This window comes from Rhodococcus sp. AC861 (genome assembly GCF_979256035.1).
Map to the genome: position 1 here is coordinate 796777 of NZ_CEEDMW010000001.1, position 57671 is coordinate 854447.

At 65.9% G+C, this 57671-nt stretch carries 53 protein-coding genes (2 of these 53 only partly in view); 26 read left to right on the forward strand and 27 right to left on the reverse strand.

Translation table 11 applies throughout. From position 1 onward, the window contains the following. The 3 genes in view from AC0IX4_RS03835 to AC0IX4_RS03845 are tightly spaced (at most 45 nt apart) and all read right to left on the reverse strand, a layout consistent with a single transcriptional unit that may run on beyond the window. On the reverse strand, nt 1–532 hold the 5' portion of the coding sequence (locus tag AC0IX4_RS03835) for a TetR/AcrR family transcriptional regulator (protein WP_471828116.1). 149 nt of this gene lie to the left of the window's left edge; 532 of the gene's 681 nt are visible here — the first part of the coding sequence; its start codon is at nt 530–532; its stop codon lies off the left edge, out of view. 24 nt (nt 533–556) lie between these two features. Beyond that, nucleotides 557–1519, reverse strand: coding sequence for a fumarylacetoacetate hydrolase family protein (locus AC0IX4_RS03840; protein ID WP_471828117.1), 963 nt, complete (start codon nt 1517–1519; stop codon nt 557–559). 45 nt (nt 1520–1564) lie between these two features. Further along, complete coding sequence (locus AC0IX4_RS03845; protein WP_471828118.1) at nt 1565–1999, reverse strand: DUF6640 family protein; 435 nt, start codon at nt 1997–1999, stop codon at nt 1565–1567. Between the two features lie 305 nt (nt 2000–2304). Between AC0IX4_RS03845 and AC0IX4_RS03850 the strand changes: the two genes are divergently transcribed. Beyond that, entirely contained in the window at nt 2305–2991 is a 687-nt protein-coding gene (locus AC0IX4_RS03850) for a DUF3089 domain-containing protein (protein ID WP_471828119.1), read from the forward strand. 1239 nt (nt 2992–4230) lie between these two features. Further along, a complete protein-coding gene (locus AC0IX4_RS03855) occupies nt 4231–4866 on the forward strand; it encodes a uracil-DNA glycosylase (protein ID WP_162245516.1) in 636 nt (211 codons plus the stop codon). Nucleotides 4867–4894: 28 nt separating this feature from the next. Here AC0IX4_RS03855 and AC0IX4_RS03860 read toward each other — a convergent pair whose 3' ends face one another. The 4 genes from AC0IX4_RS03860 to AC0IX4_RS03875 form a co-directional block, all read right to left on the reverse strand. Continuing rightward, entirely contained in the window at nt 4895–5047 is a 153-nt protein-coding gene (locus AC0IX4_RS03860; RefSeq protein WP_156148856.1) for a hypothetical protein, read from the reverse strand. A 247-nt stretch (nt 5048–5294) separates the two neighbouring features. After that, a complete protein-coding gene (locus AC0IX4_RS03865; protein WP_082043007.1) occupies nt 5295–6467 on the reverse strand; it encodes a TDT family transporter in 1173 nt (390 codons plus the stop codon). 69 nt (nt 6468–6536) lie between these two features. Then, nucleotides 6537–7442, reverse strand: a complete 906-nt coding sequence (locus tag AC0IX4_RS03870) for a LysR family transcriptional regulator (RefSeq protein WP_229746301.1) — start codon at nt 7440–7442, stop codon at nt 6537–6539. 278 nt (nt 7443–7720) lie between these two features. Further along, nucleotides 7721–8047 (reverse strand): hypothetical protein, encoded by a 327-nt coding sequence (locus tag AC0IX4_RS03875; protein WP_371829995.1) that lies wholly within the window; start codon nt 8045–8047, stop codon nt 7721–7723. A gap of 96 nt (nt 8048–8143) precedes the next feature. Between AC0IX4_RS03875 and AC0IX4_RS03880 the strand changes: the two genes are divergently transcribed. Together AC0IX4_RS03880 and AC0IX4_RS03885 are read left to right on the forward strand one after the other, a co-directional pair. Then, the gene (locus AC0IX4_RS03880; protein ID WP_162245349.1) at nt 8144–8572 is read left to right on the forward strand and encodes a hypothetical protein; all 429 of its coding nucleotides are present in this window, start codon (nt 8144–8146) and stop codon (nt 8570–8572) included. A gap of 84 nt (nt 8573–8656) precedes the next feature. After that, nucleotides 8657–9292 (forward strand): DUF305 domain-containing protein, encoded by a 636-nt coding sequence (locus tag AC0IX4_RS03885; protein WP_042574315.1) that lies wholly within the window; start codon nt 8657–8659, stop codon nt 9290–9292. 102 nt (nt 9293–9394) lie between these two features. On the opposite strand, the gene AC0IX4_RS03890 is transcribed toward AC0IX4_RS03885, so the two are convergent. The 7 genes from AC0IX4_RS03890 to AC0IX4_RS03920 form a co-directional block, all read right to left on the reverse strand. Further along, the gene (locus AC0IX4_RS03890) at nt 9395–11455 is read right to left on the reverse strand and encodes a heavy metal translocating P-type ATPase (protein WP_082518146.1); all 2061 of its coding nucleotides are present in this window, start codon (nt 11453–11455) and stop codon (nt 9395–9397) included. Nucleotide 11456: 1 nt separating this feature from the next. Beyond that, nucleotides 11457–11975 carry a helicase-related protein gene (locus AC0IX4_RS03895; RefSeq protein ID WP_042574317.1) on the reverse strand — a complete coding sequence of 173 codons (519 nt, stop codon included), beginning with the start codon at nt 11973–11975 and terminating at the stop codon, nt 11457–11459. Then, the gene (locus tag AC0IX4_RS03900) at nt 11953–12471 is read right to left on the reverse strand and encodes a restriction endonuclease (RefSeq protein WP_042574318.1); all 519 of its coding nucleotides are present in this window, start codon (nt 12469–12471) and stop codon (nt 11953–11955) included. Before AC0IX4_RS03900 ends, AC0IX4_RS03895 begins: the two co-directional genes overlap by 23 nt. A 1913-nt stretch (nt 12472–14384) precedes the next feature. Next, the gene (locus AC0IX4_RS03905; RefSeq protein ID WP_056071275.1) at nt 14385–15767 is read right to left on the reverse strand and encodes an aromatic ring-hydroxylating oxygenase subunit alpha; all 1383 of its coding nucleotides are present in this window, start codon (nt 15765–15767) and stop codon (nt 14385–14387) included. Then, nucleotides 15764–16069 carry a hypothetical protein gene (locus AC0IX4_RS03910; RefSeq protein WP_056071271.1) on the reverse strand — a complete coding sequence of 102 codons (306 nt, stop codon included), beginning with the start codon at nt 16067–16069 and terminating at the stop codon, nt 15764–15766. The genes AC0IX4_RS03905 and AC0IX4_RS03910 overlap by 4 nt, the downstream gene beginning before the upstream one ends. 113 nt (nt 16070–16182) lie before the next feature. Then, nucleotides 16183–16926 carry a ThuA domain-containing protein gene (locus AC0IX4_RS03915; protein WP_471828120.1) on the reverse strand — a complete coding sequence of 248 codons (744 nt, stop codon included), beginning with the start codon at nt 16924–16926 and terminating at the stop codon, nt 16183–16185. Between the two features lie 66 nt (nt 16927–16992). Further along, nucleotides 16993–17778, reverse strand: coding sequence for a TetR/AcrR family transcriptional regulator (locus AC0IX4_RS03920; protein WP_056071268.1), 786 nt, complete (start codon nt 17776–17778; stop codon nt 16993–16995). 69 nt (nt 17779–17847) lie between these two features. Here AC0IX4_RS03920 and AC0IX4_RS03925 point away from each other — a divergent pair, with 69 nt between their 5' ends. From AC0IX4_RS03925 to AC0IX4_RS03945, 5 genes are all read left to right on the forward strand, one after another. Beyond that, nucleotides 17848–18489, forward strand: coding sequence for a TetR/AcrR family transcriptional regulator (locus tag AC0IX4_RS03925; protein WP_056071265.1), 642 nt, complete (start codon nt 17848–17850; stop codon nt 18487–18489). A 109-nt stretch (nt 18490–18598) separates the two neighbouring features. Beyond that, nucleotides 18599–19306, forward strand: coding sequence for a histidine phosphatase family protein (locus AC0IX4_RS03930; RefSeq protein WP_056071264.1), 708 nt, complete (start codon nt 18599–18601; stop codon nt 19304–19306). A 35-nt stretch (nt 19307–19341) separates the two neighbouring features. After that, nucleotides 19342–20103 (forward strand): SDR family NAD(P)-dependent oxidoreductase, encoded by a 762-nt coding sequence (locus tag AC0IX4_RS03935; protein WP_056071261.1) that lies wholly within the window; start codon nt 19342–19344, stop codon nt 20101–20103. Between the two features lie 8 nt (nt 20104–20111). Beyond that, complete coding sequence (gene lpdA / locus AC0IX4_RS03940) at nt 20112–21512, forward strand: dihydrolipoyl dehydrogenase (protein ID WP_056071259.1); 1401 nt, start codon at nt 20112–20114, stop codon at nt 21510–21512. A 36-nt stretch (nt 21513–21548) separates the two neighbouring features. Then, nucleotides 21549–22328 (forward strand): ThuA domain-containing protein, encoded by a 780-nt coding sequence (locus tag AC0IX4_RS03945; RefSeq protein WP_056071256.1) that lies wholly within the window; start codon nt 21549–21551, stop codon nt 22326–22328. Nucleotides 22329–22351: 23 nt separating this feature from the next. Here the strand turns inward: AC0IX4_RS03945 and AC0IX4_RS03950 are convergent, their stop codons facing one another. Together AC0IX4_RS03950 and AC0IX4_RS03955 are read right to left on the reverse strand one after the other, a co-directional pair. Next, on the reverse strand, nt 22352–23146 hold the full coding sequence (locus AC0IX4_RS03950; RefSeq protein WP_056071253.1) for a maleylpyruvate isomerase family mycothiol-dependent enzyme: 795 nt from the start codon (nt 23144–23146) through the stop codon (nt 22352–22354). Nucleotides 23147–23177: 31 nt separating this feature from the next. Beyond that, nucleotides 23178–23954, reverse strand: coding sequence for an SDR family NAD(P)-dependent oxidoreductase (locus AC0IX4_RS03955; RefSeq protein ID WP_471828121.1), 777 nt, complete (start codon nt 23952–23954; stop codon nt 23178–23180). A gap of 159 nt (nt 23955–24113) precedes the next feature. Here AC0IX4_RS03955 and AC0IX4_RS03960 point away from each other — a divergent pair, with 159 nt between their 5' ends. After that, nucleotides 24114–25838, forward strand: a complete 1725-nt coding sequence (locus AC0IX4_RS03960; RefSeq protein ID WP_056071246.1) for a PEP-utilizing enzyme — start codon at nt 24114–24116, stop codon at nt 25836–25838. Beyond that, nucleotides 25835–26848, forward strand: a complete 1014-nt coding sequence (locus tag AC0IX4_RS03965) for an NADP-dependent oxidoreductase (RefSeq protein WP_235579509.1) — start codon at nt 25835–25837, stop codon at nt 26846–26848. Before AC0IX4_RS03960 ends, AC0IX4_RS03965 begins: the two co-directional genes overlap by 4 nt. Nucleotides 26849–26857: 9 nt before the next feature. Here the strand turns inward: AC0IX4_RS03965 and AC0IX4_RS03970 are convergent, their stop codons facing one another. From AC0IX4_RS03970 to AC0IX4_RS03980, 3 genes are read right to left on the reverse strand one after another with little or no spacing between them, the layout of a single operon-like run. Next, on the reverse strand, nt 26858–27457 hold the full coding sequence (locus AC0IX4_RS03970) for a histidine phosphatase family protein (protein ID WP_056071243.1): 600 nt from the start codon (nt 27455–27457) through the stop codon (nt 26858–26860). Next, entirely contained in the window at nt 27454–28056 is a 603-nt protein-coding gene (locus AC0IX4_RS03975) for a histidine phosphatase family protein (RefSeq protein WP_056071240.1), read from the reverse strand. The genes AC0IX4_RS03970 and AC0IX4_RS03975 overlap by 4 nt, the downstream gene beginning before the upstream one ends. A 38-nt stretch (nt 28057–28094) precedes the next feature. Further along, entirely contained in the window at nt 28095–29639 is a 1545-nt protein-coding gene (locus AC0IX4_RS03980) for an AMP-binding protein (RefSeq protein ID WP_056071236.1), read from the reverse strand. Between the two features lie 162 nt (nt 29640–29801). Here AC0IX4_RS03980 and AC0IX4_RS03985 point away from each other — a divergent pair, with 162 nt between their 5' ends. From AC0IX4_RS03985 to AC0IX4_RS04010, 6 genes are read left to right on the forward strand one after another with little or no spacing between them, the layout of a single operon-like run. Then, nucleotides 29802–30830: a thiamine pyrophosphate-dependent dehydrogenase E1 component subunit alpha gene (locus AC0IX4_RS03985; protein ID WP_235579508.1), complete on the forward strand. Its 1029-nt coding sequence runs from the start codon at nt 29802–29804 to the stop codon at nt 30828–30830. Nucleotides 30831–30851: 21 nt separating this feature from the next. After that, entirely contained in the window at nt 30852–31889 is a 1038-nt protein-coding gene (locus AC0IX4_RS03990) for an alpha-ketoacid dehydrogenase subunit beta (protein ID WP_056071233.1), read from the forward strand. Between the two features lie 4 nt (nt 31890–31893). Continuing rightward, nucleotides 31894–33294, forward strand: coding sequence for a dihydrolipoamide acetyltransferase family protein (locus tag AC0IX4_RS03995; protein ID WP_471828122.1), 1401 nt, complete (start codon nt 31894–31896; stop codon nt 33292–33294). Between the two features lie 8 nt (nt 33295–33302). Continuing rightward, nucleotides 33303–33683: a Zn-ribbon domain-containing OB-fold protein gene (locus tag AC0IX4_RS04000; protein ID WP_056071225.1), complete on the forward strand. Its 381-nt coding sequence runs from the start codon at nt 33303–33305 to the stop codon at nt 33681–33683. After that, complete coding sequence (locus AC0IX4_RS04005; RefSeq protein WP_082518142.1) at nt 33680–34831, forward strand: thiolase family protein; 1152 nt, start codon at nt 33680–33682, stop codon at nt 34829–34831. The genes AC0IX4_RS04000 and AC0IX4_RS04005 overlap by 4 nt, the downstream gene beginning before the upstream one ends. 16 nt (nt 34832–34847) lie before the next feature. Continuing rightward, nucleotides 34848–36098, forward strand: coding sequence for an acyl-CoA dehydrogenase family protein (locus AC0IX4_RS04010; RefSeq protein WP_056071221.1), 1251 nt, complete (start codon nt 34848–34850; stop codon nt 36096–36098). A 6-nt stretch (nt 36099–36104) separates the two neighbouring features. On the opposite strand, the gene AC0IX4_RS04015 is transcribed toward AC0IX4_RS04010, so the two are convergent. From AC0IX4_RS04015 to AC0IX4_RS04025, 3 genes are read right to left on the reverse strand one after another with little or no spacing between them, the layout of a single operon-like run. Then, nucleotides 36105–37175 (reverse strand): acyl-CoA dehydrogenase family protein, encoded by a 1071-nt coding sequence (locus AC0IX4_RS04015; protein ID WP_056071218.1) that lies wholly within the window; start codon nt 37173–37175, stop codon nt 36105–36107. Next, nucleotides 37172–39721, reverse strand: coding sequence for a putative PEP-binding protein (locus AC0IX4_RS04020; RefSeq protein WP_471828123.1), 2550 nt, complete (start codon nt 39719–39721; stop codon nt 37172–37174). The genes AC0IX4_RS04015 and AC0IX4_RS04020 overlap by 4 nt, the downstream gene beginning before the upstream one ends. Continuing rightward, nucleotides 39718–40344, reverse strand: a complete 627-nt coding sequence (locus tag AC0IX4_RS04025; protein ID WP_056071213.1) for a hypothetical protein — start codon at nt 40342–40344, stop codon at nt 39718–39720. The genes AC0IX4_RS04020 and AC0IX4_RS04025 overlap by 4 nt, the downstream gene beginning before the upstream one ends. Before the next feature lie 243 nt (nt 40345–40587). Between AC0IX4_RS04025 and AC0IX4_RS04030 the strand changes: the two genes are divergently transcribed. Continuing rightward, nucleotides 40588–42030: an aldehyde dehydrogenase family protein gene (locus AC0IX4_RS04030; protein ID WP_471828124.1), complete on the forward strand. Its 1443-nt coding sequence runs from the start codon at nt 40588–40590 to the stop codon at nt 42028–42030. Nucleotide 42031: 1 nt separating this feature from the next. Then, entirely contained in the window at nt 42032–42505 is a 474-nt protein-coding gene (locus AC0IX4_RS04035; RefSeq protein WP_056071207.1) for a nuclear transport factor 2 family protein, read from the forward strand. 21 nt (nt 42506–42526) lie between these two features. Here the strand turns inward: AC0IX4_RS04035 and AC0IX4_RS04040 are convergent, their stop codons facing one another. Beyond that, a complete protein-coding gene (locus AC0IX4_RS04040; protein WP_056071202.1) occupies nt 42527–43015 on the reverse strand; it encodes a VOC family protein in 489 nt (162 codons plus the stop codon). 228 nt (nt 43016–43243) lie between these two features. On the opposite strand from AC0IX4_RS04040, the gene AC0IX4_RS04045 reads away from it, so the two are divergent. The 6 genes from AC0IX4_RS04045 to AC0IX4_RS04070 are packed head-to-tail and all read left to right on the forward strand — an operon-like array spanning nt 43244 to nt 49849. Further along, complete coding sequence (locus tag AC0IX4_RS04045; RefSeq protein ID WP_471828125.1) at nt 43244–44788, forward strand: sugar ABC transporter ATP-binding protein; 1545 nt, start codon at nt 43244–43246, stop codon at nt 44786–44788. A gap of 10 nt (nt 44789–44798) precedes the next feature. After that, on the forward strand, nt 44799–45827 hold the full coding sequence (locus AC0IX4_RS04050; RefSeq protein WP_056071196.1) for an ABC transporter permease: 1029 nt from the start codon (nt 44799–44801) through the stop codon (nt 45825–45827). A 19-nt stretch (nt 45828–45846) separates the two neighbouring features. Next, entirely contained in the window at nt 45847–46971 is a 1125-nt protein-coding gene (locus AC0IX4_RS04055) for a sugar ABC transporter substrate-binding protein (protein WP_162245364.1), read from the forward strand. 6 nt (nt 46972–46977) lie between these two features. After that, nucleotides 46978–47820 (forward strand): sugar phosphate isomerase/epimerase family protein, encoded by an 843-nt coding sequence (locus tag AC0IX4_RS04060; protein WP_235579507.1) that lies wholly within the window; start codon nt 46978–46980, stop codon nt 47818–47820. Then, nucleotides 47817–48794 carry a TIGR03621 family F420-dependent LLM class oxidoreductase gene (locus AC0IX4_RS04065; protein ID WP_471828126.1) on the forward strand — a complete coding sequence of 326 codons (978 nt, stop codon included), beginning with the start codon at nt 47817–47819 and terminating at the stop codon, nt 48792–48794. The genes AC0IX4_RS04060 and AC0IX4_RS04065 overlap by 4 nt, the downstream gene beginning before the upstream one ends. 8 nt (nt 48795–48802) lie before the next feature. Beyond that, on the forward strand, nt 48803–49849 hold the full coding sequence (locus tag AC0IX4_RS04070; protein WP_056072815.1) for a zinc-dependent alcohol dehydrogenase: 1047 nt from the start codon (nt 48803–48805) through the stop codon (nt 49847–49849). Here AC0IX4_RS04070 and AC0IX4_RS04075 read toward each other — a convergent pair. From AC0IX4_RS04075 to AC0IX4_RS04090, 4 genes are read right to left on the reverse strand one after another with little or no spacing between them, the layout of a single operon-like run. Further along, nucleotides 49846–50613 carry an SDR family NAD(P)-dependent oxidoreductase gene (locus AC0IX4_RS04075; RefSeq protein WP_056071178.1) on the reverse strand — a complete coding sequence of 256 codons (768 nt, stop codon included), beginning with the start codon at nt 50611–50613 and terminating at the stop codon, nt 49846–49848. The genes AC0IX4_RS04070 and AC0IX4_RS04075 overlap by 4 nt on opposite strands. Beyond that, a complete protein-coding gene (locus AC0IX4_RS04080; RefSeq protein ID WP_471828127.1) occupies nt 50610–51716 on the reverse strand; it encodes a zinc-binding dehydrogenase in 1107 nt (368 codons plus the stop codon). Before AC0IX4_RS04080 ends, AC0IX4_RS04075 begins: the two co-directional genes overlap by 4 nt. Then, the gene (locus AC0IX4_RS04085) at nt 51716–52651 is read right to left on the reverse strand and encodes a TIGR03619 family F420-dependent LLM class oxidoreductase (protein ID WP_056071170.1); all 936 of its coding nucleotides are present in this window, start codon (nt 52649–52651) and stop codon (nt 51716–51718) included. Before AC0IX4_RS04085 ends, AC0IX4_RS04080 begins: the two co-directional genes overlap by 1 nt. Continuing rightward, the gene (locus AC0IX4_RS04090) at nt 52648–54387 is read right to left on the reverse strand and encodes a PEP-utilizing enzyme (RefSeq protein WP_471828128.1); all 1740 of its coding nucleotides are present in this window, start codon (nt 54385–54387) and stop codon (nt 52648–52650) included. The genes AC0IX4_RS04085 and AC0IX4_RS04090 overlap by 4 nt, the downstream gene beginning before the upstream one ends. Nucleotides 54388–54595: 208 nt before the next feature. Here AC0IX4_RS04090 and AC0IX4_RS04095 point away from each other — a divergent pair, with 208 nt between their 5' ends. Then, nucleotides 54596–57671, forward strand: the 5' portion of a protein-coding gene (locus tag AC0IX4_RS04095) for a pyruvate carboxylase (protein WP_056071165.1). It continues 308 nt past the right edge of the window; only the first 3076 of its 3384 coding nucleotides appear in the window; its start codon is at nt 54596–54598; its stop codon lies off the right edge, out of view.

Genomic DNA, 57671 nt, shown 5'->3' on the forward strand with positions numbered 1-57671 from the left:
AGACGAAGATTCCGTCGAGGAGGATGAGGGCGATGCGGCCCACGGCAGTGGCTGCTGCGGGTCGTTGAGCGGCCGGTATCGCGTCGAGGGACGGTTCGATGGCCGCGACGACGACATCGCGTGCGCGCCGGCGCACCGATTCCACGGTGGCTCTCACTGTGGGGTTCTGGTCCTGTTCCAGGGCAAGGAGTAGGAACAGGCGCAGGAACACCGGGTCCCCGACGAGGATGCGGGCGGCGGCGTCGAGTCGTTGTGCAGCGGTGGCGTCACCCTGGTGCGGCAGCGTTTCGATCGAGGTGATCATCGTGTCGGCGACGGTGTGCATGACGGCGTCGAGGAGTCCTTCCTTGTTGCCGAACGCGTGGTAGATCGATCCGCTGTTGACGCCCGCCCTGCGAGCGATCTCCGAGATACCTGTTCCGGCGTAACCGCGGGTGGAGAACAGAGACGTCGCGGCGTCGATCATCGCCTGACGGGAGTGGGCTCCGCGTGCGCGGCGTCCGTCGGGAGAGTGCTCGTCGTTGTCGGTCATGGTGGTGCTCCCGTGGGGTGATCGTCAGGTCGAGATCCTGCGGATGGGGTTGTCCAGGCGGCCGAGGCCGCTGATCTCGACGCTGACTGTATGGCCGTGGCGTGTGAGGTCGATGGAGCGGATGGTGGGGAACCGGTCGGGTAGCGCGGGGCGTGCAGCGGTGCCGAAGTGGACGATGTCTCCTGACGTGAGGGTCATGGTCTGGGACAGGTGTGCGATGACGTCGTGGATGCCGAAGGTGAGGTTGGCGGTGGAGTCCTCGAGGACGAGGTCGTCGTCGAGGTATCCGCGGACGATAAGGCCGTTCGGTTCGGTGATCTCGTCGGCGGTGACGATCCAGGGTCCGATGGGCGCGAAGGTGTCGGTCCCCTTCGATCGGGCGTGGTAGGTGAGGTAGAGGGAACGGTCGTCGTCGCCGCGCGTCGTTCGCCAGGGCTCGTCGACGGTCATGCCCTCGGGCATCACCAATTCGACGCTGTCGTCGGACTTGAGTCCGGGCGAGGTGATGTCGTTGATGATGGTGTAGCCGAAGACGCCCGCCGCAGCGTCCTCGGGGGTCGCGCGGCGCAGCGTGGTGCCGATGATGGCAGCGAGTTCGGGTTCGGGGTGCACGAGACCCCATGCGGGGTCGACCTCGATGTGCGTGCCGTGCCCGATCATCGCGCTCGGGGGTGTCAGGAAGTACATGGGAGCTGTCATCTTTCGGGCCGCGAGGTAGTTGAAGACATCGTTGTTCAGTGCGACACCGACGATCTTGGACGGGTCCGTCACCGGCGGGAGCCACTCGATGTCGGCCGGGTCGACCCTGGTGGTGTGGTGACCGTCGGCGATCACCGATGCCAGTGCCCGTCGCTCGCTTGCGGTATAGCTGATGATCGACCGCATCGTCGGAGCGATGTCACCATTCCCGAGAGATGCAATTCCCCCATCTGTTGTCTCGGCCAGAACGCACCGCGTCCCGTCGATGTTTCCTGTTGCCAACTTCATGGTGCGGATCTCCTGGTGTGCTGGGTAGGTGCGATGAGCGGGGATCTAGAGCGTGAGAGCGAGAGCGCCGGCGAGGAGGAGGAAGCCCACACCTCCGGCGAACAGCAACACGTTCTGATCGAAGGTGCGTGTTCTGCTGCCGATGTCGAGGGTCAGCGGTCGGTAGCCGTTGCTGTCGGCGAGCTCGCCGCCGTAGAGCGGCATGGTCGCCGCGGTGACGAAGAAGCCGACCAGGACAACACCGGCGATCGCTCCTGCGATGGCGAACCGGGCCGGTAGGGACGCCACCGGTGCCCAGAGAACGACCAGCGCCAGCAGTCCGGCACCGATGTGGGTGGCGACTTGCCACACCACATGAAAGCGCGCATGCGGCACCCACACGGGATTGGTGGCGTGGGTCCTGTTCAGATCGGCCGCGGCCGCGACCAGCGCGAACGACAGGATGCTGATGGTGAACAGGACCTGGACGAGTACGATCACGGTTACCCCCGATAGTTATATGATCGATCAAGTAAATACATAGTCGGTATGTCCCGTCCGCGCAACTGGTCTCCTCGGCAGTGGTGCCGTGACGCCCAGAACTACCTGTTAACTTTTGCGGCGGTAACAGTGACACCCGTCACCGCCACGGAGCGCAGGGGAGACACGGTTGTGAGACAACGGGCGAAGGTCGCACCTGTCTACCGTCAAACCCCTCTTCTCATGCTCCCTCTCGCACTGCTGGGTGCCGCCGGACCGTCGATCGATTTGGCATACGCCGATGTGCGTGCGGCCTGGACGACTAAATGGCCACCGAGAACAACGGTCGAGGCGTCCTTCTCATCGGCCATTCCCAGGGCACGTTCATGTTGCGGAAGCTGATGCGCGAGACCTTCGACCGAGACGCGACACTGCGCAGACAACTCGTCGGCGCCTTCCTGATGGGCGGGAACGTCGAAACCGCCCGCGGCAGTACCACCGGCGGGGACTTCCAGAACATTCCGCTGTGTACAAAACGCGGGCAATTCGGTTGCATCGTGGCGTATTCCACCAACACGCTCGTGCCGCCGCTCTCGACCTTCGGCAATGCCGACGTCGATCTGTGGTCCCAGCATTGGGGACTGCCGAGTGGACCCGGTTTCCAGGTGGCGTGTACCGATCCAGCGAAACTCAGCGAAGACGATCGTCCGGTCGGCGTCAATGTGCCCAGCGCACCGTTCGCGTTCGGCATCATCTCGATTCTGCTGAACTACACCACAGCTCCCGAAGCGCTACCGACGTCCGAGTCGACGTGGACCACCAGTCGCGGCCGTGTCGTCGGATCCTGCATCGATGCGGGTGGATACAACCAGTATCATTTGCAGTTCGTGGTGCCTCAGCCGATCAACGAGGTTCCTCTGCTCGATTCGCACCTGATCGACATGAATGCCGGCCTCGACCGACTGGTCAGCATCGCCGATCAGCAGACGGCTGCCTGGCAATCCGCCGGCTGACCGCCGAAACACTTCGCACGGGCGATGGACGCTTGGTGTCCGCCTCGATTATGGCAGTGGCCGCCGGTTGGTCTCAGAACCGCAGCGCGGTCGAGCGTATCGGTTAGAGCGCAGACGCTTTGAGGCTCTCAGAGAGACTGCGGCGTCACCGGGCAGTGCACCGTACTTCCTCCAGTTTCGGTGTAGTGGTCTCGGTTGACCGGATTTGTCGATCCATGACTTTCTATCGCGTTCCCGACCATCGGCCGGGCAATGCCGGCTCGACATCTTTGTCTGGTGTGACGCGGGGACCTGTGTCGCTGTGGCAGGCGGCGGTGGTGTCCGGACTGGTATGAGTTCCCTCCGCCGTGGGTGCCTAATGACGATCGGGGTACGAACCGTGAAAGGCCGCGGGATCACTCGTCGGCGGAGTAGTCGGACGTGCGGGACCAGGCGGCGTTGGTTCTCGCCGAGCCGCTGTCCTGGTTGGGGATCGCGGTCGACCGGTCGTGACAATCGATCGTCCGAGTTGTCAGGTCGGCCCGTGGACATCGGAGTGGCAAGTGGTGGGAACTCCGCCGCACGTCGATCAGTCGCCTCTTCGTTCGCCTGGCGGGATATGCTGCCCAGCAATGGGATACCAAACCCCTGGGTACCACGCCGCGGGTTCTCAGTGTCACGATAGTGTCACAAGTCGCGACGGACGGAGGTGGACCGAGGCGGACGCCAGTGGACAAGAGAGCAGTTCAGGACGGGTTTCGTGAGTCCAGGTGGACCCACCTGATCGGGTCGTCGAAGCCTTGTAAGCGAGCGGTCTTCGGTTCAATCCCGAAAGGAGGCTCTCGATATGCCTCTGACCAGCACGAATGCTCCGAAATAGCCTGATCTGACCTCTCGTTTCACGACTTCCCCCGGGTACGTCCGTGCAGGTCCGCCACGGTCCAGGGCCGTCCGGCCACCTGCGAAAACTACCGAAATCCGGCTCGATGTCACGACTTGTCACAACTCATCCGTAACTCGTTCGGTGGACGCGGGTACCCTAACCGACCCGATCTGGAATCGAAGTCGATGAGAAGACGGGTACAACAGGCATCACACGACCTGTCGTGGTTATCTGACAGGTGTGTTCAGGCAGCGGAGTCGTCGAACGCTCAGCAGTGGTCGTCGAGGCGAGCCACCGAGAGCTGGCGTCTACGGCTCACGGTGCGTTTCCCCATGGCCAGCAGTGCGTGTGGCGTGGTCAGCAGTGAGTGCGGCGGTATGACAGATGATGACGTGTGGTCCGGAAAGCATGCCCGAGCGCACGATGCCCCGGTCCGGTCACTCAATGCGTCGGTGTTGCGATGGAGGATCGACACTGCACGGTCCATTCCACTGTTCGATCCCGACGACGGCGGTGACGCGGCTCGCTGTCTGGTGCTGTTGGAGTCTCCGGGGCCGAAGACGATGCGTCCGGGCGGGACCAACATGTGTTCGTTCGACAATCCAGATCGAACGAACCCCGTGCTGAAATCGGTGTTCGCCGACGCGGGTATCGACCGGGTGCAGTGCGTCAAGTGGAATATTGTGCCGTGGGCAGTGCTCGACGACGCCGGTCATCCGGTATCGCCGACGGCATCCGTTCTCGGTGAGGCGGGCCCATATGTCGGCGAGCTCATGGCCTTGCTGCCGAAACTGGAGGTGGTTTTCGTTCTCGGTGCGAAGGCTCTCGATGGCTACATGCGCGTCATCACTGCATCTGCTCCCACCCGCCTCCTCCCGGTGATTGCGGCACCGCACCCCTCGGCTCGCAACGCACACGCACCGGCGGCTGCTCGCCAGCGGTTGATCAACGCAGCACTGTCGGTCGCAACGCACCTGGAGAAGGCACCTGAACCCCGCACTGTGCTGAGGTAGGGCGGATCGTGCTGCTGCCTCCGACCGGTCAGTCCTGGTGGGGCTGGCGTTCGCCGGTGTTGGTGTCGATGTCGATCACCTCGTCCGGGCTGTCGGGGTGGTACTGGACAATGTGTTGTTCGGCGACACCCCGGCGTGCACCGTCTCGATAGGAGAACCAACATCCCGCGAACAGCACCACTGTCGCGATCGCTGCGACGACGGTCCAGCCCTCCCGCCGGCGAGGGCAGTGAGAAGGGCCCCGCAGCAGCTGTTCCCGCCATCAGCAACAGCCAGGCCAGATAATTTTCGGTGACTCGTGCCCAGATGCGTCCGCGGCGGCCCCGTCTCGGGGTATCGGAAGTCGGTGTGTCTGCATTCGGTGTGTTCATCGATCGACGCCGTTCGTTCGGTATCAGCGTTCCGAGTGGGTACTACCCGCGGTCGGTTCAGCTGGGTTGAAAAATTTTTCCTTGGACGCTGCCGCGGAGAGTGTGGGCGGCGACTGTGCCCCAGGCTGCGAGCAAGGCCGCATACAGTCCGATTGCAAGGGCCTCGACCGCGGCCGACCCCAGAGTGCCGCCGAGGGCAGTGGCACCGGTGACGCACGTGCCGATGGGGAAGGTGAACGACCACCAGGTCAGTGAGAATGTCAGTCCCTTCTGGGCGGCATGGATGGTGAGGGCGGTTGCGAGGATGAACATCAAGACGCCGAAGCCGCCCATGATCAGTCCGTACAGAATGCCGAACACGTGCAGGCCGGTTGCGACGGAGGCGGTCTCGCCGGTGAACACCAAGGGTGCATCGTTGCCGAGCAGGTTCGCGGCGGTGATCGATTGACCGATCATGCCGAGGGTGATCCACACCGTCGGTGCTGCCTGGACCGGCGGGATTCCGCCGTGGACGAGCCGTCCGTAGATGAGCGTCATGGTCAGCATTCCGATGATCAGTGACAGCCCGAACATCGCGTAGCAACCGGACAGCATGGCCAGGCGCCATTGCCCGTCCGCGATATGAGGGAGCAGCAGCGCACCGGTGGAGGCGGACACCATCGGCGGTACGACGGGCATCAACCACGCCGGGAGTGCGACGGCGGTCTGGTGATCGTGGGCGGTGATCATCAGGTAGGGCACGAGAATGCTGGTGATCAGCCCGAGGGCTGTGCCAGCGGTCCACAGGACGGCAAAGATCACGGTTGCGGGCACCGCTCCGATGACGTCTTTGCCCAGCAGCATCGTCCCGGCACCGACGGTCAGCAGCGCCATGGGGGGTGCGCCGTAGAACTGCACCATCACCGGATGCGCGGCGTGCTCACGCGCATACTGCCGGTGTCGGATCCAGTGCACTGCGAAGGCACCGGAGAGTGTGATCAAGGCGACCGACGCTGCGATCCACACGATCGTTGCGAACACGTGCAGTCCGGGGATGTGGGCGGGCAGGGTGGCGGCGGCGTTGGCGACGATACCGGTGCCCATGACCGAGGCGAACCAGTTGGGGGTGATGTGTTCGAAGATCTGGCTCGGGTGGTCGAGGTCGGAGAGCACCGGCCACTTGCGCGGCCGCTCGGTATCGTCGCCGCGCCGAGACGTGATGGAGGAGCGGTGCAGAGCTGTCGTGGTCATGACTTCCAGCGTCCTCGCACACAGTCGTCACCGGTAGACACCGATTACCTGGCCGGTCCCAACCTCAGGTTATGACTGCGGGGATCTGAGGGCGACGACGAGCAGGTCGCTCGACGGTCCTCGCAGTTCACGGCCCGCGGGCCACACGGCACGCAGGAACCGGCGCAGGTCGAGCCCCTCTGTGTGAACGCGGGCCAGTGTTCCGGCGGCGATCTCGGCGGATACCGCGAGGGAGCTGAGTACGGCCGGTGCGAGGCCGCCGATGACGGCAGCTTTGATGGCAGTGGTGGAGGACACCTCGAGCAGTGGCGCGGCGAGTGGGCCTGCAGTCCGGAGCGCACGTTCGAGCGCGAGACGTGTGCCGGACCCGGGTTCGCGGGTGACCAGCGGTGTCGCGGCCAGTTCGCTCGCCGTGATCGTTCGTCGAACCCATTGATGATCGGGGGCGACGACGACGACGAGTTCGTCGCGGGCAACGTCCTTCGAGTGGAGTCCGCTGGGCAGATCGGGGCTTTCGACGAATCCGATGTCGGCGCGGCCGTCGAGCACCGATGCGGCTACGTCGACAGAGTTTCCGGAGGTGAGAGTCGGTGTGATGGAAGTGTCGTGGGAGCGCAGTGTGATGAGCCATCGCGGTATGAGGTATTCGGCGATGGTGAGGCTCGCGGCGATACGAATGTGGCTGTGGCGGTCGGTGCGCAGCATTGCGATGCTCGTGGCGAGCTCGGCGGCTTCGGCGATGACGCGCTCGGCCCAGCCGGCGACCAGTTCGCCGGTTGCGGTGAGGGTGGCACCTCGCTGCCCGCGATGCAGGAGTGCTGCCCCGACGCGGCTTTCGAGTGCTTTCAGGCGTGCGCTCGCCGCTGGCTGCGACATGCCATGCGCAGCCCCTGCGCGTCCGATGCTTCCCAGCTCGGCGACGGACAGCAATAATTCGTAGCTGATCAGGTCGGTCACATGGGTCGGCAGGGGCACGGTGCCAGCGTAGAGACTGCGATCGTAGTGGGCACGGGGCCACGGGCGCGTTTGACGGGAAAGTCCCCATTCGAGCTCAGTGCTCGCGGGAAGTGGAACGGGGTCGCGGCACTGGATCCCGTGGTTCGTTCACCCTCACTGACGCCACCTGCACTTATCCAATTCTCGTCACCCGGGATTGCCTTGGTTCGTGCGAGTTGTTTCGAACTTCACCGGTGCTCTCGCAGCGTGAGCTGGGACAAGGCAGGGGATGAGTCGGACGTAGGCGACCATTCCGATCAGCTCCACCAGTGTCTGCGACACCACGACCACGGCAGCAAGAGACAGTGCTGGTGGCAGCGCGAGCGCCAGCGGCAGTACGACCAACGAAATCGGGTGGCGCCGGAGAAGGTCGAGGCCCGAGCATCCGGGACGTCCTGGCGGGTCACTCTGGCCGTCGCCCATCCGACAACCGCCATGATGACCAGGAACGCTACGAAGATCGGCACCGCGAAGATCGGCACCGCGGCAATCAGCTGGGAGCCTTCGGAGCGGACTGCGTCGATCTGCGACGCCACGACGACGGCAAGAGTGGCCATCATGACCGGCACCATCGCCGCGGCCATGACATCCATGATCTGTGTGCCGAGTCGGCGGCGCGTCAGGATCTGCCTTCGGCCTCGGTGATACCCGTAGGGGGTATTGCTTGGTACGGTGGCAACGTGCGTGACGGTGCTCGGCGACGATCGTCGGCCTCGTCTGCGCTCTCGGTGCTTCGGACGGTTCTGATCGCGCTCGGCGTGGTGCTGATGCACACGACCCTGCCCGTCCCCACCGCCGCGGCCCATGACGCGATGCCCGCACCAGGGCAGCCGAACAGCGTGGTCGCCCATCACTCTGCTGACACACACACCGTCGACGCCGAGACGGCGGCGGCGCACGTGCCGTGCCCGAGCGGTCACGACATGGTGCATCCGTGCATCGGGACGGTCACGTCTTTCCCTGCGATGTCGGTGCCGACCGTGACCGCCGAGTCCATGCCGACACTGGACACCGCGTCCGACCGTGTTGTCGCGATCGTGGCTCGGGCAGGTCGTGCGCCCCCGTGGGCGGTGTACTCACTGGACAAGTCGGTATTTCTTCGGGTGTGACGGGGAGTCCGGGGCCACGGTGCTCCGGCGGATCGCAGGCAGATCCACCTCGTCTCTCGTTCGTCACACCTCAGGAGTACTTCCATGCGCATCAACAGAAGAACAACCACCGTCCTCGCCGCCGCGGCGGTCGGCATCGCCCTCCTCGCAGGGTGTAGCGACGACGGATCGGGCACGTCGATGGAGGGCCACTCGATGGGCTCGTCCACCTCGATGGAGTCCTCGTCGGCGCAGTCCGCGGATCCCGCAGCGAACTTCACCGACGCCGATGTCATGTTCGCGTCGATGATGTATCCCCATCACGCGCAGGCCGTCGAGATGGCCACCATGGTCGACGGGCGCACGACGAACCCGGAGATCGTCGCCCTGGCAGGGGAGATCGCCGCCGCCCAGAAACCCGAGATGGAGCAGTTGACGTCGTGGTTGGTGCAGTGGGGTCAGCCGGCGCCGTCGTCGGACGCGAGCTCGATGGAGGGTATGGACCACGGATCGGGCAGCGGGATGATGACTCCACAGGACATGGACTCGCTGATGGCCGCGTCGGGTGCTGACTTCGACCGCCAGTGGCTGACGATGATGATCGCCCACCACCAGGGCGCGGTCGCGATGGCAGAGAAGGAGATCGCCGACGGCTCCAACACGGACGCGGTCGCGATGGCCCGCACCATCGTCGAGACGCAGAACGCCGAGATCTCCCGCATGCAGCAGCTCTTGGGCTGACCGAGAACCCGGCCGGTACCGCAGTTTCGGGTCCTGCTCGACGAACGACGTAGCCCCGCACCGATGTCGGTGCGGGGCTGCGTCGTATCGGAGGGCCGCAGGTCAGTCCCGCGGGGTACCAGTGCCGGGCCGGAGGTCGAGTCGACGGAGCAGTTGGGCGTTGGCGGCGACGATGATCGTCGACAGGGACATCAGAATCGCTCCCACGGACATCGGGAGTACGAACCCGATGGGTGCGAGCACACCGGCCGCCAAGGGCACGGAGAGCAGGTTGTATCCGGCGGCCCACCACAGGTTCTGCTTCATCTTCCGGTACGCAGCGCGGGAGAGATCGACCACCGACAGCACCGAGCGGGGGTCGTCACTGGCGAGGATCACCCCCGCGGACGCGATCGCCACATCCGTGCCTGCACCGATGGCGATGCCGACGTCGGCGCGGGCGAGGGCGGGGGCGTCGTTGACACCGTCACCGACCATCGCGACCTTCCTGCCCTCGTCCTGCAGGTCCGCCACCCGCTGCGCTTTGTCCTCCGGGCGCACCCCGGCGAAGTAGCGGTCGATACCGAGCTCACCGGCGACCGAGGCGGCGACCGCGTCGGCGTCGCCGGTGATCATGACCACCTGCACCCGCTGGGCGTGCAGATCGGCCACCGCGGCGCGGGACTCGGGGCGGATCTCGTCGGCCAGTTTCAGCGCTCCGATCACGGCGCCGTCGGCGACGACATGCAGGATGATCGCCCCGTCCCGCCGCCACCGATCGGCCACACCGAGCTCGGCCCGGCGCTCCTGCTCGAGCATCGCCGGACCACCCACCCGTACGGCGGCGCCGTCGACGACCGCGGACACCCCGACCGCAGGTGAGGACCGGAAGTCCTGCGCAGACGGGATATCGAGCCGACGGCCCTCAGCAGCGGCGACGATCGCGCGTGCCAACGGGTGCTCGGAATCCGCTTCCGCAGCTGCCGCCAGCGCCAGAACCTCCTCGACGGTGCGCCCGTCCACGGCCTCGACGTCGGTGACGGCGGGTTCGCCGCGGGTGAGAGTGCCGGTCTTGTCGAACAGCACGGTGTCGACGGTGCGCATCGACTCCAGCGCGAGGCGGTCCTTGATCAGGACGCCGCCGCGTGCGGCACGTTCGGTCGCGATGGACACCACCAACGGAATCGCCAGGCCCAGCGCGTGGGGGCAGGCGATGACCAGGACGGTGATCGTGCGGACGACCGCGTCGTCGGGGGAGCCGAGGAGGGTCCAGGCGGCCGCGGTGAGAACGGCGGCGCCGAGGGCGAACCAGAACAGCCACGCCGCGGCGATGTCCGCGATCCGCTGCGCCCGCGACGTCGAGTTCTGCGCGTCGCTGACCAGGCGCCGGATGCCGGCGAGGGTGGTGTCCTCGCCGATGGCGGACACCCTCACGCGGATCCCGGAGTCGGTGGCGACAGTGCCGGCGACGACGGTGTCCCCGTCGCTGCGGCGCACGGTGCGGGACTCGCCGGTGATCATCGACTCATCCATGCTCGCGGCCCCTGAGACGACGACACCGTCGGCCGGGACCCGGCCGCCGGGGCGCACGACCACCACGTCATCGACCTGCAGTTGCGCCGGATCCACGACGGTCACCTCACCATCGGCGTCGACCCGCTCCGCGGTGTCGGGGAGCAGCGCGGCCAGCGAGTCCAGGGCCGACGTCGTCTGCGCGAGTGAGCGCATTTCGATCCAGTGCCCCAGCAGCATGATCACGATCAGCAGTGCCAGCTCCCACCAGAAGTCGAGCTGATGATCGAGTAGACCGACACTCGCACCGAGAGACGAGACGAACGCGACGGTGATCGCCAACGCGATCAGCAGCATCATTCCCGGTGTGCGGCCGCGTATCTCGCTGACGGCACCGGTGAGGAACGGGGAGCCACCCCACACGAACATGACTGTGCCCAGCACGGGGGACACCCACCCGATCCAGGAGCTGTGCGGAAGTGAATACCCGAGGATCATCGCGAACATGTCCGACGCTGCGATCACCGGAACCGCCAAGACGACCATCACCCAGAACAACCTGCGGAACTGGCCTGCATGATCGCCGTGGCCTCCGTGGCCGCCGGCCATGTCGTGATGGTCGTGATCGTGCGAACTGTCCGTCCGGACGGTGGCCGGTGATGACTCGATCATGTCAATTCCTCAATTTCAAAGGTGTTGCTGTGCGATGCCCTGTACCGGTCGGAGATTCGGACGTGCCGTAGTCAATCGCATCGCTGCGGTCGGCTACCCGCTGTGTCCTGCTCCGCGTCGATACCCCCAGGGGGTATGTAGTCAAGACCATACGCCGCTCGGTCGGCTGTGGGAAGGTGTGCCGTCTCACTCGGTCTCGGTTCCTGCACGCATCGGATCGTGCAGCTGACGCGATTCCGCACCCTTCTGCGGCAGTATCGATGAACACCGGGATCACGATGGTGCCGACGGTTTTGCTCTCGGCCAACCGGATTGCCCGCCCGACCGCCTGAACGATGTCGACCTCCGAGCCTCGTGGGTCGATGAAGGCGACACCGTCGAGGGTGGGGACGTCGACGCCCTCGGCGAGCCATCTGGCGTTGGCCAGCACGCCGCGTTCGTCGTCGTCGAGTTGGCGGAGACGCTGAAGCTTCACGTGGCGTTCAACGGACGACATATCACCGGAGGCGAACCCGGTCACAATGTTCCGGACGGTCGTTCTTCTGCAGGCATCCAGTCGAGAACGTCGGGCATCTCGGCGGCGAATCTCTGTGCTCGCAGCACCCGCGAATGGAAGCGATGACCCGGCGGAGGTCATATTTGCGCATGGCTTCGGCCAGCCCGATCCGGCTGTGGTGTAACCGGTCCGTGGTAGCGATGAGAAGGCGATAGTCGAACCACTTCCTCGACGACTCGGAGAGGACCTTGTCGACGTCGCGCTTCGTGACGGCGTGATCGGGGCTGTACGCCTTAACCTGCACCGCCCAGGCCTTCCCGACACTGTCCTCGACCACGAGGTCGATGCCGGCGTCGCTGCCCCACCTGTGATCCCAGTCATCCCACAGCCAAACCTCCCGAACCGTGTGTCGGTAGTACGGGTCGTTCTCGAGGTACCACTTGCAGATGCGCTCGAACTGCCTGCCTCGGATGTGATTGTTTTCGGAGCAGGTGTCGTAAAGGGCAGCGAATGTGCCCATTCCGAGAACTTCAGCTGGCCGTACCGACTGGTTTGTCGCCCTCGCGTAACTACTCGAATGACTCCTCGGGACCGTTAGGGCGCAGATCCTGCGCCACACCACCCAGGAGTTGCGCGGATCAAACTAGTTGAGTGAGCTGGCGCGAGTGCTTCCGACGAGCGTCCTCTGCGGCTCCGGCAGACCTCCGGTCGAGCTTGGCGGGTTGTCCTCGGAGGTGAGGTCGTTCCCACGCATTGCACTCGGCCGGTGTGGGCCTTCGTTCAGCCGCGTTTGCTAGTGACGCGATCGTGAAGCCGAGTCGCGACTCATTGACGCGTGGCCGCAACTGTCATGCGGCTGGACCCGCGTCTGCTGCTTTGTCGATCAACGAGATACGATGTCCACCAGGGTAATACGGACTAGTCGAGTTCGACGTAGGGGATTCTCGGTGTCACGAGAGTGTCACAAGTCGGGACGGACGGAGGTGGACCGGGGCGGACGCTGATGGACGAACGCGCAGCTCAGACCGGGTTTCGTGAGTCCAGGTGAATTCACCTGATCGGGCCGTCGAAGCCTTGTAAGCGAGCGGTCTTCGGTTCAATCCCGAAAGGAGGCTCTCGATATGCCTCTGAGCAGCACGAATGCTCCGAAATGGCCTCATCTGACCGCTCGTTTCACGACTTCCCCCGTTACGTCCGTGCAGGTCCGCCACGGTCCAGGGACGTCCGGTCACCTGCGAAAACTGCCGAAATTTCGCTCGGTGTCACGAGTTGTCACAACTCATTCAGAACTCGTTCGGTGGACTCGGGTGGACGTCAGGGGCCGGGGGTGAACGTCTGTGCAGAAGTGTCCACGACGGTCGGTGGACCTCTGGGGATTCCTCCGGACGAAGCCCACTCGCTCGCGCCGTGTTGACGAGCGACGTGGACGTGCGCGGACTCGGGTGGACAGACCGCAGCTCGCTCACCGACACGCCTGGTTTGGCAGGCTCGATCACACAGCAGTGCGTTTCGCGTCAAGCCGTACGTGTACACCGTCGAGCATCGTTCTCCCCGGTCCGCCGGGCGTGAACAACTTGTGACAGCGCTATGGAGCAGCACCGATCTCGACGAGGCGCTGCGCTGGCGGGGGCTGCCGCCAGTCCTTCGCAGTCGCGCCCTCGTGGTTAGCAGTGTCCCGACGGGCACTTCCCGCGTTCGAGACACCCGCACCGGCGGGGAACTTCTAGTCGATGACGTCGACGGACGGTACCGCCGGGATTCGGATGACAGCACTGCCGCAGGACCCTCGAGTCCGGCCACCGATGGGCCGGAACACGCAGCCCATCGGGGCTACCGAGAACGCAGGCGTGCCCACCGCCACGGCGACTGCGATGGGAACGTGCGCACGCTTCGCGACCAAGTCGCGTCACCTGACGTCCACTACGAACTGCCGGGCATGTCCGCTGACGCATCGGCGCTGAGGGTGCGCCCACGCGGGAAGAAGCTGTGTCCGTCAGGTGCGTGGATGTGCCGGTCCGCCTACACCCGTCGCTCCCCGCATTTCGTTACTCGCTGCACGGACAATGTCACGGCGAGCGACCCCACCGACCTGTCCCCACGTGTTGTCGTCCCCCGTGCCGGATCCGACTGCGGGGTTGACGCCCGACGATGACGGGCACGATGCACTTCCGTAGGTGCGGTGGGCCACGACAGTGTGCCCGGAGCCGCCGTCGCTTGAACCGGCCGCGACGCCGAGATGTTCGGAGCGGTGGGACGAATCGTCGGCGATTCGGTTCTTCTCAGGGACGTCCAGTCGCGAGTCGCGAGTCCTTCACATTCTCATCGGGTGAAGTGAACAGCGGAATAACGACAGCATCGGCATCGGCATCGGTGATGATTCGACCGCCACCGTGAGACCGACCGGGACCTTCGGCTCCACCCGAAACTCAAAATTCAATCCGCCTCTTCGCCGATCCACTTGGCGAGCAGGTGGTGGATGTGCCGGATCTTCACTTCCTGGTAACGAGCCAGCGGCAATGTCTTCGACTGCGCGGACTTGAGTCCCTTGTGCACCTTCGGCATGTTGAAGGCATCCTGATCGAACACGCGCGCCGAGCTACCGAGAACCGTTGCTTCCAACCAGGACTGCTCCGGCTCGAGCCACTGGGTCTTGGCCGGCTTCGGACGTTCGCCCTTGAACGGTGCGAGCAAGTAGACGTCCATGATCGACGTCTCGTGGTTGTCGCCGTTGGGGCGGAACCGGTAGACGATGCGCTGGTACGCGCCCCACGGGTGGAAGTTCGGGAACACGGTGTAGTACACGCTGTCGAGCGACTCGGCATCGGACATGTTGTCAGCCTTGACATCTCCGATAATGTCGCGCAGTCCTTCGCGGGCGAGCATGCCCGACATCTCCCGAGCGGAGACGCCGTCGGGCAGCGTCACCATCGGGTCCTCGTCGATGCGAGCGTCGACCATGGAGTCGAACATCTCCTGCTCGGAGGGCACGAAATTGATATGCGGACTGGGCACGCCGTTGGCGGTGATGCCGCGGTTGAAGTTGCCCCAACTGTCGTACTGGCTGTTGGAGTCACCGGTGCCGACGACGCGTTGCGGATGCGTGGTGATGACGTGGAACGCCTCGGAGAACGCTTCCTGCGCGATCTTCCAGTTCGCCTGGATCACCTGTGCGACGTGGGCCTGGATGTAGCGGTCCTCCAACGGCCATGCCTCGAAGTGCTTTCCGAGGTCGCCGAGAAAGCTGTCCAGCGATTCGGACGTCGGATCCATGTTGATGAAGACGAAGCCGCCCCAGGTGTCCACCTTGACCTGCGGAAGGTCCATCTTGCCCTGGTCCACCTGCGGGAAATCCCACGCGCAGGTCATCGACTTCAGCGATCCGTCGAAGTTCCAGGCGAAGCCGTGGAACGGGCAGCGCAGCTCGTTGCCGGCTGGCCCGTCCTCTTCGCGGAGTGTGCGTCCGCGGTGCAGGCAGGAGTTGTAGAAGGCCCGGATGCCCATGTCCTTGCCGCGCACCAGGAGGATGGACTTCTCGCAGATCTCGTAGACCAGGGTGTCGCCCGGCTCGGGGATCTCTTCCTCGCGGCACGCCATCTGCCACACCTTGTACCAAACTCGGTCCCGCTCGAGTTCGTGGTACTTGCGGCTGATGTAGCGCGAGACCGGGACGAAGTTCTGGTCCTCGTACATCTCGTGCGACTCGATGCGCAGAATGTCGGGCACGGGGTGGGTGTCGGTGTCCAGGAGTCGTTGGTAGCCAACGCCGTTCTCGATGAACCCGGCGTCCGCGGCGGGGCGTTCCTCGATGTTGGTCACAGCTTGCCTCCCTGTTCGAGCGTGATGGCGCGGGCATCTTCAGCCAACTTGTCGGACTGCATCTTCTCGAGCAGTTTCGCGGCGCCCATGAAGCGACGGTTCTGCGTGATCGGCACGGGTTCTCGCGGACCGAGACCGACCCAGCGGGCCATCTCGGGGTCGACGGCTTTCACGTCGCCGTGTAGGTAGCGGCCCTCGGGATCGAACGTTCCGGTCTTGCCGTGGCGGTCGGTGACCAGAACGTTGAAGTCGTCATCGAATTCGTAGATAGCGTGGCTCATCGGATGCTTGATCTGTCGCATCGCAATCTCCTTGGAACGGGGCAACGCCCTTACTTGGTGCCGTATGCACTAACTGTAGCAGCGAACAGTGACAGCGAGCACACTTTTCTTTACGTTGACTCCAAAAACTAGGGTCAAGTGCGTGCAGCCCACCGGAGCGCTCCCGCCACCAGTCGGCGGTACATGGGATCGGACAGGGTGGGCGCTTTGTCGCCGGGCTGCAGGTACGCGAGCCGGCTGCGTCCGTTGGTCTTGGTCCACCCGACCAGCTGGGATCCGGGCCGGTGGGTCCAACCCGCACGCTCGTCGCGACGACCGGCCATGGCCAATGCTGTCGACCAGTGCACGGCGTCGGTCATCTCCGCGTCGGTGCGCAGCAGGGGAGTGACGTCGTCCTCGAAGATTTCGCACAGATAGGTCTCGTCGACGATGTCGAACGACGCCGGGATGCCGTCGACGATCGGGTGGGTGGGGTCGGCCACGGTGATCGTCTGCGGAACCGCGTGTCGGTAGCCGGAGTCCGGGCAGTGGACGCCGCGGACGACGCCTGGCCGGTAGAGGTATCGGCCACCCACGAACTCGGCCCACTCGCCCCAGCCGGCCCACGAGGCGATCGCGTGATGCAGCACCACGTACCCGTGTCCGCTGTTCGGTGCGGCCGCGACCGCAGCGCGAACAGCCTCCGGTGGGTCGGTCGGGGTGGGCAGGGTGCCGGGCATGTCGTAGTGCAACGAGACGTCGTACTGCCCCAGGTCGTCCGGGCCGAGATCCGCGTCCGGGTGTTCGTGCCAGGTCACGTCACCGGGCAGCGAGTCGAGGAAGTCGGCGAAGGCATCGCGATCGAACGAATGCCCACCGGTGAATGCCGCAATACGCATGAACGGGTGTCCCATCGAAGAAATTCAACTGGTGATGCAGTCAAGTTACTCGACGGGAGGGGTAGTTCAGCGGCCTTCGATCATCTTCGAGCACACCTCGGTGGTCGCCGCCCGCAGTCGAGGTACCGAAATGCTGGACAACGGCCCACCCTCGATGCGCAGCGGCTGAATGGCGATGGTCGTGGCGATCATCGTCCGCACCCGCAACGACCGCGCGGCCTGTTGCGCTGCCGCGGACCGCTTGTTGGCCGGTGTCTCCGCAACCGGGAAGTAGTCGAACGCGCGCCGGATGTGCCGGTCCTCGTACTCCTTCGTCAGAAGGCGAGTCCCGGGGGTGGCGCCGCCGGCCATCTGCAGAAACAGCATCCGCGCCGCGTTCGGGTGTTGAGCCGTCCAATCCCACACGGCGTCGATGACGCTCTTGAACGTCTCGGCGTCGGCCTCGGCGTCGTCCGGCCGGGCCTGCTGAGCGGCGGCGGAGCTGGCGTCCATCGCATACCCGAGGGCGCTCTCGAACAGCTCTTCCTTGCTGGCGAAGTGGTAGTAGACGGCGGTCGGGACCATGCCCGCCGCCTCGGCGATCTCCTGAATCGACGTTTCTGCGAACCCTTTACGCGAGAACACGCGGACAGCGGCTTTGACGATGAGGTGCCGGCGCGACGGCCGGTGGGCGGAGCCCTTCGGCGCCGCGGGCTCGGCGGGCGTCGCGACGTCGCTCTCGTCGTCGTCCGGGTCGGCAGGACCCGACGAGACCGCAACGACCGGATCGTCGTCGGCTGCGGGCAGCGAATCCCAGCCGGAGAGTGTTTCTCCGGTCGGCTCCTCGAGTTCTCCAGCGCTTCGTCGTGGCACGGACCCCAAGTTACTCGCTGGTGTACGTCGCGACACCTGAAAAGAGCGGCGGGTGTCATGATCTAGTGCATGGCAGGCAAGGGAGTGGCGCCGAGACGCACTGCGGCGACCCCGACGAGCAAGGGTGGGAAGCGAGCCGCACATCGCCCGTCGCGGCGTGAGGTCGTGGTCGACGCGGCCATGCACCTGTACTCGGTCCGGTCCATCGAGGACGTCACGGTTGCCGACATCGCCGCCGAGGCACAGATGACCTCTGCCGCCGTCTACTACCACTACCCGTCGAAAGACGAGGTTCTGCTCGGCGGGCTGCGGCTCTATGCGGACGGGTTGCTCGACGAGCTTCGTGCGGAGGTCGAGAACGATGCGGACGCTTCTCTGGGCGACATCATCGTTCGATTGCTGGAGTGGACGGACCAGCATCGCGCCGCGTCGCTCGTGTACTTCGTGCGCTCGCCGGGATGGAGCCTGTCGATCGAGTCCCTTCGCCGGGAAGTGCGTCTGACGATGCTCAACGTCTTCACCGCCGAGTTGCGCACCCGGAGCGGCATCACGACTCGGGCCAAACAAGCTGCCGCCGCGACTGCGCTGTCGAGTCTGCTCGAGGTCTCGGTGTCGTCCTGGCTCACCGAGGACACCGTCCTTGCCAATCTCGGCCGCCGGAGGTTCTCCGAAGAAGTGCGGGGACTGGCCGCTGACATCTCCAGTCTGTGACACATACTGCTGAAGCCGAACACCACTAAGTCGCCACCGGCAGACCGCCGAACAGCGACTTTGTAGAAGTATCTTTAGACCGACGACAGTTTGTGGTTGACTTGGCTCCATGCTCAACCAGTCGCGCGCCCGGTCCATCGACCTCGACAACCCGTTCGCGCCGCTGACCGGATTGTGCGAACTGGTACTGGTCCGTCACGGTGAGCAGGCGCTGAGCAAGGAACTCAGTGCCGGTGAGACCGTGGACCCACCGTTGTCCGACCTCGGCGAACGCCAGGTGCAAGCTGTGGCGCAGCGATTGGCCACCTCTCGGGTCGACGCCGTCTACAGCTCGCCGCTCCGTCGTGCACTCCGCACCGGAACGGAGATCGCCGATCGACACGGACTCGTCCCCGTGGTGCGGGACGACCTCACCGAGTACGAGCCCTGGCAGAAGTTCCCCGCCGACCGCAGTCCGTTCGACGCCCTGCCGCACGACGAGATCGCCACGATCTTTCGCGAGCACATCAGGACGCGCCGATACGACGCGTTCCCCTACGCCGAGGACGGGGCGGAGTTCCGCGCCCGTGTGCTCGGGCAGATCGCCGCGATCGTCGACGCTCATCCCGGCGAGCGGGTGGTGGTGACCTGTCACGGCGGCGTCATCAACGCCGTGCTCGCCGACGCTCTGGGCAGCGGTCTGGACATGCCGGTTCGAGTCCACCACACCTCGATCAGCGTGGTCCGAGGTGCGGACACGCGCCGAGCGGTCCAGTCGGTCAACGATTTCTCTCATGTACTCGACTTCCAGACGTCCGTCGGAGCCATGAATCTCTAAGTCCTGCAGTTGAACACCGATCAAGGAGTCTTCAGATGGATCTCGATCTCAAAGGCAAGCGCGCCATCGTCAGTGGTGCCAGTCGCGGCATCGGCCTCGCGATCGCCCGCACGCTGCTCGTCGAAGGCGCGTCGGTCGGTGTGTGCGCTCGCGGTGAGGAGCACCTGAACGAGGTGGCCGCCGAACTGTCCGAACTCGGAACGGTTTTCCACAAGTCGGTCGACGTCGGCGACGCCGACGCCGTGAAGTCGTTCGTCGACGCCGCCGCCGAGGCTCTCGGTGGCATCGACATCGTCGTGGTCAACGCCTCCGCCGCTACCGGCAAGGGCCCGCAGGCGTGGCTGAACAGCTTCAACGTCGACCTCATGAGCCTGGTCAACTTCATCGAATCGGCCGCCCCCCATCTCGAGGCCAGTACCTCGGCATCCGTGGTCACCATCAGCACCACGTCTGCGCTCGAAGCCGGTCCGATCACCACCGCCAACAGCTACGGCGCACTCAAAGCTGCTGTACTGCAACACTCGTCGGCGCAGGCTCGTGCACTCGGGCCCAAGGGTATTCGAGTGAACGCCGTGTCGCCCGGCCCCATCTTCTTCGAGGGTGGCGCCTGGGAGACCATCCAGACGAGTCGTCCCGCACTGTACGAGGCCGCGCTGGAGTCGGCGTCGCTGGGCAAACTCGGTGCCGCACAGGACGTCGCGAACGCAGTGACGTTCCTGTCCTCGCCCGCCGCGGGACACGTCACCGGCATCAACATGGTGGTCGACGGCGGCTTCACCAACCGCTTCGATTTCTGAGTCCCGACATGACATCCGAAGTGGCCGGCTCAGCCGACCTGGTGATCCTCGGCGGCGGATCGGGCGGCTACGCCTGCGCGTTGCGGGCTGCGCAACTGGGCATGTCGGTGATCCTGATCGAGGCCGACAAACTCGGTGGTACCTGCCTGCACAACGGATGCATTCCGACCAAGGCGCTCCTGCACGCGGCCGAAATCGCCGATTCCGTCCGCGAGGCTCCGACTTTCGGCATCAAGGCGACCCTCGACGGTATCGACATGAGCGCGGTGAACAGCTACAAGGACGACGTGATCGCCGGCCTGTACCGCGGGTTGCAAGGCCTCGTCGCCTCCCGCGAGATCGAGCTCGTCGCCGGGCGTGGCCGCGTCGTCGGTGACCGCACCGTCGAGGTCGAACTCGCCGACGGTGGTGTCGCCACCTATCGCGGCGAAGCGCTCGTCCTCGCGACCGGCTCGCAGTCGAAATCATTGCCGAGCCTCGACATCGGTGGTTCGGTCGTGACCAGCGACCGAGCCCTGGAACTCGACACCGTCCCGGACAGCGTCATCGTCCTCGGCGGCGGAGTGATCGGGTGCGAGTTCGCGAGCGTCTGGTCATCGCTGGGCGCACAGGTGACCATCGTCGAGGCGGCGCCCACGCTGCTGCCGACCGAGGACCCGTGGACGTCGAAACAGATCGAACGGGCGTTCCGCAAACGCGGGATGGTGCTGAAGACAAAGACGTCGTTCAGCGCCGTCTCCGAACGAGCAGGCGGAGGAGTGCACGTCGAACTCGCAGACGGATCCACCATCGACGCCGACCTCATGCTGGTGGCCGTCGGCCGTGGACCGCGGACCGTGGACATGGGCTTCGCCGAAGCGGGCGTCGACCTCGATCGCGGGTTCGTGGTCACCGACGAGTGGTTGCAGACATCCGTGCCGGGCGTGTTCGCCGTCGGCGACATCGTGGCGGGCCCACAGCTTGCCCACCGCGGCTTCGCTCAGGGCATCCTCGTGGCCGAGCAACTCGCCGGGCTGGACTGCACACCCGTGGTGGACAAAGGAATTCCGCGAGTCACGTACTCCAACCCCGAGGTCGCGTCCGTCGGGTTGACGGAGAGCGAAGCGGCAGCGGAGTACGGCGACGTCGAGACCGTGATCTACGACCTCGGCGGCAACGGCAAGAGCCGCATCCTCCGCACGGCCGGGGGTGTCAAGCTTGTCCAGGCCGGCCCGGACGGACCGGTGGTGGGCATCCACCTCGTCGGCGCTCGCGTCGGAGAGCTCATCGGGGAAGCGCAGCTCATCTACAACTGGGAAGCGACCGCAGGTGACGTCGCCCAGCATGTGCACGCGCACCCCACTCAGGCGGAGGCGTTGGGCGAAGCGCACCTGGCCCTGGCCGGCAAAGCGCTGCACGCGCACGGCTGATCACCGAACGAGACTGATCGCTGAGAAGAGGATTGGATGGCGGGACCTGCAGGCCGGCTCGACGCGGTCGTGGTGTGCGGCGGGCAGTGGCACGATTTCGATTACGCTCGGCTGCAACTGCTTTCGGCTCTGGGTGAGCACGAACAGGTCCGCACCAGAGTGTTCGAGGACTACGACTGCCTCGACGCCCTCGACTCGGCCGATCTGCTGGTCACCTACACCTGCAATCGGGTGCCGACCGGCGAGCAGCAGAAAGCGTTGGCAGCGTTCGTCTCTCGCGGTGGCCGGTGGCTGGCATTGCACGGCACCAACTCGGCGATCGACCGGACTCCGCCCGGATCGCCGAGCAAGTACGTGACTCCGCGGACTTTGGGTGAGCTGGCCGGTGTGCTGGGAAGCCAGTTCCTCGGGCACCCGCCGATCGCCCCGTACACGGTCGAGGTCACCGAACCCGAGCACCCGTTCGTCGTCGGCATCGACCCGTTCGAGGTCACCGACGAGCTCTACGTCAGCGAACTCCATCCGCCGGTTCACGTGCTGGCCCACACTCGCTTCGTCGGTGAGTCCACAGGATTCGCCGAGGGACACACCACCGAGGACGAGCCGCGGCCGGTGTTGTACTTGAAGGACCACGGCGACGGAACGGTCTGCTACTTCACGTTGGGGCACTGCCGGGGCCGGTTCGACGTTCAGGATCTCGGCATCGACGATCTGGGTCGAGTCGACCGGGGGAGCTGGACCGTTCCTGAGTTCCGTACCGTCTTCGAGCGGTGCCTGTCGTGGGCCGTCACCGGAGAGATGACGGCCCACCACTGAGCTCGTTCAGATGATGAACTCGGTCAGATGATGTCGACGGTGTCGAGAACCTTCTCGGCGTAGGCCGAGTCGCCTTCGACCGTCACGTGCTTGCGCCATTGGCTGCGGGTGGTACCCCACAGGACGAAATCGGTAGCGGCCGAGGTGATCACCGTGTCGGCGGCCGACAGTCCGGGATCGACGGTGAGCAACTCCAAGCCCGGCCGCAGGGTCCACTCGCCACCGCCGGCGCCGGTGAGTCGCACCCCCAGCGGGCGGTCCAGTACCCCGCTCACCGGAGTGCACATCTGCGGTAACCCGGTCCACATCCACTCGACGGCGGTACGCACCAGATCGTCTTCCGGGTCGGGTACCTCCCGGGTGACCGGTCCCTCCGATCCGAGCAGGTCGACGTACATGTGACACCACATGTCGAAAGCGAACGCGTCCGAAAGCTGATGCGTGCGATAGGTTCCGAGGTCGGTCAGCGTCATCGGTGCCGACGCCAGCTCGGTCTGCTGCATCGCTTCCAGAACCCCCATCGCACCGTCGATGTTGGCGAGGAACTCGTCGGCGACCTGCGAGCTGGACCAATCCCGGCGCGCGTCGACCAATTGGTTCTGCAGCTCCTCGGCGGTGCTGGGTGCAGGTGCCGACGGATCGGCGGGCGGCGGATCGACCATGACCGCGAAGTTCGAACCTGTATGCGCAACCAGATCTTTCACCGACCAGCCCGCGCAACGGCTGGGAGCCGACCATTCGTCCGCAGTGAGGCTGCGGACCACGGACCCGTATCGGTCGGCCAGTTCACGACTGGCCGACAATCCTGCTCGAGTCATAAGGCTTCCTTCGTGACAGAGGGGTGGTGCATCAGTAGTTCGCAGTTCCACCGTCGACGCTGAGAATCGCGCCGGTAATACCGGCGCCGGCGTCGGACGCGAGGAGCATCGCCATCGCGGCGACTTCTTCGATCGTGTTGGGTCGCTTGAGCGCCGACTCCTCGGCGAACAACGCCACCATCTCGTCGAAGGACATCCCCATGGCCTTGGCCGTGGCGGGGCCGTTGTCCTTGATGATGTCGGTGATCACGAGTCCGGGGCAGATGGAGTTGACGGTGATGCCCTCGGTACCGACCTCGCGGGCGATGGACTTGGTCATGCCGTTGATGGCGTGCTTCGCGGCCACATAGGCGGTGAACACGGGCTTGCCGTGCTTGCCTTCCACCGACGAGATGTTGATGATGCGGCCGGACTTGTTGGGCAGCATGTGCTGGAGGGCCCGGCGGGTGGCCCAGAAGTTCGAGTTCAGATTCCAGTTCATCACCAGAGTCCATTCCTCGTCGCTGAGGTTGGCCGTGGGTTGGAGATCCTTGGCTCCGCCGGCGTTGTTCACCAGCACGTCGATGCGCCCGAACGTGGCGACCGTCTGCTCGATGAAGTCCTCCACATCGGACTGCACGGTGACGTCTCCGGGGAAGAAGGCAGCGCGATCACCGGCCCCGAACTGTGCAAGAGCTTTCTCGCCTTTGTCCTTCGAGCGCCCGTTGAGGGACACCTTCGCCCCTTCGGCCAACGCCGCTTCGGCGATGCCGCGTCCGATTCCCTGGGTTCCGCCCGTGACGGCAACAACCTTGTCTTGCAATTTCATTGATCTTCTCCCATACCGATTCGCTCAGGACCAGAGACAAGTAACTTGTCATCGTCTACAGTCTTGCATGTAGAGTGGCTCAAGTCACAGTAAATCTGCAGACGGAATCAAAAAACTACCCACGAGGTGCAGTCGCCGATGTCAGAGACGAGAAGTGCAATGTCCGAGCAGCGTTGGTTGGTCGACACCGATCCGAGTCCTCGTCTGCCCGTGTACACGCGGCTCAACGCGAGCGACGTGCTGTCGGACCCGATCACGCCCCTCGGCGCGGATCTGGGGTGGATTCAGAACATTCTTCCCGGATGGAACTTCGGCTACGCCAGCCTGGGCAGCTACTCGCTCGCCGAGAAGCCCGACGTCGCGGCCTCGTCCGGAATCTTCTACGGACACCTCTACATCAACCTGTCGATGTCTCGTCTCGTCGGCATCCGTGGCGGTCTGCCGGTGGAACTCGTCGATCAGCTCTTCTATGGCGGAGACCCGAACATCCCGGCTTACGTCGGCCATCCAGACGACGAGAATGCCGAGGCCGGCCGCCGGCTGGAGGCCCGCAACGCGTGGGCGCTGTCCACCGAGACGTTCCCGGAACTCGAAGAAGACCGGACTCTCGCCGACCGCTTGCGCGCCGAACGTCCCGACCTGTCCGTACTGACGCCGGCCGCGCTCGTCGCGCGAGCCCGGTCGGTGATGCCGCTCGAGCGCGTCGCGTGGCGCGGTGAGGTGATCGCCACCAACTGCGCCGCGGTGGGTCCCGCCGTTCTGGGCCAGCTGCTGGGCGCGGAGAACCAAGATCTCATCGTCACCCTGGTCGGTGCGGCCGGTGACGTGGACTCGGCGCTGCCGTCGTATGCGTTGTGGGAGCTCGGCCGCTTGGTCCGGGCCGACGAGAAGCTGATGGCGGCATTCGATTCCGGAGTTGCCGGCGTCGGTGAGCGGATCGCCGGAATCGACCCGAAGTTCGATGCCACCCTCGACCGGTTCCTCCTCGACTACGGATACCGCGGGCCCAACGAATGGGACCTCGGGTCCGTCTCGTGGGAGACCCGGCCCGAGCTCGTCCTCGGCCTCATCGACCGGCTGCGGCTCCAAGACGACTCGGCCGCGCCCGACGCACGGCTGTCCGATCATGCGTCGGCCGGAGCCGACGCTCTGGCCGCGGCGAAGAAGATCGTCGGCGACGACGAGGCGGGGCAGGCGACGCTCGCAGCGGCGTTGGCGTCCGCCCGCAGGTTCGCCGCATGGCGTGAGCGCGCCAAGACCAACTGCATCAAGGTGCTGCACGAGGCGCGTGTTCCGCTGGTGGAGCTCGGTCGCCGGCTGTACGCCGATGGTCACCTCGATTCGGCCGACCACGTGTTCATGGCGGTCGACGACGAACTCGACGCGCTGGCGAGTGCCCCCGAGTCGATGAGAATCACTCTGGCGCAACGACACCGCGACTGGCGCGAGCTGTTCGGCCTGGAACTGCCCACCTTCCTCGACACCCGCGAACCGATCCCGGCCCTGTCGACGCTGGGCCGCACGGGTCGGTCGGCCGTCGCCGCCGTGAAGGTCGGCGACGTCCTCCAGGGCTCCGGCGCCTCACCCGGAATCACGCAGGGCCGCACTCGCGTGATCACGTCGATGGCCGAATTGGACTCGTTCGAGGTCGGCGACATTCTTGTTGCACCGCAAACCGATCCGTCGTGGACACCGTTGTTCATGGTTTCCGGTGGCGCCATCACCGACGTCGGTGCGATGGGGTCGCACGCGATGATCGTGAGCCGCGAACTCGGCATCGCTTGCGCGGCCGGTGTTCAGGCCGCGACCCGCCGCATACCGAACGGCACGCTCGTCGAGATCGACGGATCCAAGGGCACGGTCACCATCCTGGAACTGCCGTGAGCACCGGGGTCATCACCACCACACGGGCCGTCTATCTCGCGAAGCGCCCGGGTGGTGATCCCGGACCGGAGCACTTCGAGGTTCGGGACCTTCCGATTCCCGAACGCACAGTCGATCAGGTCCTCGTGCGCAATCTGTTCATGAGTGTCGACCCGTCGATGCGGGGACGGCTGGCAACGTCGGAGATGCACTACACCACCAACTTTCAGGTGGACGCACCGCTCGACGGGTCCGCACTCGGTGTGGTGGTCGAGGGCACCGAGGACGTGCCCACGGGTTCCTACGTGCGTCATCGCCTGGGCTGGCGCGAGCACGCGGTGGTCGACACCGCTGCGGCCACCGTGATCGAGCCGCGGGGGATCGACCTGCACCACTGGCTCGGGGTGCTCGGTCAGACGGGCTTCACTGCGTACGTCGGACTGGTGCGCGCGGGCGAATTACGCACCGGCGACACCGTGTTCGTCTCCGCGGCGGCCGGGGCGGTCGGTAGTGCGGCGGGCCAGCTCGCCAGGTTGCTCGGCGCCTCGCGGGTGGTCGGTAGCGCCGGCGGGCCGGACAAGGCGGCGCTGCTCACGGACCGGTTCGGTTTCGACGCGGCTATCGATTACCGCGCGCGGCCTATCGGTGCCGCGCTGCGGGACGAGGCACCCGACGGCATCGACCTCTACTTCGACAACGTCGGTGGCGACCATCTGGTCGCGGCACTGGCGTCACTGAACCAGCGTGGCCGGGTGGCGCTGTGCGGCATGATCTCCAACGGAGGTCCGGACAGCCCGCCCATGGATCACCTGATGAACGCCATACTCAAGCGAATCACACTGCAGGGCTTCATCGTCCGCGACCACGAGGATCTGCGGCCCGAGTTCGAGGACCGCGTCGCCGGCTGGCTGGCATCCGGGGAGTTGATCGCCGAGTCCACCATCCACGACGGACTCGACAACGCGGTCGACGCGTTCCTGTCCATGCTCGGCGGCGGGAACGTCGGCAAGATGCTGGTCCGGCTGTCCTGAAAACTGCGGTCAGCGCAAATGTGCTGTGTCGTTGACTGATTCGATGACGAAGCGCCCCGACCGCAGCACCGCGATGCGGCTCATCGACGTGTATCCGGGGTTGAAGAAGAACGGTGACGGCGCCTGCAGGATGTCGGACAACAGCGTGTTGATGGCGCCGCCGTGCGACGCCACCACCGTCAGTTGACCCGGTGCCCGCCGCGTGGCGTCGAGAATCGCCGCGCGCATCCGCTGCGCCACTTCGGCTTTGTCGTACTTCGGAACGAAATCCTCGAACCGGCCCTCGGCGAAGGCTCGTCCCTGTGGTGTGTCGGCGATGGCTTCGGGGGTGGCGTAACTGGTTCGATCGCTGTCCCATTCCCGGAACCGCTCGTCGACGGCGACGTCGAGTCCCTGTGGTTCCGCCGCCAGTAGGGCGGTCTGGTGGGCTCGCTTGTAGTGACTCGACAACACCTGCGTCACCGGTTCGCTGCGCAGCCACGCGCCGAGGCGCCGCGCTTGATCCGTGCCGGTGTCCCCGAGCCCTGGATCGGCGGCGCCCTCCTCGCCCGGCAGACCGTGCCGCACCAGAATCACCCGGCTAGCTGCGGCGAGCGTGTCACCCGTCATGCGACTACGACGGTGCCGCGCAGGTGTGCGGTGTCGTTGATCGAATCGACGACGATCACACCGGAGTCCAACTTCCGCACGCGCGCGACCGAGGTGTAGGCGGGGTTGTGCCAGAACGTCTTCGGCATCTCGAGGATGTCGGCGACCACTGCGTTGATGATGCCGCCGTGCGCTACCGCCACGACGCGTCCGGAGGGGTACCGGTCGAAGACCTGATCCAGAGCCGACCGTGCGCGGGCGCGAAACTTCGGCAGATCGAGGGCGGGAACGTACTCCTCGAACCGGCCGTCGGCCACCGCGCGCAGCCGAGCATCGTCGGGTGCCATGTCCTCGACGGCCATGTAGTCCTCGGGGCTGATGTCGTCGTCCCACTCGCGCAGGTCCTCGATCACCAGATCGAGTTCCCGATCCATCCCTGCCGCAAGCTCTTCCGCCGTCTGCCGGGCCCGAACGAGGGGACTGGCGACGATCGCATCGATCTGCTCGTGTCGCAGCCACGTCGCGAGTTTGCGGGCATCCGCGATGCCTTCGGGGGCCAACCCCGGATTGCGCACTCGGGAGACCGGTTGGCCGTGCCGGACCAGTAGAACCTCGATCATGACTACCTTTCGGCGAAGTGAAGTGCGGAGTATGGGAGCTAGCCGGCGATGGTGCGTTCGGTACTCCAATACGGAGCGCGCATGGCCTTCTTGTCGAGCTTGCCCATGGCGTTGCGGCTCAGTTCTTCGACCACGACGTAGTTCTTCGGGCATTTGTAGGAGGCCATCGAGTCCTTCGCGAAGCGGGCGAGTTCGTCCACGTCCAGCGAGGTGTCGGGCCGCGCCACCACCAGTGCCAGCAGGGCTTCGCCGAGGTCGTCGTCCGGCACGCCGATCACCGCGACTTCCGCGACGGCCGGGTACGTCGACAGAACGCGCTCGCTCTCTGCGGGATACAGGTTCACGCCTCCGGAGACCACCATGTCGGCCACTCGATCGGTGATGAACACGTACCCGTCGTCGTCCACGTACCCGACGTCGCCCAGGGTTGCGACTCCCGGCAAAATGTAAGCCGCAGCGGTCTTTTCGGGATCGGCGTGGAAGACGACGCTGCGCTCGGGCGGGGTTCGGAAGCCGAGCACACCCACCTCACCGCGGCCGAGTTCGCCGCCGTCGGATCCGACGACCACGGCTTCGAACGGGGGGACCGCTCGGCCGACCGACCGGGGGTGCTCGAGCCACTCCGTCGAGTCGATCTTGCACACCGACCCGATTTCGCTGCCGCCGTAAGACTCGACGAGCACCGGACCGAACCAGTCGATCATCGAACGCTTCACGTCCTGGGGACACGCCGAACCGGTGTGCGCGACGTACTCCAGAGACGAGACGTCGTGGCGGGAGCGGACGCCATCGTCGAGTCCCAGCAGGCGCTGGAAGTGCGTGGGAACCATCAGTGTCGACGTGACCCGGTGACCCGAGATCAGCTCCAACGTGCGTTCGGCGTCGAAGCGGCCCATCACCACCACGGGCTGACCGGAGAGCAGATGGCGTATCGCGGTGAGCGGGCCGTTGTGTTGCAGCGGTCCGACGACGAGGTGGACGCCGGCGGGATAGCCCGACCGCGCGGACACCGCGTCGACGAAGTCCGCGGCGGTCTCGGCGGGAGCGGGCAACCAGCGCACCTGCGTGCCGCGAGCACGTCCGGTGGTGCCGGAGGTGTAGACGAGGGGCGGACGAGCCGGACGCTCGGTCGCCGGCACCGACGCGGGCAGGTCTCGGTCGGTCGCGACGAACTCGGACCAGTCGACGCCGCCGAACGCGTCGGCGTTGTGGACGATCACCGCGCGGAGACCGACCTTGCGACCCGCTTCGAAGGACGAGATCAGACCCGAGGGGCCCGTCACCACGGCCACGGAACCGGAATCGAGCAGCTGGTCGGCCATTTCGTCGGGCTTGAGCTGCCGGGAGACGGCCACCGTGCCGACGCCCCGCCGGATGCCGGCAACGTGCGTCAGGAGGGTCTCGGCGGTGTTCTCGCCGATCACGGCGATGCGTTCGTCGGAGTTCGGTGCGATGTGGATGAGTCGTTCGCCCAGGGCGTCGAGGGTGGTGGCGACATCGGTCCAGGTCATCGCTCTGCGGTCGTCCACCAGAGCCAGGCCGTGCGGGTCGGCCGTCGCTCGCTCCCTTATTCGGTCGAGCATGGCTCACTCCTTCAACGGTTCGGTCCTCGAATGTGCAACAGTAACTTTATAGTGATTCTACTTACATTCAGCTACTGTAGTAGCCATACTGTAGAAGACGTAAACAAAGTCCCCAGCGCGATGGATCGCTGCATCGTTCGGACCAGAGAAGAGGTGTACGTGGTGACTTCGACCGCGACCGACCCAACCCGTGAGGCCGTCGAGCCCATCGGATCCAACGATCCGACACCGAGCCGGGAGATCCTGCTGGATCTGCATCGGCGCATGGTTCGGATCAGGCAGTTCGAGACCGAGGCCGGCCGGCTGATGGAAGGCGGCAAGCTTCCAGGGTTCCTGCACCTGTACGTCGGCCAGGAAGCCGTCGCAGCCGGGGCGATGAGCAACCTGCGGGACACCGATCAGATCTCCTCGACACACCGCGGACACGGTCACGCCGTCGCCAAGGGTGCCCAGTTCCGCCAGATGTTCGCCGAACTCTTCGGCCGCGTCGACGGATACTGCAAGGGCCGCGGTGGCTCGATGCACATCAACGACCTCTCCATCGGCATGCTCGGCGCGAACGGCATCGTCGGCGGCGGTATCCCGATCGCCGTCGGCGCCGCATTCGCCGCCAAGTACCGCGGCGAGGACTCCGTCGCCATCCCGTTCTTCGGGGACGGGGCCAGCAACATCGGCGCGTTCCACGAGGCCGCGAACATGGCCGGCATTCTCGAACTTCCGGTCGTATTCGTCTGCGAGAACAACGGATACGCGGAATTCACCGCTCTGCGGGATCACATGAAGCTCGAGAACGTCGCCGATCGCGCACCGGCCTACGGATTTCCCAGTGAGATCTGCGACGGCATGGATGCGATCGCGGTGCGCGCAGCCGTCGGGCGTGCGGTCGAACGGGCCCGCAACGGCGGTGGTCCCACTCTGGTCGAGGCCAAGACCTACCGCTACTACGACCACCAGGGCGTGAAGGGTCTGCGCAAGACCTACCGCACCCAGGAAGAGGTCGAGGCGTGGAAAGAGCGCGACGCCATCAAACTCCTCGAAGCACGGGCCGTGTCCGAAGGCCTGGTGACCGAATCCGAGTTCGCCACCGTCTGGGCAGAAGTGGACGCGGACATCGCAGAATCCGTGAGCTTCGCCGAGGCCAGTCCCTTCCCGGACGTGGCCGACTTCGCCCTCAACGTCTACAGCGACTGAAGAACCGAAAAGGCTGAAACGATGTCTACTGCAACAGAAACGTCACCGAACTCGACCACACCGGCCGAGGCCGCGACGGCTCGCGTCACCACGTACGTCAAGGCGTACAACGAAGGCGTCGCGCAAACCATGCGGGAGGACGAGAACGTCTTCGTCATCGGCGAGGACGTGGCCGGATACGGCGGCGTCTTCCACATGTACGACGGACTTCTCGACGAGTTCGGGCCGCGGCGCATGGTCGACACCCCGATCGCCGAGATGGGTCTCATCGGTCTCGGCGTCGGCGCCGCAGCGCGAGGGCTGCGTCCCGTCGTCGACATCATGTTCATGGACTTCCTGGCCGTCGCCCTCGACCAAGTGGTGAACCAGGCCGCCAAGATGAAGTTCATGTACGGCGGCGAGGTCAAGGTCCCGATGGTCATCGCGGTCGCCTACGGCGCCGGAGTGAGCGCGGGTGCGCAACATTCGCAGTCGCTCGAAGCCTGGCTGGCCCACACCCCGGGGCTCAAGGTGCTGATGCCGTCCAACGCGTACGACGCCAAGGGCTTGATGGTCTCGGCCGTTCGCGACGACAATCCCGTCGTGTTCATGCTCAACAAGGTCCTCCTCGGAGCGCGAGCCGAGGTGCCCGAGGAGATCTACTCGATCCCCATCGGTCAGGCCGCGATTCCGCGCGAAGGTGACGACGTCACCATCGTCGCCTTCGGCCGCATGGTCACCGAAGCGCTGAAGGCTGCCGACATCCTCGCCGAATCCGGAGTGTCGGTGGAGGTGGTCGACCCGAGGTCGGTGCAGCCTCTCGACACGGCCACCATCGTGAAATCGGCGTCCAAGACCAACCGCATTCTGGTTGTGCACGAGGCAGTCACGTTCGGTGGCATCGGCGCCGAAGTGGCCGCGCAGATCCAGGAAGAAGCGTTCGACTACCTCGACGCACCGGTCCTGCGCATCGGCGCTCCCTTCACCCCCGTGCCGTTCAGCACCCCGCTCGAAAAGGCCTACGTGCCCGACGCAGACCGCATCGTCGCCGGAGCGCGCCGCCTGCTCGAAAGGAACTGACGCAATGGCTCAGCAGATCGTGCTGCCGAAGCTGGGTCTGACGATGCAGGAAGGCGTCATCGGCGAATGGCTGGCCGAGCCGGGCCAGCGCATCGGTCTCGGCGACGTGCTCCTGCGTCTCGAGACCGACAAGGTCGAGGTCGACGTGGAAGCCGAAGCCGAAGGCATCCTCGCCACCACCGCGAAGGCCGGCGACGTACTGCCGGTCGGCGCGGTGATCGGGTGGCTCCTCGGTGAGGGGGAGCAGGCACCGAACGGTGTCGACGCTCCTGTGTCGGTGGACGCGGTCCTTGACGATGTGGCTTCTGCGGCCGCCCCGACGGCCGCCCCGACGGCTGCGCCGGTATCCGGCGACGGGACGCGACTCAAGTCGTCGCCGAACGCCCGCCGCGTCGCTGCGGCGTCGAACGTCGATCTGGCTGCGATACGCGGCACCGGCCCCGGTGGGCGCATCGTGTCCGAAGATGTCGAGGAGTTCCTCGCTGCGACTCCGGCACCCGCGATGGCGGCCGAAGTCGAGAAGCCCAGTGAATCGGCCGGCCAGTTCGTCGGGCCGTTGGTCCGTCGCCGGGCCACCGAACTCGGCGTGGACCTGACCCGGCTCGTCGGTACCGGAATCGGCGGCCGCGTCACGAAGGCCGATGTCGAGAATGCCGCTACGCCACAGGCCGGTTCGACTGCGCCGACGCCGACGCCCGCCCGGGTCACCGGCCCACAGCCCGGTGACGTCATCCCGCTCTCGGGAATGCGCGGCGCTATAGCCCGCAACATGGTCGACAGCCTGCACACGATGGCCCAGCTGACGCACGGCTACGAAGTGGATGTGACCGCTCTCGTCGCCGTCCGCGCGCAACTCAAGGGCGAGGGCTCCGCGTCGAAGCCGCCCAGCCTCAACGATTTCGTGGTCAAGGCCGCAGCCCTTGCGCTGCAGCAGCATCCGTTGCTGAACGCCGGAATCGCCGATGACAAGGTGACACTGTTCGAGGAGATCAACATCGGGGTCGCGGTCGCTGTCGACGGTGGACTCGTCGTTCCCGTGGTCCGCGATGCCGACGCTCTGTCGCTCACCGCGATCGCCACCCGCACCAACGCGGTGGCGACGGCGGCTCGGACTGGAAAACTGGCACTGAACGACATGGAGGGCGCGACGTTCTCGGTCAGCACGCTCGGTGCGTACGGCGTCGACTTCTTCACTCCGGTGGTCAATCCGGGCAACGTCGCCATTCTCGGCGTCGGCCGGGTCAAGGACGGATTCCGCTGGGAGGGTGACACTCCGGTGAAGACACAGGTCATGACGCTTTCACTGACGTTCGATCACCGAGCGGTGGACGGGGCTCCCGCAGCGGAGTACCTGCGCACCCTCGGCGAGATCCTCGCCCGACCACTGTCACTTCTGGCCGGGTAGCGCGCAGAATGCACGCCGTCGACGACACGCTGTTCGGGCAACTCGATCCACCGGTGCTGGCCGGAAGCGCCTGCGACGATTGCGAAGTCGTGGCGTTTCCACCGGCAGCACGGTGCCCGGGATGTGCCGGGGCGGCGGTGTCGCGGCGGCCGCTGCCGACTCGAGGAACGGTCTGGACCTGGACCACACAGGCTTTCGCGCCGAAGCCCCCCTTCGACGTGCCGGCGTCGGGGTTCGAGCCGTTCGTCGTCGGTTACGTCGACCTCGGCGGGGTTCTCGTCGAATCGCGCATCGTCGGGACGGTCGCGATCGGGGACGACGTCGAACTGCGTTTGCTCCCGGTCGGAGACGCCGAGGTCACGTTCGCGTTCGGGAAGGTGACCTCGTGAGTTCGGACGACGTCTACATCGTCGGCGCCGGAATGCACGCGTTCGGTCGGCACGACGGGGTCTCGGGCATGGACATGGGCGAGCACGCGCTGCGTGCCGCACTGGCCGACGCCGGAATTGCGTGGTCCGACGTCGATGCCGCGGTCGGCGGCAGCAACGTCTCCGGCAAGCCCGATTCGCTGGTCTCGCGTCTCGGGCTGACCGGCATCCCGTTCACGACTGTCAAGAACGGTTGCGCCACAGGCGGAGTCGCCCTGGCGACGGCCACCGACATGCTCACCGCCCGGCGAGCGAACGTAGTGGCGGTGGTCGGTTTCGACAAGCACCCGCGTGGCGCATTCGCCTCCGACCCCGCCGCGTACGGTCTGGACCCCTGGTACGCCCGGACCGGCATGATGGTCACCACCCAGTACTTCGCGATGAAGACGCGCCGATACTTTCACGAGCACGGCCTCGACGAGTCCGTACTGGCGGATGTCTCCGAGCGAGCCTTCGCCAACGGAGCAGCACATCCGATGGCGTGGCGGCGAAAGGAACTCACCGCCGAGCAGGTGCTGTCGTCCGCCATGGTGAACGATCCGCTCACCCAGTACATGTTCTGCTCGCCTGGTGAGGGCGGGGTCGCTCTCGTGCTGGCGCGGGGAGATCGCGCACACGACATGTGCGACAAACCGATTCGGCTGGCTGCGGTGGAGGTGCGAACCCGACGGTTCGGATCCTTCGAGGTGTTCTCACCGTGGCTTGCTCCCGACCCGACTCGCAGTCCGAGCATCGATGCCGCCGCGGCGGCGTTCGCCGCGGCCGGCCTCCGTCCCGCCGACGTCCACGTCGCGCAGTTGCAGGACACCGATTCCGGGTCCGAGATCATTCACATGGCGGAAACGGGTCTGTGCGAGCACGGCGAACAGGCGAAGTTGCTCCAATCGGGAGCGACCCGCTTCGACGGCAGCATGCCGATCAACACCGACGGCGGCTGCCTGGCCGGCGGAGAACCGATCGGCGCATCCGGGTTACGGCAGGTGCACGAGGTCGTCCGGCAATTGCAGGGCCGCGCCGAAGGCAATCAGGTGCCCGGTGGCCCGACGGTCGGCTTCACCCACGTGTACGGCGCTCCCGGGCTGTCGGCTTGCACGGTGTTGACGGCGTGACGACGAAAGGATCATTGTGACAACGGGTCTCGGTACCATCCCCGAGCTGGCCGACTTCCAGGCCGAGGTCCGGTCGTGGCTGGGCTCGATCCTCCCGCCCCGACCTGAGCCCTCACCGCAGGATCGGCCCGACCTCGCCGTCTTCCGCAATCTGTCCGACGAGGACGAGACGGCGTTGCTCGACGCCGTCCGGCACTATCGCAGGCAACGCTTCGACGCCGGCTACGGCGCGGTGACCCTGTCCGTGGAACACGGTGGACGCGGACTGCCTGCCTCCTTCGCGTCGGCCATCGCGCAGGCCGAGCGTGAGTTCGACGTGCCGCCGTCCACCGAACTCATCAGCGTCACAACCGGTCTCGTCGGACCCGCGGTGGCGATGTTCGGCTCCGACGATCAGCGGCGCACCTACGCGAACCCGTTGCTCCGCACCGACCTCCTCGCCTGCCAACTGTTCAGCGAGCCCGGCGCCGGATCCGATCTGGCCGCACTCGGGTGCCGGGGCGTGCGCGACGGTGACGACTGGGTGATCGACGGGCAGAAGGTGTGGTCGTCGGGTGCACGCTTCGCCGACCTCGGGATGCTCCTGGCCCGCACCGATCCGGACGCACCGAAACACAAGGGCATCACCGCGTTTCTGATTCCCCTCGACCTCGCGGGGGTCGACATCCGGCCGATTCGGCAGATGAGCGGAGGATCGTCGTTCAACGAGGTGTTTCTGCACGAGGTCCGGGTGCCGGACAGCATGCGTCTCGGCGAGGTGGGCCAAGGGTGGAAGGTCGCGGGTGCCACGCTGGCGTTCGAGCGCACCGCCTCCGGGTCGGTGACCCGGAAGAAGGGCGGCTCGGTGGCCGAATTGATCTCGCTGGCGCAGTCTCTCGGTGTCGCGAACGATCCGTTGGTGCGTCAGAACATCGCGGACGTGTACATCCGATCGGAACTGCGGGCGGCCACCGCGGACCGGGTGGCCCGCGCTGCTGCCGCGGGTGTGTCTCCGGGGCCGGCGGCATCGGTCGGCAAACTCATGGCGTCGGACGTCCTGGGCAAGATCGGTGAAATCGCGGCGGATCTGCTGGGTACCGAGATCACCGCCGCGGTCGACGACGACCGCTTCGCGTGGACCGAACATCTGCTGGGAAGCCCGGGTTACCGACTTGCAGGTGGTACCGATCAGATCCAGCGCAACGTCATCGGCGAGCGGGTGCTCGGGTTGCCGCCTGAGCCGCGGGAGAACCGCGACCAGCCGTGGTCTCAGCGCGACAAGCGCTGAACGCCCTCACCAGGCGAGAGAAGTGGCGAGCCGTTCCCGGTGGAACGCGGCCCCGCCGAAGAGCTGAGCGTCGGCGCGGGCCCGTCGGAAGTACAGGTGGCAGTGATGTTCCCACGTGAAGCCGATACCGCCGTGGAGTTGTACGGCCTCGGCGCTCACGGTCCGGTAGGCGTCCGAACACCACGCCTGCGCCACCGCGCCGGCCTCGGTGAGATCGGTGGCCTCGATCGCGCGAACGACTGCCGATCGGCTGGACTCCACGAGAACCAGCATGTCGGCGAGCGTGTGCTTGACGGCTTGGAAGCTGCCGATGGCTCGCCCGAATTGACGGCGTTCCTTCGCGTATGCGGCCGTGCGGTCGAGGCTCACCTGAGCGCCACCGAGTTGCTCGGCAGCCAGCACGATGCAGGCCACGTCGAGAGCGGGATCGACTGCGGCCGAGGCGCTTCCGCCGACCGTCAGCCGGCGGGCCGGCGTGTCCGACAGGGTGAGCGCGGCCTGCGCCCGCGACAGGTCGAGTGTTCGCAGCGGCGTGATAGCGGGTTCGGTTGCGGCGGCGTCCACGACGAAGATGTCTGGACCGTCCGAGGTGTGGGCGACGGCCACCAGCCACCGAGCATCGGCGGCGCCGAGGACAGCCGGCGCGTGGCCGGTCAACGACCACCCGGTTGTCGTCTCGGTGGCGGTGAAGATCTCGTGGTCGGGTGACCACCATCCGCGCCTGTCGAGTCCCGCGAACGCGGCGGGCCGACCTTCGGCGATGTCCGTGATCACGTCGTCGGCACCGCCGGCGTGGACGAGCACCTGTGCGGTGAGGACCGTCGAGAGGAACGGGATCGGAAGCAGCGCGGCGCCCAGTTCTTCGGCGACCACGGCGAGCTCGGCCAAACCACCGAGGCCGCCGCATGATTCGGGCAATCCCAGGCTGCTGACCCCGATCTGTCCCGCCATGACCGACCAGGCGCCGGCGTCCCAGCCGGCGCCGGCTGGATCGAGCGAGCGGCACAGGTCGGGTCCGCCGAGATCGGCCGCCGCGGCTCGCACGGATGCCCGCAAGTAGTCCAGCTCGGAATTCACGTCGTCTGCTTCTCCAGCGTGGCGTGCGCGGCCGCCAGGCGGGCCACGGGAACACGCCTGGGGGAGCACGACACGTAATGCAGCCCGACCGAATTCAGGAACGAGATCGATTCCGGGTCGCCGCCGTGTTCACCGCAGACGCCCAGCTTCACGTCGGGTCGCACGGTGCGCGCACTGTCCGCGGCCAGGGAGACCAGGGCACCGACTCCGTCGCGATCGAGCACCGCGAAGGGGCTGTCGGTCAGCAGTCCGTGCTCGAGGTAGTGCGCGAGCATCGTCTTCTCGACGTCGTCTCGGGAGAACCCGTACGTCAGCTGGGTCAGGTCGTTGGTGCCGAACGAGAGGAACTGCGCCTCGGCGGCCAACGTAGCGGCGAGCAGCGCTGCCCGCGGGGTCTCGATCATGCTGCCGACGAGGTAGGGAACCGTGACACCGGTGTCGGCGGCGACGGTAGCGGCAGCACGGTGCACCTGGGCGATGGCTTCGGTGAGTTCACCCGGAAGGGATACCAGCGGGATCATCACTTCGAGTGCAGGCGTGAGTCCTTCGGCGTTCACCGTGACCCATGCGCGGAACAGCGCTTCGGCCTGCGCGGGATACAGCCGCTTCTGCACCATGGCGAACCGCACACCACGAAGTCCCAGCATCGGGTTGGATTCGTGGGTGGCAGCTGCCCGTTCGGCCTGGGCGTCGTCTCGGTAGTGCCCGTCAGGTGGCAGGAACTCGTGCAGCGGTGCGTCGAGCAGACGGACGGTGATGGGCCGATTCCCCACGACGCGAAGCAGATCGGTGAAGTCCGACTGCTGGGCCGCCGTCAGCGCCGCGATCGCGTCGATCTCCTCGGCTTCGCTGTCGGCGAGAACGAGTCGTTGCACCAGCGGCAGCTGATCACCCATGAACTGGTGCTCGGTGCGGCACAGTCCGATTCCCTCGGCGCCGAGCCGGAACGCCGTTGCTGCGTCCTCGGCGTTGTCGGCGTTGGTGCGCACGCCCAGTTCGCGAATCTCGTCGGCCCATCCGAGCAGCACCTCGAGTTCCGGCGATGGTTCCGCGGGCCGGATCGGTACGGCGCCCACGTAGACGTCGCCGGTTCGGCCGTTGACGGAGACTGTGTCACCCTCGGACAGGGTGATGCCGTCGGACGTCACGGTGGCGGCGTCGAGGTCGATTCGCAGCGTCGTCGCGCCGCAGACGGCCGGTCGGCCGGCGCCGCGGGCAACGACGGCGGCATGCGACGCCAGTCCACCGTTGGAGGTGATCACCGCAGTGGCGGCGAGCAGAGCGGGGACGTCCGCCGGGCTGGTCTCGGACGCGACGAGGATGACGTCCTTGCCTTCGGCTGCGAGTCGCAGGGCCCGCTCGCTCGACAACGCGATCTCGCCGATGGCTGCACCCGGCGACGCGGGAAGCCCGTGCGCGAGCAGCTGTTCGCGGCCGGTGAGCGTGAGCTGGGCGTGGAGGAGGTCCTGCATCAGGTCGGGTTCGAGCATGCGAACGGCCTCGCTGCGTCCGATCGATTGACCGGTGGCCAGGTCGACGGCCAGATTGGTGACCGCGCGCGGGCCGGGGTGCTCGAGCGGACCGGCGCTGAGCAGTGCGAGTTGGCGGTCGCGGACCTCGAACTCCACCTCCGCGACGGCACGAAGATGAGGTTCGAGCGTGGCGAAGATCTGATCGAGAATCTGCACGCCACCGGGGGTGTGCGTGAGTGGGGCGCCCGGACCGGGGTTGGGATCGGCCCGGCGAACACCGAGGTGAAAGACGCCATGGGGTGCGTACTTGCCGGTCTCCAGGTCACGGCTTATCGCGGATCCGTACCCGGATTCGTCCCAGGAGCCGAGGCGCAGGGCGCGAACGTGCAGGGCGATTCCCAGGTCACCGGGCAGGGACAGGGCTTTGCGCGCACGCTGTCCACGGGGAGAGGCCCAACGGGCGAGCATGGCTTTGGCTGCCAGACCGAGTTGCTCGGCCGGTTCCGTGGGAAACGTTGCACCGGTGGACTTCTCGATAAATTCGAGCAGAGCGGGAACTCGGGTGCGGCTGTCGGGGTGGTCGTCGTCGAGGTCGTCCAGATCGTCGGTGTCGATCTCGAGAGCGCCCTCCGCGACGAACCGGAGGTTCGCCGCCCAGGAGTCGTAGATGTCGCGCTCTCGTCCGATCACCTCGACCAGAGCGTCGATGTTGCGGCTCGACAGACCGATGGCCGAGATGGCCGGCGGCAGGGCCGACACCGGGACAGGGGCGCTGCAGCGCAGATGCATCAACATGGGCCGCCGCTCGGTGCGGACCTCGGGCCAGATCCCGCGTACGGCCAGCTTTTCGAGCAGGTCGATTGCCAGAGCGGCGGTCTCGCGGTTCTCGAGTCCGGCACCGGAACCGATCGGGACGGTCAATCCCGGTACCACGGGAAGTCCGAGTGCCACCAGGTTGTCCATCTCGACACCGTGTACACCCAGCACGTCGGCGCCGAGTCCGCGAGCACGGCCTTGACCGTAAGGTACCGCCGTCCGCGTGGACGCGTGGATGACGTTGTCGGACACGGTCATTCTGCGCTACCGGATACGAGCTTCTCCTCGAGGGCCTCGTCCTGCGCCCGTGTCATACCCAGCATCATCAGCACGTGCTGATGCAGCCACATCCAGACGGTGTGGTAGCCGTCCGTCAGGGGCGATGTCAGAGATGCGGTGTCGCCGCTGTCGAAGCGTTCGAGGGCGCCGATCAGCCGCTCGCGGTAGTCGAGGAGCGGGGCGCACTGCTTGCCCGTCCGGCGCAGCATCTTGGTCACGTCGGTGTGAATGTCTTCGAGCTGATCGCGGATCTTGGCGTCGTACTGGGCGTCCGAGTGATCGTTCGCGGAGCCGTCGGGACGGCACTGCCAAGCGGTGCACAGTTCGCGGAGGCGACGGTTGACCGGAAGAAAGACGTGGAGCAGGTCGGTGACGGCCTTGGCCTCGTCGCCGCCCTCGGGAAGGCGAACCTGCGCGCCGGCGTTGGCGATACCGGCCTGCGTCGGCATGACGACGGGGCCCTTGGCGACGGCGTCTCCGGCGTCGACCACGGCCTGGAGTTCGGGCGTGATCGGGCCACGGACCATGCCCTTGACCACGAGATCGACCAATTCGCTCGTGACGACGGTCGGCGCGGACGTGTTGGTCGCGAGGTCGTTCATGGTGCTCCTCGAATTCTCCGGTCCCTGTCTGGGACGGTCATCGGCAAGTGATGCGGCGCTTGCCGTCGGTAGGACTGTGACGGTGCTCATAACCTACCCAATTAGTAGTGGATGTCAAGAAACGAACCACTAACTATGTACAGACTTGATTGCGCTACTTACTTGACAATCAGTCCTCTAAGATCGCTATGGTGATTGTGATGGCCGCCACTCGGCCGCGCAGCAGAAGAAGTGAGGCCTCGAATGGACGACCGGCACGAGCTCTACATCGGCGGCAAGTGGGTTCCGTCGTCGGGCGACGGAACGATCGACGTGCTGGAGGCCGCGACGGGACAGCTGCTGGCCCGGGTGCCCGCGGGCACCGAATCCGATGTCGACGACGCGGTCGCCGCAGCACGTGCCGCCTTCGGCGAGTGGTCGCAGTCGTCGATCGTCGACCGCGTGACGGCGCTGCGGCAGATCGCCGACGGGCTGGTCGATCGGGAAGCCGAACTCGCCGAGATCATGGCGCGCGAGGTCGGCACGCCGATCGCGCGGTCCCGCACCGTGCAGGTCGGTCTGGGCGTGACCATCTTCCGGTCGATGGCGGACATCCTCGAGAACACGTCCCTGGAGGAACGCCGCGGTACGTCGCTGATCATCAAGGTCGGAATCGGGGTCGTCGGCGCGATCACGCCGTGGAACTACCCGCTGTACCAACTTGCGGCCAAGGTGGCACCCGCTATCGCCGCCGGCTGCACCACGGTGGTCAAGCCCAGTAGCGTCGCGCCGCTGGCGGCGTTCGTCGTCGCGGAGATCGCCGACACCACCGCACTGCCGCCGGGCGTTTTGAACATCGTCTCCGGAGCGGGCGGCCGGGTGGGCGAGAGATTGGCCGGTCATCCGGACGTCGACCTGGTCAGCCTCACCGGTTCGACCTCGGCCGGCGCCCGCGTCGGACAAGTAGCTGCAGCCGGAATCAAGAAAGTGACCTTGGAACTCGGCGGAAAGTCTGCGTTCATCGTCGCTCCCGACGCCGATCTGGACGCCGCGATCACCGCAGCCGTTCGGGGGTGCTACATCAACAACGGCCAGACCTGCACCGCCACCACACGATTGCTGGTTCCCGCCGATCGGATCGACGAGGTCGAGCAGAAGCTGGTGGAACTCGTGGGGTCGCAGACGGTCGGCGACCCCCTCGACGAGTCGGTGGACATCGGGCCGATGGCGTCGCAGGAACAGCAGCAGTCCGTGCTGAAACATCTGGCCGAGGTGCCGGCGGGCGCGGTCTTCCTGGTCGGTGGACCCGGCGAGGTCGACGACCTCGACGAGCGACTGCAGTCCGGCTTCTTCGTCCGTCCGACCGTCGTCTCCCGCGTGGACAACAAGTCCGCTATCGCTCGCGAAGAGGTGTTCGGTCCCGTCCTCGCCGTGATCACCTACGACGGCATCGACGACGCGGTCGACATCGCGAACGACTCCGACTACGGACTCTCCGGAGCCGTGTTCGCCGGCGACGACGACACTGCGATCGCCATTGCTCGCCGGTTGCGCACCGGCCAGGTCTCGATCAACGGTGGCCGCTTCAACGCGTCCGCACCGTTCGGTGGCTTCAAGAAGTCGGGAATCGGCCGTGAGCTCGGACCCGACGGACTCGACGAGTACTTCGAGACGGTCTCCCTGCAGCTGCCCGCGAAGGCGAAGTGACATGAGCGTCGACGATCATCAGGAGATCACGAAGCTGATGGCCCGATTCGCGCGCGGAATCGATCTGCGGGACTGGGACATGTACCGGTCGGTGTTCACCGACGACATCGAGATCGATTACACGAGCTACCGCGCGGGCAACGGTGGTCCCTTCAAGGCGGACGACTGGGTGCAGCGGGGACGGATGCTCTTTCCGGGACTCGCTGCGTCGCAGCACTTTCTGTCCAATCTGGACATCACCGTCGACGGAGACAGCGGAACGGTCATCTCCTACGTGCGCGCGGAGCACGTGCTCCCCAACACGGCCGGCGACGCGATGTTCACCATCGGCGGCTACTACACCGATTCGCTCCGACGGGTCGACGGTGAGTGGAAGATTTGCAAGAAACAACTGACGGTGCTGTGGAACTCGGGTAACCCGCAGATCCTGGCCATGGCCCGCGAACGTGCCGCCGCGTTGCTCGCGGACGCCTGACCGGTCCGGCGCCGACCGCGATCACAGGTCGCGAACCGGGTCGACTCCGTCCCAGTTGGTGGCTGCGTCGGCGACGCGACGGTACAACGCCAGAATGCTCGGTCGCGGTTCGTAGATCTCGACGAGATGTCCGAGCTCCGCTCGGGCGTCGTGGAACGCGAAGGCGTTTCCGTTAGGCGTGGTCGCCGAAAACAGTGCGGGCCAGCCGCTCTCGTCGAAGATGCGTTGCTGTTCGCTGAACGAGGCCACCATGATCGCGACATGGTGGACGCAGTGTCGTGCCGTCGTGGTCTCCGCGAACGCCGGGGGAGTTGCCGTGTGGGTCTGCACCAGTTCGATCTGGGTGCGCCCCCACTGGCCGTAGGCCGAGGTGTGGTCGAACGCTCCGGGGTTGTGCCGGACGAAGAACGGCCCGGCTCCGGTACGGGCGGAGAAGTCTGCGGCCGCCGCCCGCGCGTCGTCGACCATGTACGCGATCTGTACGACGCTGCCCAGCTGATACTCGCTCACGGACTTCCTTTCGGTGACGTTCGCTAACTACGCGTCGACTATAGATACAGCCGAGGGCCGACTCTCGACTTCAGCGTCCCTGGCGCTCGCTCTGTTCTCCCTATTTATGCACTTGAGCGCACAATACGAACTTTCGCGGAATGCTGGACTTATCCATGTACATAGTTGAGTATGACCTAGGTAACAACAGCAGGATTCAAGTTACTCACCTCACGTAGGTAGGATTTCATGACAGATGCGCTGAGCATCAGCGGTCTCTCGAAGACCTTCGGCGGCCATCGGGCACTCGACGACGTCGAACTTCTCCTCGCACCCGGCGAGATCCGCGGACTGGTCGGGCAGAACGGGTGTGGCAAGTCCACTCTCATCAAAGTGCTTGCCGGCTATCACGATCCCGACGATGGCGCATCGATCGCGGTCGGCGGTGACGAGCTGCATCTCGGAATTCCGGGTAGCGGCGAGGCCGCCGGTCTTCGCTTCGTTCACCAGGAACTCGGACTGGTCGAAAGCCTCGACGTGGTGGACAACCTCGCTCTCGGGCACGGATACAAGACCACCGCCATCGGCACCATCGACTTCAAGGCAGAACGCGCTCGGGCCAAGACGGCTCTCGCGGAGCTCGGTGTCGATCTCGACCTGAAGAAGCTTGCCGGGGCGTTGACCATGAGCGAACGCACCATGCTCGCCATCGCCCGTGCGGTCCAGGATCACTCCGGTGGAGCCCGCGTTCTGGTACTCGACGAACCCACCGCCAATCTCCCTGCCGCGGAGGCAGTCCGGCTGTTCGACCTGGTCCGTCGAATCCGCGACCGCGGGGTTGCCGTGCTGTTCGTCTCGCATCACCTGAACGAGATCTTCTCCCTCTGCGACAGCGTGACGGTCATGCGAGACGGCAAGATCGTGACCACCCGCCCACTCGAGGGTCTCGACGAATCCGGTCTCGTCGAGCTGATGATCGGCCGCCGCGTCGAGGAGTTCCTGGCCGAGCCGGAAGAAACCACGGACTCCGCCGGCGACCCCGTTCTGCAGATCGTCGAGTTGTTTTGTGGTGCAGTCGAAGACCTCAGTTTCTCGATTCGTTCCGGTGAAGTTCTCGGCATCGCCGGTATCACCGGATCCGGTCGAGAACAGATAGTGCCCGCGCTCTTCGGCGCGGAGAGTCGCGGCGGCGCGATCACCGTGGACGGGAAGACCGTCGAACAGGGTCGACCGGATCTGGCGATGTCGGCGGGTATCGGTTGCGTGCCGGCCGAGCGCCTGTCCAACGCAGCGTTCGCCGCAGCGTCGCTGCGCGAGAACGTGTCGGTCGCCGATCCGTGGGGGTTCGCCAAAGGTGGTCTCGTGCGCGTCAAGCGCGAGAAATCCGATGTGGCGCACTGGCTCGAACGTCTCGGAGTCCGGCCCACGGGCGACACCGAACGACATCTGAGCACCCTCAGCGGCGGCAACCAGCAGAAGGTCGTGCTGGCCCGGTGGCTCAGACGCAATCCCCGAGTGCTGTTGCTCGACGAACCCACTCAGGGTGTCGACATCGGCGCGAAGGCCGACATCCATGCTCTGGTCGACTCCGCAGCTCAGGCCGGCGCAGCGGTGCTGGTGGTGTCCACCGACCACGGCGAGCTCACCCGTCTGTGCGACCGGGTGATCGTGCTGTCGGTCGGCCGTGTCGTCGACGAATTCTCGCGGCCCCGGATCGACCCGGACCGGCTGACCGCCTCGACATTGAAGAAACCTGCTCCCGCCGTGACCCTCGCCGGCACTCGGACTCGGTGAAAGGATCACCATGACAACCCAATCCCACGAAGAAGCGGCGGCCGCGCCTGCGAGCCCACCACCGGGTGGAAGCGACGGCGCGGGTACCCGAACCAAGGGCCGCAAGCTCTCGCTCGGACTCGATCGCTTCAGCGGTCTGTACGTATGGGTCGCCATCATCGTGCTGTTCGCGATCTGGATTCCCGACACCTTCATGACCCAGGGCAACTTCCGCATCGTCGCCGGTGATCAGGCGATCACCGCCATGTTGGCCATCGGCCTGATCGTGCCGCTGGCCGCGGGCGTGTTCGACCTTTCCATCGCCGGCGTCATGGGGTTCTCGGTCGCGATGGTGTCCTACCAACTCTCGCAGGGCATCAGCACGCCCATCGCCATCGTTACCACCCTGCTGTGCGGCGCGCTGATCGGCGCCGTCAACGGCTTCGTGGTGGTGAAACTGCATGTCGACTCGTTCATCGCGACGCTCGGTATGTCGAGCATCCTGCTGGCCGGAACGTACTGGGTGACCGACGGAAAGCAGATCACCGAGGGCTTCACCGACGGCTTCCTCGACATGGGCAGCAAGCCCTTCCTCGGCCTGCCACTGCCGTTCTTCTACATGATCGCCGTCGCCGCGGTGATGTACGTCCTGCTCGAGAAGACGCCGCTGGGCCGCTACCTGTATGCCACGGGCGGCAATCGTCAGGCCGCCCGTCTCGCCGGCCTGCGTGTCGAACGCATCATGTTCGGCGCCTTGATGACATCGGCAACCATCGCCGCGCTCACCGGGGTGGTGCTGGCGGCCAAGCTGGGCACCGCCGCGCCCGACATCGGGCCGTCGTACCTTCTTCCCGCCTTCTCGGCCGTGTTCCTCGGCTCCACCCAGATCCGTGCCGGACGCGTCAACGTGCTCGGCACGCTGATCGCCATCTACCTCCTCGCCACCGGTGTGAAGGGCCTGCAACTGGCCGGCGCACCCAGCTACGTCAACGACCTCTTCAACGGACTCGCCCTCATCATCGCCGTCGCGCTCGCCGCGCGGACCGCTCGTCGCAATTAGTTCTTCGAAAGGAACTCACGTGAAAACCACAACTTGGACAAAGGCTTTGGCCGGCATTGCTGCCGCGAGCCTGGTCCTGACCGGCTGCAGCAGCTCGGAAGACACGACCACCGGTGAGGCGGCGGACGTCGCCGGTGCGCAGGCGGTCGCCGACCAGTACGAAGCAGCGCCGACCGATCTCGTGCTGACGACGCCGTTGAGCAAGGCGCCGGACGAGGGCAAGTACGTCATCAGCATCGAGACGCCCCAGCCGATCTCCAGTGCCAAGAACGACGCCATTCAGCAGGCCGCGGATGTACTGGGGTGGCGATACCAGCGTGTTCTGATGGGCACCGACGCCGAAGCGGCACCCAAGGCCATGGATCAGGCCATTGCCCTGAACCCGGACGCCATCCACATCTCCGGCACACCGTTGACGATGCTGACGAAGCAGATCGCCTCGGCCGAGGCTGCGGGCATTCCGGTGGTCGCCGACAGTATTGCGGGCGAACCGGTTCCCGGCGTCATCTCCACCGCGCTCGACGGCGATGCGCAGGTGCAGGAATGGGGCAAGATGGTGGCCAGTCAGGTGGTCGCCGACAGCAACGGCGAAGCCAACGTCGCGATCTTCTCGATCACCGATTACTCGATCCTCAACGTGTTCACGGACGCGTTCACCGAGCAGCTGGCGAGCCAATGCCCGGACTGCAAGGTTCAACTCGTCAACCAGCAGGTCACCGACCTCGGAACCAAGACCCCGCAGAGCGTCGTCAGTACGCTCCAGCGGGACCCGACCATCAACTACGCAGTCTTCTCCTTCGGAGACCTCGTTCTCGGTGTCGACGCGGCACTGCGCGGCGCGAGCCTGCAGGACCAGGTCACGTTCGCCGGTCAGACTCCGACACCGGACAACCTGCAGTCGCTGAAGGACGGCGACAACAGTGTGTGGGTAGGGTTCCCGGTCCAGATTCTCGGATGGCGCGTGCTGGACACGCTGGCCCGTCAGTTCAACGGTGACGATCTCGCCGAGGCGGACGCCGCGTTCATGCCGACTCAGTTGCTCAACAAAGACAACATCGAGACGGCAGTACTCGACGAGGACACCGGCTACTACGTCGGTGTCGCCGACTACCAGGATCAGTTCAAGACTCTCTGGAAGAAGTAGCCGCGCGTGAACCAGTCAGCAGCCGGACGCATCGTGTCGCTGTCGTCCTTGTCGGCGATCGAGGTGCCGCCGCCGCAATTCGTGGAATTCGCAGCTGCGGGCGGGTTCACCGCAGTGGGTGTCCGAGTGGCGCAGACCCGGCAGGACAGGGGTTTTCAGCTCCCTGCCGGGTCCGCGTTGCTCCGCGACACCAAGTCCGCCCTGGCGGATAGCGGGATGCGGGTGCTCGACGTCGAAGTGGTGAAACTGCATCCCGGGAGTTCGCGCGGTGATTGGTCAGCGGTGCTCGAGGCCGGCGCAGAACTGGGCGCGGACCACCTTCTCGTCACGGTGCTCGACGACGATCGAGTTCGCGCCGAGAGCAACTTCTCGGAGCTCGCGGAACTGTCCGGCGAGTACGGCCTTCGCACCTGTCTGGAACCGATGATCTTCTCCTCGGTGCGGGACGTGACGGCGGCCGCAGCATTCGTCGAGGGTGTGTCCGGTCGGCCGGGTGTGCTCGTCGACGCGTTGCATTGGGCGCGTGCGGGTTCCGGCGTCGCCGATCTCACCGCCGTCGCACCGGATCTGTTGCCGTACTGCCAGCTGTGCGACGCGGTGTCGGCGGACCCGTCGACGGATCCGAACGCGGCCATCACCGAAGCCCGAACCGACCGGCTGGCGCCGGGCGCGGGTGCCCTCCCGCTCGTGGAATTTTTGCAGGCACTCCCGGCGTCGGCCGCACTGAGTGTCGAGGCTCCCTCGGCTCGAAGCGTCACCGATCCGGGCGGATGGATAGCCGAACTCGGCCGGGCGACGTGGACGGTGCTCGACCGGATGCCGCACTCGAATGAGAAACTGTACTCATGACCAACAAACTCCAGCGACCGTTTCGGTTCGCCGCCCAGGTGTATCGGGCGAACACTGGACAGGAATGGCGGGACGTCGCGCGCCGGGTCGAGGACATGGGCTACTCCGCCCTGCACGTGCCCGACCACTACATCGGTCCCGGTGCGGCGCTCGATCCGACCGGGCATCGTCCGGTGACCATGGCGCCTGTCGCCAGCATGGCGGTGGCCGCCGAGGTGACCAACACCCTGAAGGTCGGCTGCCGCATGTTCTGTGCGAGCTACCACGAACCGGTGGTACTCGCGAAAGAGGTTGCGACACTGGCGATGTTCGCGCCCGACCGGATCGAGGTCGGTCTGGGTGCAGGGTGGCTCGGCGCGGAGTACGAGGCCATGGGCATCGACTTTCCCTCCGCCGGCATGCGCGTCGACAGGCTCGAGGAGACCGTCGAGTTGATCACGCAGTATCTCGCGGGTGCGGCGATCGACGTCGACGGGAAATTCGTCAAGGCACGCGATTTCGTACCGTTACCGGTGCCGGAGGTCACGCCGCCGATCATGATCGGCGGCGGCGCCCGGCGAGTCCTCACCTTGGCAGGCAAGACCGCCGACATCGTGAGCATCAACTTCAACAACCGTTCCGGCGTACTCGGTTCCGACAGCGTCGCGACCTCGACGGTCGACGAGACGCACAAGAAACTTGCCTGGGTGCGGGACGGAGCCGGTGATCGATTCCCGGACATCGAACTCGAGACCGGTGCCTACTTCGTCGCGATCGACGGCGCGACGGACGTCACCGAACAGTCGCTGCTCGACCGCACCGGATTCTCCCGCGACGAACTGCGCGCTTTTCCGCACGCGCTCGTCGGGACCGTCGACAACATCTGCGATCAACTCGAGCAGCGACGCGATGAGTTCGGTTTCTCCTACTTCACCATCGGCGATCGCGCGTACGAACAGTTCGCACCGGTCGTCGAGCGTATGACCGGAAAGTGAACGCTGACATGACATCTGCAGTCGAGAACAAGTACGTCCACATCGTCGCACCCAAGGACGCGGAAACTGTCGTCGAGGACGCGGTCACACCGGCCCCGGACGGGGTCGTCGTCGACATCCGGTACTGCGGCATCTGCGCGACCGACACGCACGGATACGCGTCGGCGGCGTTGCCGCCGGCGGTGTTCGGACACGAATGGACGGGCACGATCAGTGCGGTGGGTACCGACGTCACGACGGTGCGCGTCGGGCAACGCGTGGTCGCGGGTGTCGGGCCGGCGTGCGGGGTGTGCGCTCAGTGTCGCGCCGGGCACGCGGCCAATTGCGATCTCGCGTTCGCGGAGGCCAACGGAATCACCGACGACGCACCGGTCCACGGTGGTTTCGCCACCAAGTTGAAAGTGTCGGCACGACGGGCGATTCCAGTACTGGATGCGTTGTCCGACGAGGAGGCCGCGTTGATGGAGCCGGCCACCGTGACGTTCCATGCGGTCAAACGAGCCGCCATCACGCTCGGGTCGATCGTCGTGGTCCAGGGCGCCGGTCCCATCGGACTGCTGACCGCGCAGCATGCTCGCACCGCCGGCGCCGGTCGAGTGCTGGTCAGCGAACCGTCGGCCGCACGTCGTTCGGCGGCAACGAATCTGGGCTTCACCCATGTGGTGGAACCCGGCGAACTCGCGGCTCTGCTCGGCGAGGTCTCCGACGGTCTCGGCGCGGACATCCTGTTCGAATGCACCGGCGTCGCCGCGCTGTTTCAGCCCTCGGCGGAGTTGGTTCGTCGAGGTGGAACGCTGGCGCTGCTCGGATATCCCGGAACCGATTCGTCGGTGAGCTACGGCGACTGGCAGTCGCGCGAACTGACGGTGATCGGCTCGCTGGCGTACTCGCACGAGGACTTCAAGGGCACGATGACGCTGATCGCCGAAGGCCGAATCGACGTGAAGTCGCTGCACACCGGGACGATCGGTCTGGGGGAGTTGGTGGCCATGTTCGACGAACTCGACAGCGGCACCAGCACCCACGCCAAGGTGCTGGTGGACCCGAACCGCTAGAGCCCGGCGGGCACCGGGACGGTCTGGCCGCTGCCGCAGGTGGCGCCGCCGTCGACCGGGATCGCCACCCCGGTGACGAACGACGCGAGCGGGGAGGCGAGGAACGCGATGACCTCGCCCACCTCGCGGGCGGTGCCCCAACGGTGCAGAGGCACCATGCCTTTGAGCGACTCGTAGCGATCGGGCGTGTTCTCTTCGATGCGCTTGGTCATCCCGGTACTGATCGGGCCGGGGCAGACGGCGTTGACGCGGATACCGTCGTTCGCGAGGTCGAGGGCGAACGACCGCGCCATGTTGACCGCACCCGCTTTCGCTGCGGCGTACGGCCACCGGTTGGGTTCCCCGCCCAGTGCGGTTGCCGACGCCGTGATCACGACCGAGCCACCGCCGGAGCGGCGGAACGCCGGAATGGCTTCGCGTACACCGAGTGCGATCGCCCTGAGATTGACATCGATCGAGCGATCGAAGACATCCATGTCGAGGGTCTCGATGGACCCCGACGCGGGGACACCGGCGTTGAGAACCAGGGCATCGAGTCGGCCGAAGGACTTTTCGGCCTGTTCGACAGCGGCGCGGTTGTCGTCGGCGTGCGTCACGTCGCCGACGAACGAGACCGCATTGTCGTTGCCCGCCAACCAATCCAGTGACTCCGGGGTGGTGTCGAAGGCGACCACCGACCCGCCACGTTCGAGGATGATCTCGACTGCGGCGCGGCCGATCCCGGACGCTGCGCCGGTGACGACCGCCACGAGACCGTTGCTCACGAGCTCGTGTCCATCTCGATGATCGCGCGACCGACGATCTCACCGCGTGCGAGCGCCTGATAGGCCTCGTCCACCTGGTCGAGCGAATAGCGGCGGGTGATGACGCGCTCGGGCGCAACGATTCCGCCCGACACCATCCGCAGAAGTGCCGGCATGTCCGTGCGGCTCTTCGCACCGTAGGAGCCGTGGATCTCGAGCTTGCGCCGCACCAGTCGGGCGAGGTCGATCTCACCGACACTGCCGGCGGGAGCGATGCCCACGACGACCGCGCGTCCACCGTCGTCGAGGATGTCCAGGGCTGTGGCGAACGTGCGTGCGTTGCCGAGGGCCTCGAACGCCACATCGACACCGTGCCCGTCCGTCAACGCCTTGACCTCGGCCACCGCGTCGGAGGTCATCGAGTTGATCGTATGGGTAGCGCCAAGGGCGGCAACGGCTTTCAGCTTGTCGTCGTCGATGTCGATCGCGATGATCTGCGAGACGCCCGCAGCGACCGCGAACTGGACGATCGACGATCCGACCCCACCCGCGGCGATGACCGCGATGCGATCCCCGAGCGAGAGCTCGGCGTTGTTGATCGCGCCCAGCGCGGTGAAGGAACTGCACCCGAGGATGGACACCTCGCCCAGACCGACGCCCTCGGGGACGATGAACGCGTCGGACGCGGGAACGACGCAGTACTCCGCCAGTCCGCCCATGGAGTACATCGCGAGCGGTGTCCCGTCCGCGCGGGCGAGTCGTGTCTCGCCGTCGTAGAGCGTTCCGTTCAGTCGGTTGTGCGCGAAGAACTTCTCGCACAGATCTTCCTTGCCGCTCACGCAGTGCCGGCAATCGCCGCACGGCATGATGAAACTGCAGACGACGCGGTCGCCGACCGCGACGTTCTCCACGCCCTCGCCGATGGTCTCGACGACGCCGGACACCTCGTGTCCCAGCACGGCGGGAACGGGGAACTTCACCTCGGACTTGAGGACGTGCAGGTCGGTGTGGCACACACCGCATGCGGTCACCTTCAGCAAGATCTCACCGCGCCTCGGCTCCGGGCGGGGGATCTCTTCGACGGTCAGGGACGGGCTGGTGCCGTCGAACACTGCGGCTCTCATCATGCACTCGCTTTCGACGTGGTCAGTTCTGCGGCGGTCTCGAGCAGCACGGCCAGGCGCGACGGGGCCTCGGCCCAGTGAGCGGCCGAGTCCATCTCGTCCCAGAAGTTGAGCTCGACTATCAATTGTTCCGCACCGGCCGCGAGCGCGGTCCGGAGGTCTCCCTGCACGCCCTCGATACCGTGACCGCCCGAACCGACGGCATCCGTCGGCCGTTGCAAGTACGACCGCAGGAACAGCCGCACCGGATCGGCGCCGTCGGGCCGCATGCCGGCCATGGTGGCGAGCTGGTCGAGCAGCGCTTCGGGTGTCCCGCTACTGGGGTTCCAGATGTCGAACAACGCTGCGGTGCGGGCCAATCCGGTCGCCGAGCGAAGGCCGGACAGGAGCGGTGGGTGCGGCTGCTGCACGGGTTTGGGCCGAACGACGGAGCGGGGGATGGTGAAGAATTCGCCGTCGAACTGCACGGGATCAGGACCCCAGCACGCCTGGACGGCCTGCACCAGTTCACTCATCCGTCGACCGCGAGTCCGCGGATCGACGTCCATCTGGCCGTGTTCTTCGTCGGACCAGCCGGCGCCGAGTCCGGCAACGAGGCGTCCGCCGGACAGGACGTCCAGAGTCGAAAGTCGTTGCGCCAGTTCGATGGGGCGATGATAGCCGGCCACCAGGATACTGCTGCCGATCATGACCGTCCGGGTGCAGGCCGCCACGTAGGCCATCAGCTCCGTGGCGCCGAGCACCGAGCGGTAGGCCGGGTGGACGCTGGTGGTGTGCCGGCCACCGTAGATCGATTCGTTCTGTTCCGGATAGAACAGGTGCTCCTGGACCCACAGACTCGCGAACCCGAGTTCCTCGGCCGAGGTGGCGAACTCGCGCACGGCTCCGACGTCGACGTGCTCGCCGAGCTGGGGGAGGGTGAGCCCGATCCTCACAGAACGGTGACCGTTCCGGTGTTGCCGTCGACCTCGATCATCGCGCCGTCGGGAATGCGGGACGTGGCGTCCTGCACCGACACGGCACAGGGGATGCCGAGCTCGCGGCAGACGATCGACGAGTGGGTGATGGTGGCACCGACGTTGACCACGACACCGCCGGCGAAGACGAACAGGGGCGTCCAGGCCGGATCGGTCTGCGGCGCAACGATGATGTCACCTTCGGCCAGGTCGCCGACCTCGTACGGGTCGTGCAGAATTCGGGCACGGCCGCGGCTCACGCCCGGTGCACCGCCGACACCGGACAACTTGTCGCCCGGTGCGGCGATCTGCGCCTTGTGTTCGGTGCGCTTGGGCCACTGCGACAGCAACGGCTTCTCGAACAGGAAGAACGGCGGTTCGAGCTCGAAGAGAGCCAGGTATTGCTCACGCCGGCTCGCGATCGTGTCCTCGAAGGACTCGGGGTCGGCCACGAAGGCGTCGAGCTCGTCGTCGAGCAGCATGGTGATGTCGTGGTGGTCGCCGATGACTCCTCGGTCCACCATGCGATGGCCCAATTCGTAGAGGGCTGTCCGCATTTCGCCCATGACCTTCACGCACGCGGTCTTGGTACGTTCACGCCACGGCATGAACTTGGTGATGGATTTGGCGGCGTCGAGGAAGCTCTGCCTGGTGGCGTCGTCCGGCATCTTTGCGGCGAGTTCGGCGGTGAGCGCGATGCGCTTGGCCTGGTTGCGCTCCCGGATGAGTTCGGGATCGTTCTCGGCTGGGCTCATCCGCATGCCGTTGACGGCGAGCAGAGCCAGGACGGGCTTGGATTCCCAACTGTCCGAACGGATGTCCCACTCGTTGGGCGCACGCGAGCCGTACTTGTAGAGGAAGTCGTCGAAGTCCGTTCGAAACTGTTTCGCGTCGGGGGTGCCGCTGGCATCGACGGTGTCCAGCAACGTGGCCAGGCCGTCGTCGAACAGTGCGGTGAGTTCTGCGGACCCGGCCACGAGGCGGCCCATGTTCCACAGCGCGTAGGAGGGCTCCGCGGAGTCGACTCCGCCGAGGCCGCTTAGGAGGTCGCCGAGCTTGTCTGCCTCGCCGATGGTTTCCAGCAGCGCGCCCGCGACGGCCGGCCCCATCGTCGACAGTGTGGTGGTGACGGGGTGGTAGGCGTAGCAGAAGATCAGGTCCGGAACGAAGGAGCGGGCGTGGTCGACGAGCGCCTGGTCGCTCATCGCGGTGACGTCGGGTCGATTCGCACGCGCGAGATCGGCACGGCGCTTGGCTTCTTCGGCTTCGGGGAACGTGTCCGTGGTCAGCGACCATGCGGTCTTCTCGGCGAGGCCGGCGGTGAGCTCGGCATTCTCGTGGCCGGGTTTCTCGACGTACTCGGGGATGTCCGGATGGTCGCCGACCCACAGGCTGTTCCAGACCGGGACGGTGAGTCCGGGCAGCCGCGCACCGTTGAGTTCTGTCATCGAGAAGTTCGTGTAGTGGTACCCGCCGAAGTTGCCGATGATTTCCGGCATCTCCTCGTCGATCTCCGACGCGAGGTGAGTTCCGAGGTGCTCGACGTAGCCCTCACGCCAACCGATGTTCAACCCCCTGTTCCACACGAGGGTGACGTTGAGCGGACTCGACGGGTCGGGCAGAACTTCACCGGCGTTCGCCCGTGTGTACACCGGATACCGCTCGCTGAACTCCCAGTCGGTGATCCAACTGTCGGGATTCTGGTCGGTGCTCATCGAGTCCTCCTCATCTGTGGCTGTGGGACTGTATTTCAAGTCACACTATAGAAACAACGGGCCAATGGAAACATGCACAGAGATATTGCGCAGCAGTTTGAAGCGGTGATCTTGGTTCGAGTCCCGTTCTACTAACTTGACTCCCAATCTAGTAACAGGTCCAATCTTGTGGGAGACTCAGCTCACACCCCTATCCGGGAGGAACATCATGTTCTCGAAAGTCCTCGTCGCAAATCGTGGAGAGATCGCCGTCCGCGCGTTCCGTGCGGCGGTCGAACTGGGCGCCTCCACGGTGGCCGTGTACCCCTACGAGGACCGCAATTCGGCGCACCGCGCCAAGGCGTTCGAGTCTTATCAGATCGGCGAGCCGGGTCACCCGGTTCGCGCGTACCTCTCGGTCGACGAAATCATCGCGGCGGCACGCAAAGCCGGCGCCGATGCGGTCTACCCGGGGTACGGCTTCCTGTCGGAGAACGCCACCTTGGCCGCAGCCTGCAAGGCCGCCGGTATCACGTTCGTCGGCCCGTCCGCCGAGATCCTCGAGCTCACCGGAGACAAGTCGCGCGCTATCGCCGCAGCCACAGCGGCAGGGCTTCCGGTCCTCGCATCGTCGGCACCGTCCGACGATCCCGACGTGTTGATCGCGGCGGCCGAGACGATGTCGTTCCCGATCTTCGTCAAGGCGATCGCCGGCGGTGGCGGACGCGGAATGCGCCGGGTGGCCGCACCGGAACAGCTGCGCGACGCCATCGACGCCGCGTCGCGCGAGGCGAAGACCGCGTTCGGTGACGGGACCGTCTTTCTCGAGCAGGCAGTCGTCGACCCCCGGCACATCGAGGTGCAGATCCTCGGCGATGCGACGGGCGAGGTCATTCACCTGTTCGAGCGGGATTGCTCCCTGCAGCGTCGCCATCAGAAGGTGGTCGAGGTCGCTCCCGCACCCGGCCTGGATCCCGAACTGCGAGAACGAATCTGTGCGGACGCGGTCAAGTTCGCCCGGCACATCGGCTACACCTGTGCCGGCACCGTGGAGTTCCTGCTCGACCCGCACGGCAACTACGTGTTCATCGAGATGAATCCGAGAATCCAGGTCGAACACACGGTCACCGAGGAAATCACCGACGTGGACCTGGTGGGCTCGCAACTGCGCATCGCGTCCGGTGAGAGCCTGGCCGATCTGGGATTGAGCCAGGACTCCATCGTGATCCGCGGCTTCGCGATGCAGTGCCGCATCACCACCGAGGATCCGACCGACGGCTTCCGTCCGGACACCGGCCGCGTGACGGCCTACCGCACCCCCGGAGGGTCGGGTGTGCGCCTCGACGGCAGCGTCGGAGTGGGTTCGGAGATCGGGTCCCACTTCGATTCGATGCTGGTCAAATTGACCTGTCGTGGGCGCGATTTCGCGACGGCGAGCGCCCGATCTCGACGGGCGATCGCCGAGTTCCGAGTACGCGGTGTGGCGACCAACATCCCGTTCCTGCAGGCGGTACTGGACAACCCGGACTTCCTCGCGTGGAAGGTCACCACGACGTTCATCGAAGAGCATCCGGAGCTGTTGACGCAGAACATCTCTGCCGACCGTGGTTCGCGCATCCTGCGGTACCTGGCCGACGTCACCGTCAACCGTCCGCACGGTGAGCGGCCGTCACCGGTGTACGCGATCGACAAGCTTCCGCAGATCGACACCCGATCCGCGCCTCCCCACGGTTCGAGAGACCGGCTGATCGCACTCGGACCGACCGGTTTCGCGGCCGACCTGCGCTCCGCCACTGCGCTCGCGGTCACCGACACCACCTTCCGCGACGCGCACCAGTCCTTGCTGGCGACCAGGGTGCGCACCCGCGATCTCGTGGCGGTGGCGCCCCACGTCGCGCGCCTGACGCCGCAGTTGTTCTCCGTCGAGGCGTGGGGCGGCGCCACCTACGACGTCGCGCTCCGCTTCCTGCACGAGGATCCGTGGGACCGACTCGCCGCCCTGCGCGCCGAGATGCCCAACATCTGCCTGCAGATGCTCCTCCGCGGCCGAAACACGGTCGGCTACACCGCGTATCCCGACCGCGTCACGCACGCCTTCGTGCAGGAGGCCACCGACACCGGAGTCGACATCTTCCGAATCTTCGACGCGCTCAACAACGTCGATCAGATGAAGCCGGCCATCGATGCGGTGCGAGAGACCGGAACCGCCGTCGCCGAGGTGGCGATGTCTTACACCGGCGATCTGGCCGATCCGAACGAGACTCTCTACGACCTCGACTACTACCTGCGCCTGGCCGAACGCATCGTCGACGCGGGTGCCCACGTCCTGGCGATCAAGGACATGGCCGGTCTACTGCGCCCGGCGGCCGCGGCGACCCTGGTCACCGCCTTGCGGTCACGCTTCGATCTGCCCGTGCACCTGCACACCCACGACACCCCCGGCGGTCAGCTCGCGACGTACTACGCCGCGTGGCAAGCGGGCGTCGATGCCGTCGACGGGGCGAGTGCGGCACTGGCCGGCACGACGAGTCAGCCTGCGTTGTCGGCGATCGTCGCGGCCACCGATCACACCGACCGCGCCACCGGACTCGACCTCGCCGCGGTCTGCGACCTCGAACCGTATTGGGCAGCAGTGCGTTCCACTTATGCACCGTTCGAATCCGGCCTGCCGGCGCCGACCGGTCGCGTCTACACCCACGAGATCCCCGGTGGCCAACTCTCCAATCTGCGACAGCAGGCATCGTCGCTGGGGCTCGCGCACCGTTTCGAGGACATCGAGGCGGCCTACGCGGGGGCGGATCGGGTGTTGGGCCGGCTCATCAAGGTGACACCGTCGTCGAAGGTGGTCGGAGACCTGGCGCTGGCTCTGGTCGGAGCCGATGCGACGGCAGCCGAGTTCGCCGCCGACCCGTCGAGTTACGACATCCCCGGGTCGGTCGTCGACTTCCTTCGCGGCGATCTCGGTGAACCGGCCGGCGGCTGGCCGGAACCCCTGCGGAGTCGGGCACTGACCGGCCGGGCCGAACCGCATCCCGTCACGCCGCTGACCGAGGCCGACGACGAGAAGCTGTCCGCCTCCGGTCCCGAACGCCGGACCACGTTGAACCGCTTGCTCTTTCCGGCTCCCGCACGGGAGTTCGAACAGCATCGGGAGGACTACGGCGACACCTCGCAGCTTTCGACCAACCAGTACTTCTACGGACTGCGGCAGGGGGAGGAGCACCGTGTTCGGCTCGAGCAGGGTGTCGAACTGTTGATCGGACTCGAAGCCATCTCGGACCCGGACGCCAAAGGAATCCGGAACG

Excerpts from the sequence above, each read along its gene's own strand:
- AC0IX4_RS03885 (WP_042574315.1), top strand. The coding sequence starts at position 8,657 with ATGCGCATCAACAGAAGAACAACCACCGTCCTCGCCGCCGCGGCGGTC.
- AC0IX4_RS04045 (WP_471828125.1), top strand. The coding sequence starts at position 43,244 with ATGACAGATGCGCTGAGCATCAGCGGTCTCTCGAAGACCTTCGGCGGC.
- AC0IX4_RS03975 (WP_056071240.1), bottom strand. The coding sequence starts at position 28,056 with ATGATCGAGGTTCTACTGGTCCGGCACGGCCAACCGGTCTCCCGAGTG.
- AC0IX4_RS03915 (WP_471828120.1), bottom strand. The coding sequence starts at position 16,926 with ATGCGTATTGCGGCATTCACCGGTGGGCATTCGTTCGATCGCGATGCC.
- AC0IX4_RS04080 (WP_471828127.1), bottom strand. The coding sequence starts at position 51,716 with ATGAGAGCCGCAGTGTTCGACGGCACCAGCCCGTCCCTGACCGTCGAA.
- AC0IX4_RS03855 (WP_162245516.1), top strand. The coding sequence starts at position 4,231 with ATGACAGATGATGACGTGTGGTCCGGAAAGCATGCCCGAGCGCACGAT.
- AC0IX4_RS04070 (WP_056072815.1), top strand. The coding sequence starts at position 48,803 with ATGACATCTGCAGTCGAGAACAAGTACGTCCACATCGTCGCACCCAAG.
- AC0IX4_RS03970 (WP_056071243.1), bottom strand. The coding sequence starts at position 27,457 with ATGACGGGTGACACGCTCGCCGCAGCTAGCCGGGTGATTCTGGTGCGG.
- AC0IX4_RS03875 (WP_371829995.1), bottom strand. The coding sequence starts at position 8,047 with ATGGCCGCGGCGATGGTGCCGGTCATGATGGCCACTCTTGCCGTCGTC.
- AC0IX4_RS03950 (WP_056071253.1), bottom strand. The coding sequence starts at position 23,146 with ATGACTCGAGCAGGATTGTCGGCCAGTCGTGAACTGGCCGACCGATAC.
- AC0IX4_RS04030 (WP_471828124.1), top strand. The coding sequence starts at position 40,588 with ATGGACGACCGGCACGAGCTCTACATCGGCGGCAAGTGGGTTCCGTCG.
- lpdA (WP_056071259.1), top strand. The coding sequence starts at position 20,112 with ATGACATCCGAAGTGGCCGGCTCAGCCGACCTGGTGATCCTCGGCGGC.
- AC0IX4_RS03925 (WP_056071265.1), top strand. The coding sequence starts at position 17,848 with ATGGCAGGCAAGGGAGTGGCGCCGAGACGCACTGCGGCGACCCCGACG.
- AC0IX4_RS04050 (WP_056071196.1), top strand. The coding sequence starts at position 44,799 with ATGACAACCCAATCCCACGAAGAAGCGGCGGCCGCGCCTGCGAGCCCA.
- AC0IX4_RS04000 (WP_056071225.1), top strand. The coding sequence starts at position 33,303 with ATGCACGCCGTCGACGACACGCTGTTCGGGCAACTCGATCCACCGGTG.
- AC0IX4_RS03935 (WP_056071261.1), top strand. The coding sequence starts at position 19,342 with ATGGATCTCGATCTCAAAGGCAAGCGCGCCATCGTCAGTGGTGCCAGT.
- AC0IX4_RS03890 (WP_082518146.1), bottom strand. The coding sequence starts at position 11,455 with ATGATCGAGTCATCACCGGCCACCGTCCGGACGGACAGTTCGCACGAT.
- AC0IX4_RS03850 (WP_471828119.1), top strand. The coding sequence starts at position 2,305 with ATGGCCACCGAGAACAACGGTCGAGGCGTCCTTCTCATCGGCCATTCC.
- AC0IX4_RS03910 (WP_056071271.1), bottom strand. The coding sequence starts at position 16,069 with ATGCGACAGATCAAGCATCCGATGAGCCACGCTATCTACGAATTCGAT.
- AC0IX4_RS03840 (WP_471828117.1), bottom strand. The coding sequence starts at position 1,519 with ATGAAGTTGGCAACAGGAAACATCGACGGGACGCGGTGCGTTCTGGCC.
- AC0IX4_RS03990 (WP_056071233.1), top strand. The coding sequence starts at position 30,852 with ATGTCTACTGCAACAGAAACGTCACCGAACTCGACCACACCGGCCGAG.
- AC0IX4_RS04065 (WP_471828126.1), top strand. The coding sequence starts at position 47,817 with ATGACCAACAAACTCCAGCGACCGTTTCGGTTCGCCGCCCAGGTGTAT.
- AC0IX4_RS03980 (WP_056071236.1), bottom strand. The coding sequence starts at position 29,639 with ATGCTCGACCGAATAAGGGAGCGAGCGACGGCCGACCCGCACGGCCTG.
- AC0IX4_RS04020 (WP_471828123.1), bottom strand. The coding sequence starts at position 39,721 with ATGACCGTGTCCGACAACGTCATCCACGCGTCCACGCGGACGGCGGTA.
- AC0IX4_RS03945 (WP_056071256.1), top strand. The coding sequence starts at position 21,549 with ATGGCGGGACCTGCAGGCCGGCTCGACGCGGTCGTGGTGTGCGGCGGG.
- AC0IX4_RS03900 (WP_042574318.1), bottom strand. The coding sequence starts at position 12,471 with ATGGGCACATTCGCTGCCCTTTACGACACCTGCTCCGAAAACAATCAC.
- AC0IX4_RS04035 (WP_056071207.1), top strand. The coding sequence starts at position 42,032 with ATGAGCGTCGACGATCATCAGGAGATCACGAAGCTGATGGCCCGATTC.
- AC0IX4_RS04025 (WP_056071213.1), bottom strand. The coding sequence starts at position 40,344 with ATGAACGACCTCGCGACCAACACGTCCGCGCCGACCGTCGTCACGAGC.
- AC0IX4_RS03930 (WP_056071264.1), top strand. The coding sequence starts at position 18,599 with ATGCTCAACCAGTCGCGCGCCCGGTCCATCGACCTCGACAACCCGTTC.
- AC0IX4_RS03865 (WP_082043007.1), bottom strand. The coding sequence starts at position 6,467 with ATGACCACGACAGCTCTGCACCGCTCCTCCATCACGTCTCGGCGCGGC.
- AC0IX4_RS03955 (WP_471828121.1), bottom strand. The coding sequence starts at position 23,954 with ATGAAATTGCAAGACAAGGTTGTTGCCGTCACGGGCGGAACCCAGGGA.
- AC0IX4_RS03960 (WP_056071246.1), top strand. The coding sequence starts at position 24,114 with ATGTCCGAGCAGCGTTGGTTGGTCGACACCGATCCGAGTCCTCGTCTG.
- AC0IX4_RS04090 (WP_471828128.1), bottom strand. The coding sequence starts at position 54,387 with ATGAGCACCGACCAGAATCCCGACAGTTGGATCACCGACTGGGAGTTC.
- AC0IX4_RS03995 (WP_471828122.1), top strand. The coding sequence starts at position 31,894 with ATGGCTCAGCAGATCGTGCTGCCGAAGCTGGGTCTGACGATGCAGGAA.